The following is a 56,897-nucleotide window of genomic DNA, read 5'->3' on the forward strand; positions in this document are numbered from 1 at the left end:
CCACGGAGCCGGGCGTTTCGGTGAAGGAGGAGTTCAGGAAGCTGCGGGCCGGGCTCGTGGCGAGGCGGAACGGATACTCCTCGGTCGCCGCCTCGATGACGCCCCAATGGTCCGGGAAGGCGGGCATCTCGGCATGGGGTCCCATCGGCCCGTTATTGTAGGAGGGCACGGCCGTCCAATCCGGTTTGAAGCGGAACCGGCCGTCCGGATAGCCGAAGCCTTTCAGGTAATGCGCCTCCTCGAAGGGCGGCTGCACGTCCTTGTGAACCGCCGCCTCCAGTTCCTCGATGCCGCCCCAGCCCGAATGGCGCAGGGTCCAGTCGATGATCTCGCGCGGCTCCATCCGGAACGCGCGGTGCTCCGCGCCCAGGCGCTTCGCCAGCGCGCGGACGACCTCGTGGTTCGACCGGCATTCGCCCGGCGGGTCGATCAGTTTCGGCCCGATCTGGAAATGCTGGTGCCCGCCGCCGGAATAGAGATCGTCGTGCTCCATGAACATGGTGGCTGGCAGCACGATATCGGCCATCATGGCGGTCTCGGTCATGAACTGCTCGTGCACGCAGACGAACAGATCCTCGCGGGCGAAACCCCGCTTCACCAGTTCCTGCTCAGGCGCGACGGAGACCGGGTTGGTATTCTGGATCAGCAGCGCCTTCACCGGAGGGCCGTTGTAGAGCGCTTGGGCGTCGCCGGTGAGCACCCGGCCGATCTGCGACTGGTCGAGCAGGCGGATCGAGGGATCGATGGCCTCGTGCCCTTCGATGAGCGCCTTGTTCCAGCGGAAGATGCCGCTGTTGGAATGGAACGCGCCGCCCCCCTCGTATTGCCACGCGCCCGTCACGGCCGGGATGCAGGCCGCCGCATGCATGTTGACCGCGCCGTTGCGCTGGCGTCCGAAGCCGTAGCCGAGGCGGAAGAACGTGCGCTTGGTCTCGCCCACGAGCCTGGCGAAGGCCTCGATCTCCTCCACCGACAGCCCGGTGATGGCGGACGCCCAGGCCGGATCGCGGGTCTTCAGATGCGCCTCAAGCTCGCGCGGATGGTCGGTATAGCGCTCCAGATAATCCCAGTCCGCATGGCCGTCGCGGAAGAGCACGTGCATGACCGCGCAGGCGAGCGCCCCATCGGTGCCGGGCTTCACCAGAAGCGCCATGTCGGCCTGTTTCATCGTGGCGTTCATGTAGATGTCGACGGCGACGATCTTGGCCCCGCGTTCCTTCCGGGCGCGCATGGCGTGGGTCATCACGTTGACCTGGGTGTGAACCGGGTTCGTGCCCCAGATCACCACGCAATCCGACAAGGCCATCTCGCGCGGGTCCGCCCCCGCGAGCTTGCCTGTGCCGGCCACATAGCCGGTCCAGCCCATGGGCGTGCAGATGGTGGAATACTGGCCGGAATATTTCTTCACATGGCGCAGGCGGTTGATGCCGTCGCGCATGACCAGGCCCATGGTGCCCGCGTAGTAGTAGGGCCAGACCGCCTGGGAGCCGAACTCCTCCTCCGCCGCCAGGAAGGCCCTGGCGACCGTGTCGAGGGCCTCGTCCCAGGAGATGCGCTCGAACTGGCCGGATCCTTTCGGACCCGTGCGCCTCAGCGGATGGAGCAGCCGCTCCGGATGATGGATGCGCTCCGCGTAGCGCGCCACCTTCGCGCAGATCACGCCTGCCGTGTAGCTGTTGGTCTTCGCCCCGTGCACGCGCCCGATGCTGCGCCCCTCGATCACCTCGACGTCGAGGGAGCAGGCGGAGGGGCAATCGTGCGGGCAGATGGAGGAGCGGCGTTCGATGCGGGGAGCTTGGTTCATGGCAGGCCCATGATGACGGAGCGGGGGCCCAAAGAAAAGGCCGCCCGGGGGCGGCCTGGTCTTTTTGCCTGAGGCGAGGCGGCTTAGCCGACGATCTCGTTGCCCGAGAAGAACTGGGCGATCTCGATCTTGGCGTTCTCGACGCTGTCGGAACCGTGGACCGAGTTCTCGCCGATCGACTTGGCGTAGAGCTTGCGGATGGTGCCCTCGGCGGCGCTCTCAGGGTTGGTGGCGCCCATGATCTCGCGGTAGCGGAGAACGGCGTTCTCGCCTTCCAGGACCTGCACGACCACCGGGCCGGAGATCATGAAATCCACGAGCTCGCCGAAGAAGGGGCGCTCCTTGTGGACCGCGTAGAAGGTCTCCGCCTCGCGGCGGGACATGAGAACGCGCTTCTGGGCGACGATGCGCAGGCCCGCCTTCTCGATGACGGCGTTGACGGCGCCGGTCAGGTTACGCTCGGTCGCGTCGGGCTTGATGATGGAGAAAGTACGCTCGATGGCCATGACAGGTCACCCTTATGAGAGAAGAAATCGGGAAAGTCCGGCGCTTATAGCGGCGAGCCCCCTCCCCCTCAAGCGCCTTTTCGCCATCGCGAAGGTTATCACCGGATCGGAAGGCTGGGCCGTGTCGCCGGTCTGTCCGATCAGAAGCCAATCCGCGGGACCCCAGCGTTGTGCGGGTCCGGATGCTCTCGAACACCCAATCCTTGGGGGAGGCTTTATCGCCCAGCTCCGCAACTGCGAGGATGGCAACCTGTCTTTCGGACCATCAAAGCTCGGGAGTTTACGGCCCCCGATCGAGCAATGATGCCAAATTCGCGATTCCGATCCAGGCTCATGTGACAGTATTTGCTCGTTTCGAATACTTGAGTCTGCTTGTATCATTCGAATATTAATCGTTGTTTTTCCTGGGGTTCTCTTGGCCGGCTGCAGACTTGTATGACCGGAAGCCTTGCCGTTGTATTGAGCAGGACATCCGGCAGCATGGATTTTAAGGAACATGTCGTTTTAAATGCCGTTTAACGACAACGAAGTTCGACTTTTAGTGCAATAGCTTACCGAGGGTTGAGCGTCGGTTGCGTTGGTTTCATTGAGATTGCCTGTTAGGGGCGCTGCCTATGAGCAAGGCGCGGCCAGTGATCCAACGTCGCCTCGCGGCCATTCTCTGCGCGGACGTGGCAGGGTATGCGCGGCTGATGAGTCTTGACGAGGGCAGTGCCTTCGCACTTCTCCATTCCCACCGTGAAATCATCGATCGGCAGATTGGTTGGTATGACGGTCGCACCGCAAACACGGCTGGCGACAGCATTGTCGCCGAGTTCCCGAGTTCCATCAACGCCGTCAAATGCGCCTTGGATATTCAGGAGCGCATAGCTGAGGCCAACGAAGATATACCGACAGAGCGGCGGGTCATTTTCCGGATCGGCGTTCATGTCGGCGAGATCATCAGCAAAGACGGCGACCTGTTCGGCGACGGGGTCAACATTGCGGCCCGTATGGAGAAACTGGCCCCACCCGGATGCATATGCCTGTCAGAAACGGCGTACCATTACACCCACAAGGCACTGTCGGTACCTTTTGACGACCTTGGCCCGCAACTCTTCAAGAACCTGACCACGCCCATCCACGCTTATGTGACTCGCCCGCCTGCCAATCCCTTGTCGCGGGCCATTCCAGCCGTTCACCGCAAAAATCTGTTCAACCTGACTCGGCGCTTACACAGGATTCTGACAGTCTCGGTCCTGAAAATCGCCAGACCCGAGGGGCTGACATCGATTGAGCCCTCGGTGCTTGCGTCACTGCATGATGCTCCCGCGATCGACGAGCACCGACTGGCCGCGCGGATCGGGGTTGATCTTGGCAGTGCTCAACGAATGGTGAGGCACCTCGAGGGTCAAGGGCTCATCTGTCGGGCGAACAATGCAGGCGGTCGCCGACCTCTCCTGAGTCTGACACCGGCGGGACTTGACCTGTTCTCCCGACTTTATCCAGTCATTCTGTCGGTCAGGGATGAGGTGATGGGATGCCTCTCGGAGCGGGAGCGAGAGGTTCTTCTCGACCTTCTGGCCCGGGTCGTCGCCTCCAACGAGCATAAGAACAACCACGGTGCGCGGTGAGGTTTCGGATCGGCGCGTCGCCGTAGAGATCGCGCCAGCCGTCCGAAAGGTGTCTTGAAATTGCTGCAGCTCTCCGGCTGCGCCCTGGAGGCCTCATCTGCCGCTCGCAGACCCGGTCGAAGCTGAACTGAGATGCTTCCGTCACTCCAGCGCTCTTCTCGTCATGGCCGGGCTAATCCCGGCCATCCACGCCTTGCGAACCGCAGCGGATCGAAGACGTGGATGCCCGCAACACGTGAGGGCATAACGAGAGATGTTCGAAAGGATTACCGCGCCCTCTGGCCGAAAAGGATGGCCTGAACCGCCGGGTCCTTCATGTCGTAGGAGCCGCGGTCGTCGGTATTGACTTCGAGAGCCCGCTTGACGGCCGGACGCTCCAGCACCGCGGCGAGCCAGCGCTTCGCATGCGGGAAATCCTCGATGTTCTGGCCCTGGCGCTCCCACATCTTGGCCCAGGGAGCGATGGCCATGTCGGCAATGGAATACTCGCCCGCCACGTATTCCCGGTCCGCGAGGCGCTTGTTGAGCACGCCGTAGAGCCGGTTCGTCTCGTTGGTGTAGCGTTCGATCGCGTAGGGCACCTTCTCCGGCGCATAGATGCGGAAATGGTGGGTCTGGCCCAGCATGGGACCGAAACCGCCCATCTGCCAGAACAGCCATTGCTCGACCTCGACGCGCCCGCGCTCGTCCTGCGGGTAGAACCGGCCGGTCTTGCGGCCGAGATATTGCAGGATGGCGCCGGATTCGAACACGGAGATCGGCTGCCCGTCGGGGCCATGGGGATCGACGATCGCCGGCATCTTGTTGTTGGGCGAGATGCTTAGGAAATCGGGTTTGAACTGGTCGCCCTTGCCGATATTCACCGGGTGGATCGCGTAGGGCAGCCCACATTCCTCGAGCATGATGGTGATCTTCCATCCGTTCGGGGTCGGCCAGTAATAGAGATCGATCGGTTGCTGGGCGGATGCCGCCATGGCAGGCCTCTCCTATGGTAACGCTGTGGATCTGACCTTAACGTAAGGTATCGTGCCCGGTATCACACCCTCAAGGCCTGCGCTTTGCGGTGGATAGAGCGCATGGCTGCCCCGGACACCTTGCATGTTTCAATGTTTCATCGTGTGATGCTCGGGGCGCCCTTCGAAGCGCCCGTGGGGGAATTTCCATGATGAACCGTTTCGCCAGCGCGACCCTCGCCGTCACCCTGGCCCTGACTTTCGCCGGCACCGTCCCGGCTCTCGCTCAGATGAAGCCCAAGAAGGAACCGACGGCGGCCCAGCTCGCCGCCCGCGAGCGCCTGACCAAGTGCAGCGCCGAGTGGAAGCAGGCCAAGGCCGGCGGCAAGCTCGAACCCGGGATGAAGTGGCCGAAGTTCTGGAGCGCCTGCAATACACGGATGAAGGGCGGCACGAGGGCTTAGATCATCATGGTTTTCGAGCTCTCGAAAAGGGAGCTCGAAAACCGGCATTCAGCAGTGGACTGCCTATCCGCTTGAGACGCAGGTTGCAGATAATTTTCGTCATTCTCGTAGCCCTGATCGTGATCAGCGGCTGGCTTCTCTACGAGATTGCCCGCTTTGACGCCTGCCTCGATCGATTCAATTACGACAAAGCCCTATGGCACCGGTGCGAGGAAGACCCCGCCTACCGGCCCTCCCCTTGATCGTTCGGCGGCTCGCTGCGCAAAGCCCGAGCTCACAGCTTCTTCTTGAAACCCTCGTGCGAACGAACGAAGCCCAATCGCTCGTAGAAGCGGTGGGCATCCTTGCGGGTCTTGTTGGAGGTCAGCTCCATGGCCGCGGCGCCGCCGAGGCGGGCCTGCCGCTCGGCGAAGGCCATCATTTGCGCGCCGATGCCGCCGGAGCGGCGCGAGGCCTTCACCTTCACGCTCTCCACCTTCACGCGCAGCGCGCCTCGTCCGGTGAGATTGGGGATGAAGGTGAGCTGGAACGTGCCCACCACCTCGTCGCCGTCGAGGGCCACGAACAGCCTGTTCTCGGGGCTGCGCGCGATGGCCGCGAAAGCCGCCTCGTAGGCGGGCTTCGTGTCCGGCGACCACAGGTCTCCGTGCGTGCCGAGTTCGTCCTCTTCGTGAAGGCGGATGATCGCCTCGAGGTCCCCTGCCCTCGCCTCACGGATATCCAGAGCGCTCATGCGGCCACCCGAGATTCCATCGGCAGCAGGGCCTTTCGCGGGGCGAAGTGCGGCAGGGCCTCCACCCGCTTCGCCCAGGCCTGAAGGTTGGCGTAAGCTCCCAGATCGAAGCCGCCCTCGTCGGCGAACGCGATGACGCCGTAGATGTCGATATCGGCGATGGTGGCGCCCTCCCCGACGATCCAGGCGCGGCCTTGAAGGTGCTCGTCAAGCACCTTCAAGGCCGCGTTGCCCCCCGCCATGCAGGATTCGAGCACCTCCGGCGCGGCCGGGCGGATGCCGAGCCGGATCGTCCGGGCGCGATAGACGTGGGAGGCGAGCCGGTCGAAATCCCAGTAGAGCCATTCGCGCGCCTGCAGGCGCTCGTCGAGGGTGGCGCCGCCGAACCTGCCCAGCGTATCCGAAAGATACTCCAGGATCGCCGCCGATTGGCACAGATGCCGCCCGTTGTTGCGGTCGACGAGCAGCGGCACCTGACCGTAGCGCTGCTTGGAGAGGTGAGCGGGCTGCTTGTGCTCGCCCTGCATCATGTTCACATGCACGTAGTCGAACGGCTCTCCCGCCAGCGTCAGCATCAGCCCCACCTTGTAGGTTGGGCCCGAGAAGGCGATCCCGTGAAGTTCGAAGCGTGCCGGCATGGCGTCGTCCCTTTGAGAGAATTTTGTCGCTTCAGACCCTATTGGATTACATTCCAATTCGGAAGCATTGGGGACCACCGGCAGGAGGGGTTATGCCCAGCATGAATCGCGAGCGGAAGCTGCTGCAGCAGAGTGTCGCCATCGTCGCCACCGTTCCCGTGGCGACGGGGCTCTATGGCGTCCTGTTCGGACAGGCGCTCACGGGCGATGCGGTGAGCATCTCGGCAGAGAGCCATTTCCGCTTCATGTCCGGCCTGCTGCTCGGCATCGGCCTCTGCTTCTGGAGCACGCTGCCCGGAATCGAGAATAAGACCAACCGCTTCCGGCTGCTTACCCTTCTGGTCGTCGTCGGTGGGCTGGGACGCCTCGTCGGCCTTGCCCTGACCGGCCTGCCCTCGCTCTTCATGGTCGGCGGCCTGATCGTCGAACTCATCGCCGCGCCGGTCCTGTGCCTGTGGCAGACGCGGGTGGCGAACCGCTACGCGGAGGAGTTCGGCGTGGCCGACAGGTGAAAGGCCCGTTGAAAAGCCCATCCACCGTCAAGCTGCCCTCGGCGCATCCCGCCGCTCGGCTCGCTGTTTGGGAAGCCTTTCGGCCTGCGAAGTGCTATTCTGAAGGGACAGCGCCCGCCATTCCGCGAGCGAGCGGCGCGCGACGCGACGTCGACGGTAAACGCGAGGCAAGCCTGCATCTCGAAGGAGGCTGGATCATGAGCGAAGACGGGAAACTTCTCGCGATCCTACGCCAATCGGCGCCCCCCGAGGTCGCCGATGCCATCGAGCGGGTGATCCACGATGCGCCCGACCCTGAGCTGAACCGGATCAATGCTCTCGCGTTCGCGGCGAGATACGGTCTCGACGAGGAGAAGACGATCGCGGCCTTCCTGCACGCCGCGCGGCTCGGCCTCTTCGAGATGTCCTGGAACGTTCTCTGCCCGGGCTGCGGCGGGGTGATGGACGAAGGCGCGAGCCTCAAATCCCTCACCAAAGAGGAATATTGCTGCGGCCTGTGCGCCGCCGGCTACGAGCCGACGCTCGATGAAATGGTGGAGGTGACCTTCACGGTCAGCCCCCGCATCCGGAAGATCGCGGCCCACGAACCGGACACGCTTTCCGTACCGGAATACCTGCGCCAGATCTTCTGGAGCTCCGGTGTCGATCTGCCGGAGGATTTCGAGAGCCGAATCGAGGAGATCGTGCTCGATTCCATCGAGCTTCCGCCGGGTGAGCGGGTCATCCTGTCCCTGCAGCTTCCCCCGGCTTTCGTGATCGTGTTCGATCCGGTGACGCACGCCACGCAGTTTATCGACGTGAAGGGCGAACCCACCCGCGAGCGGCAGAACCTGTCGATGATCCTGACCGAGCTGGCGCCCGAAAACCGCACCCTGCAGTTGCAGCCCGGCCCCGTCCGCCTCCTGCTCGAAAACCATACCAAGAGACGCACGCTTCCGGCGGTGTGGATCGCTGACGACCCGCTGCACGACCTGATGGGGCATCGCCGTCCGTTCCTCACCGCCAAGCGCCTTCTGACGAACCAGACCTTCCGGGATCTCTACCGCACCGACACGCTCGACGTGGATCAGCGGCTGAAGATCACGAGCCTGACCTTCCTGTTCACGGACCTCAAAGGTTCCACGGAACTCTATGAGCGCGTGGGCGACCTCGTGGCCTACGATCTGGTCCGCGAACATTTCCGCGTGCTCAACGAGATCGCAGCGTCGGAATCGGGGGCCGTGGTGAAGACGATCGGCGATGCGGTGATGGCCACCTTCCCGACGCCGGATCATGCCGTTGCGGCCGCGCTCAGGATGCGGGAGGCCATGCGCAGCCTGAACGAACAGCGCGGGCAGGAAGACCTCCTGCTCAAGATCGGCATTCATGAAGGTCCCTGCCTGGCGGTCGTGCTCAACGAACGGCAGGACTATTTTGGGCAGACCGTGAACATCGCATCGCGGGTTCAGAATCTCGCGGCCTCACGTTCCATCTTCGCCACCGACGCCGTGGTGGACAATCCCGGGACTCGGGGGATCATCGAAACTCAGGGCCTGCGCCCGATGCTCAAGAAGACGACCCTGCGCGGGATCAACAGCGAGTTTTCGGTCTACGAGATTCCGTGAAGCCTCTCCTCGTCATGCCCGGCCTTGAGCCGACATCTCGGCTCAGCATGGCGATGCTGACGGGACGCCTCACAGCGCCTTTTCGAAATGATATTCCGACGAGTTGGAAATGTCGCCGAGATCACGGAGCCGATCGGTCTGCGTGTAGCCCAACTTCCTGTAGAGGCGGTGGGCATCGGTGAAGCGCGTGTCGGACCAGAGATACAGGCGCGTGGCGCCCTTCTGGCGGGCATGGCGCTCCACGGCCCGCACGAGGGACGAGCCGAGGCCCCTGCCACGCTGGTCGGGGCGCACGTAGAGGCGGTGCAGCTCCGCCGTGCCGGCTTCCGGAAAATCGACGCAGGTGCAAGCGCAGACGCGCCCGCTCTCGTCCTCCGTCACCCACAGAACACCATCGTTCCTGCGAGGGGCTCCCGGCGTGCGCAGATCCTTCAGATCATCGTGAGGATCGACGAAGCAGCCGGGATAATCCGCAAAGCAGAGGGACAGAAGGCCGAACAGGTCCTGCGCATCGCGATCCTCGGCGGCGCGCAGGACGAGAGCATCGTCAGAGATTTTCAGCGCTTCGCTCACGGTCACTCGATCCCGAGCTTCGTCTTCAGGATCTCGTTGACGGTCTGCGGGTTGGCCTTGCCGCCGGTCTGCTTCATCACCTGGCCGACAAACCAGCCGAGCAGCGTCGGCTTGGCCTTGGCCTGCTCCACCTTGTCGGGGTTTGCGGCGATGACCGCGTCGATGGCCTTCTCGATGGCGCCCGTGTCGGTCACCTGCTTCATGCCGCGCTGTTCCACGATCTCGCGCGGATTGCCGCCCTCGGTGAAGACGATCTCGAACAGGTCCTTGGCGATCTTGCCGGAGATCACGTTCTCGCCGATGAGCTCGATGATCGCGCCGAGCTGGCTCGCGGAGACGGGGGATTCCGTAATGTCCTTGCCTTCCTTGTTGAGGCGGCCGAACAGCTCGTTGATGATCCAGTTCGCGGCGGCCTTGCCGTCGCGGCCCTTCGCGACCTCCTCGAAGAAGTCGGCCGAGGCGCGCTCGGCCACCAGCACGCTCGCGTCATAGGCCGAGAGGCCGTAATCGCTCATAAAGCGGGCCTTCTTGGCGTCCGGCAATTCCGGCAGATGCTGGGCAAGATCGTCCACATAGGCCTGGTCGAACTCGAGCGGCAGCAGGTCCGGATCGGGGAAGTAGCGGTAATCATGCGCCTCTTCCTTCGAACGCATGGAGCGGGTCTCGCCCTTGCCCGGGTCGTAGAGGCGGGTCTCCTGCTCGATCACGCCGCCGTCCTCCAGGATCGCGATCTGGCGGCGCGCCTCGTATTCGATGGCCTGTCCGATGAAGCGGATGGAGTTGACGTTCTTGATCTCGCAGCGCGTGCCCAATTCCTCGCCGGGACGGCGCACGGAGACGTTCACGTCGGCGCGCAGGTTGCCCTTGTCCATGTCGCCGTCGCAGGTGCCGAGATAGCGCAGGATCGTGCGCAGCTTCGTCACGTAGGCGCGGGCCTCGTCCGCCGAGCGCAGGTCGGGCTTCGACACGATCTCCATCAGGGCCACGCCGGAGCGGTTGAGGTCGACGAAGCTCATGGTGGGGTGCAGGTCATGGATCGACTTGCCCGCGTCCTGCTCCAGGTGCAGGCGCTCGATGCGCACCGTGATCGTCTCGCCCGTCTCCGGCACGTCCACGATCACCTCGCCCTCGCCCACGATGGGGCTCTTGTACTGGCTGATCTGATAGCCCTGGGGCAGGTCCGGGTAGAAGTAGTTCTTCCGGTCAAAGGTGCTTCTCAGGTTGATCTCGGCCTTGAGTCCGAGGCCCGTGCGGATGGCCTGGCGCACGCATTCCTCGTTGATGACGGGCAGCATGCCGGGCATGGCGGCGTCGACGAGGGAAACGTGGCTGTTCGGATCGCCGCCGAAGGCGGTCGAGGCGCCGGAGAACAGCTTGGCCTGGCTCGTCACCTGGGCGTGGATTTCCATGCCGATGACGATTTCCCAATCGCCTGTCGCACCTTTGATGAGCTTCTTCGGGTTCACCGGAGCGTTCATGAGCCTTGCGCCTTTATCTCTCGCACTTTCACGCCCGGAGTAAGAGCGACGCGATACCGGGTCAACCCCTTTCAAGATGAACAGGCATTCAGGTTTCTCGGTTCACGCCCAAGATTAATTCTCATTTATGCACAGCCATTTAAGATTATTGTTACGCTCGGATGAAACCGCATCCAACATCAGGCGTTGAACGGGAGGTAAAACGGTCAAGGAGCTTTAAAATGGCTATGGATCCCATGGATCGCGAACCGAACGTCTACAATCGCGAGACGAACGTCTACGATAATAGCTCGCGCGGTTCCAACACTCTTGCTTACGTCATCGGCGGTCTTGTTATCGCGCTCGGCTTGCTGGCCTTCCTCTTCTATGATGGCGGCAACGAGCCCAGCACGACCGGCAGCACGGGCACTCAGACGGAAAGCTCGTCGCCGTCGACCGGCTCCGGCGCGACCGGTGGTTCGTCCACGGCCCCGGCAGCTCCCAGCTCCCCGGCCCCGGCAGCTCCGAGCTCCCCGGCTCCGGCTGCTCCGTCGGCACCGGCCTCTCCGCAGCAGTAATCTCGCGTCACGCGTAAGCTGCCACAAAGGGCCTGGCTTCGGTCAGGCCCTTTTCCATGGGCCCGTCAGGTGGCGCGCATCGCAGACGGATGGCCTCGCGACGGCAGCGTCATGAGCAGGATTCCGGCGAGGATGCAAAGCAGGCCGAACCACGCGGAGGAATCGAGCCGCTCGCCCAGGACGGATGCCCCGATGGCAATCCCGATGGGCGCGCGCAGGTAGCCCTGGGCCGTGGTGCCTAGGGACCCGAGGGTATGGATGAGCCGGAAATAGATCAGGAAGGCGCAGGCCGTCGAGAAAACGGCCAGTCCGATCAGGGCCAGGAGCGAGGCCCCGGACGGCGCCAGCGTCCAGGGGCGGTCCAGGACGAGGCTCAATGGCAGCAGGATGACGGCGCCTGAGATCAGCGATCCGGTGGCGGGCATGATCGGATCGAGGGACTTGAAGTTGCGTCCGAAGATCGCCGCCCCTGCATAGCAGATCGTCGCCAGGACGACCGCGAGCTGCCCTGCGAGCGCCTGCCCGGCATGGGTCAGAGCCTGCGTACCGACGATGGCGCAGGTTCCGAGGAGGCCGATCATCACGCCCGCGAACTTGCGGAAGGTGGTGGCCTCGTGCCGGGACCAGGCCCATGTGATCAGGAAGGTGAACACGGGCGTCATCGCGTTCAGGATCACCGCCAGACCCGCATCGACCGATTGCTCGGCCCAGACGATGAGCGTGAACGGAGCAACGCTGTTGAGGCAGGCCTGCACTGCGAAGCTTCTCCATGTCGCGCCGTCCCGGGGGAGCCGCAGCCCGCGCAGATGGAGGACAACCAGCAGCAAGCTCCCCGCAATGAGCGTGCGGGCGGCGATCAGGGTGACGGGCGGGATCGTTTCGATCCCGATCTTGATGAAGGTGTAGGAGGCCCCCCAGAGCGTTGCGAGGAGAGCCAGCAGGGCGAGTTCGAAAACGGGAGGGCGGAAGGAACTTGGCGCCATGGTCATGAATCCGTTCATGGATCTTGGGACGCCGCACCCTGGCATGTGGGCCCGCCTGCGTCGCGTCGGAACGCTTCGGCCGCGGCCGAAGCGTTCCAGGCTGACCGGCCCGCCGCCCCGGTCTATGATCGGCCCATGGCACCGATCGTTTCAGGAATCGCACTGGCGGAAATCGCCGCTCTCATGGGCGACGTGGCGCGCGCCAACATCCTCTCGTGTCTCATGGACGGCAGGGCGCTCACGGCAAGCGAACTCACCTGGCACAGCGGGGTCAGCGCGCAGACCGCAAGCGGCCATCTCGCCAAGCTCAGCGAGGCCCGCCTGATCTCCATGACGAAGCAGGGCCGACACCGGTATTACCGGCTTGCCTCTCCCGAGGTGGCCCAGGCCATCGAGGCGCTGATGGCGGTCGCCTCCTTCGGACCGAAAAGGCACCGCCCGGTCGGCCCGAAGGACGAGGCCCTGCGCCGGGCCCGGACCTGCTACGATCATCTGGCGGGACGGCTCGGCATCGCGCTGGCCGACGCCCTTACCGGGCAAGACTATCTTGTGCTCTCCGACAGCGCCGGCGTTCTGACCGAGAAGGGCCAGCGCTTCCTCTGCTCCTTCGGAATCGGACTGGAGGAGGGCGGGAAGTCGGGCAGGCGCGGCCTCTGCCGGACCTGCCTCGACTGGAGCGAGCGCCGCCCTCACCTCGCGGGCCGCCTGGGAGCCGCGCTCTGCACGAGGATGTTCGATCTCGGCTGGGTCGAACGGATCAAGGACAGTCGCGCCCTGACCATCACAGCGAGCGGGCAGCGAGGCCTGAAGGAGGTCTTCGGCATCGAGCCGCAAGGCTGAGAGCAACAGGGCTGAGGCTCGTCGCTGCAATTCACGAGCCGTCCTCAGAGCGGCAGGAGCCGGAATGAAGGGCGGGTTCCCGGCTTCGATATTCCACGCGGGAAGCCTCCCTCAGGAAGAGCCGGTCTTGTCCTGATCAGCTCAACACGCCCGGCTCTCCCGTGCTCACGCGGAAGGGGCGCGTGGAGCGCCCCTTTCCTGTGCCCGGCTGAAGCCATGGTGGGCTCAGTAGGCGATGAGGTCGTGGGAGGCGGCGTTCCAGTGCAGGTTGCGGCCGTAGTTCTCCAGCACGATCTGGTACTTGTTGTCCACCAGCACCGTGGTCGTGTAGCTCACCACCGCCGTCACCCCGCTCCAGGTGACGTGCTGCTGGCGGGCAAAGCTCACCGCGCTCGCCCCCTCGAGCTTGAGCACGTCGCCCACCTCAAGGTCCCGGATCCGGTCCACCACTACCGGAATGTACGAGACCGCCTGCGCGTCCCGGTCCGTCGCTACGTTGAACACGAATGTGTCCCGGCCCGCCCCGCCATAGAGCACATCCAGTCCCGAGCCGCCCTGCAGCGTGTCGTCGCCCTCGCAGCCATAGAGCATGTCGGCGCCGGTCCCGCCCCACAGCACGTCGTTGCCGGTCCACCCGGTCAGGAAGTCGTTGCCCTCCCCGCCGTCCTGGGTGTCGTTGCCGTTGGCCCCGTCGAGGTAGTCGTCGCCGGCGTTGCCGCGCATCAGGTCATTGCCGTCGCGGCCGAACAGCCCGTCATTGCCCTCGCCGCCCTCCAGGCGGTCCTCGCCGGCGCCGCCGTCGAGGGTGTCGTCGCCGAGCCCGCCATACACCTGGTCGGCGCCCTCGCCGCCATCGAGGCTGTCGCGGCCGGCTCCGCCCAGGAGCACGTCCCGGCCCTCGCCGCCAGAGAGCGTGTCGGCGCCGTTGCCGCCGCGCAGGGCGTCGCTGGAGAGGCCGCCCACCACCACGTCGTGGCCGTCGCCCGCATCGATCACCGCGCCGGCGGCCTTCACGCCCCCGACCCGGCCCTCGTGCATGCCCACGTTCTCCCAGTGCGCGCGCACCCAGACATCATCCAGGTTGTTGGCGATCTTGTAGGCCAGGATGTCCGGGTTCGCCGCCAGATAGCCGGCCAGGTCGAAGGCGGTGCCCCAATCGGCGCCCGCGGCCTTGGTGCTCCCGTCCCAGCCGCCCTCGCGGCCCTCGAAGCGGCCGTTGTTCTTCCAGTGGTCCCAGGCGAAGCTCTGGGGCAGGTTGTGGGCGGCCCGGTAGGCCTCCACGTCCGGGTTCTTGGCCAGGTAATCGGCGGCGTTGAAATCGGCCGCGTTGCTGTTGCCGACCTGGATGAAGTCGTTGAAGGCGCTGCCGATGACGTTCTCCACATTCAGGAGGGCATCGCCCATCGCATCGCCGCCAGAGCCAACACCCGTCGACAGGTTGACCGTGACACCCTCACCGTTGATGCCTGCCGCGCTCGTCGCGTAGCTCACCGTGTCGATGCCGGACCCGCCGGAGAGCATGTCCCCGCCCCGGCCCCCAGACAGAAGGTCGTCCCCGTCGCCTCCATAGAGGAGATCTCTGCCGGTGCCACCAATGAGGGTATCATGGCCTTCCGCTCCGAAAAGCCATCCCGATCCTTGGATGTCGTCGTTTCCGGAAGCGCCAACGAATATATTCAGCGAGAGTACAGATGCCCCATCTGTAGCATTGCCGCCGACATTATCGTCATGGACATGATCGGGATCAAAATGTTCATCGTAGGTCTCCGCATCCCACAGAGGATCACGCCAAGCTCCTTGAGGGCAAGGCATGCCCACTGTCTCGCCATATAGAATTTGATGAAGATTATACTGAAACTCTTCATATTCTAGAATAAAACGCTCGAGTAATCTTGGCTCAGGTACATTAACAAGGTTACCAGGGGCTCGAATATGTATATCTACATAAACTAATTTTCCGTCTTTATCATAGAAGCTGTCGGAGTTGGTCTGTTCACTAGGAGCATTTTCATCATTTTCAGGATTATTCGACGTGTCGGTCGACTGGTCGTAGGATGAGCCCGCACCGGAACCGCCGGTTGGATTGCCAGTGATGTCATCTCTGGTTCCTGTGCCGCCATATGCAACACCGCCACCACCCGTATTGTCGAAGACGTTACCGGTCCGCTTTTGGAACCAGTCCCAGATCCATTCAAGGCTATTATTGGTAGTTACGGTCATACCCTGCTCCCGCGCTTGCTTAGACGGAATGCCAAGCCACCAAGCTTGGCGTTTCGAAGCCGAGATTAGCGCCGCAAGTTACGTTATCAAGTAACAATGCGCACACTGCGCAAGAATTGCCAGATACAATCTCCAGTTGTATATGCCTTAAAGTATGTATTCTTTACAAACTGCTAGTTACAGTATTTGTAATAGACAGGATTTATCCGAATATTTACTTTCAGCACCCAAAAAACGTCATCTATTGGATTAGATGCTTACAGTGACACCAACCTGTTATACATTGACACAGCCAGCCTGTTTGGCACTACAAGGCAGCCTGAGCAGTAACGAGAACACTGAGCAAGCTGAATTGTCTCCAACTCTCGCCTATTGTTTCCTAAACGGGCTGATGCGGTTCCCGTACCACCGGAGCAGTCGGGCCCTTTCCCGGCCCGCGAGCCCAGCGATTCGAACCTGCGAATCTGCAATCCTCGCATAGGGGAGCCTGTGGCCGATTCTCCTGCCGCCATCTGCCTGGTTCGTTGGCCGGGCACGGTTTTTCGGGACGTTGACCGGTGTCTCATCGTGCCGGGGTAGATACCGGAACCCCCGCCCCGGCAGCCTCATCCACGCCCCCTTCCGTCCGGCCTCGAGCTGGCTAAACGCGAGCCCCTCCACCGACCGCCGCTGGATTCCTGAAGGAGTCTCTGTGGCTTAGCCAGTTTTCCACATTCTTAACACTTGCCCACTATATATAGATGGAACAAGAACGTGCGGCACAAGTTCTTGACGTGAGGCTCGCAACACGACTAGCTTGCCAGGGTTCCGATCCGAGACCGGCGGCCGGCCCGAAAGGGTGGCTGAAATCTCCCGAAGGCGAGCGTGAGAGCCCGCGGCGACGTGTTCTGCCGCGCGACCTTTGTCGTCTGGAGGCCGTAACTCGGGCGTGTTGCGTGTGGCGATCTGGGAAAACGGATCGTTGGGGTTCGAACAAAATTTTGGGGCTGAAGAGCCACAGGGGCAACCCGTGGCCACGGGGATGTTTGTCCCTGAACTTGAGGATTTGAAAGATGCGGATCGAGCGGCGCTATACCGAAGCTGGGCAATCGCCTTATTCCTCCCTCGCCTTCCGGCTCGCCACGAGCGAGATCCGCAATCCGGACGGCTCGATCGTCTTCAGGCTCGAGAACATCGAGGTGCCGGAGACCTGGAGCCAGGTGGCGTCGGACGTCCTGGCCCAGAAATACTTCCGCAAGGCCGGCGTTCCGGCCCGCCTGAGGAAGATCGAGGAGAACGACGTCCCCTCATGGCTGTGGCGCTCCGTGCCCGACGAGGCGGCGCTGGCCGAGCTGCCGGAGGAGAGCCGCTACGGCTCGGAGATTTCCTCGAAGCAGGTGTTCGACCGTCTCGCGGGCTGCTGGACCTATTGGGGCTGGAAGGGCGGCTACTTCTCCTCCGAGGAGGATGCCCAGGCCTTCTATGACGAGCTGCGCTACATGCTCGCCAACCAGATGGTGGCGCCGAACTCGCCGCAATGGTTCAACACCGGCCTGCACTGGGCCTACGGCATCGACGGACCGAGCCAGGGCCACTTCTATGTGGATTACAAGACCGGCAAGCTCACCAAGTCCAAGTCGGCCTACGAGCACCCGCAGCCGCATGCCTGCTTCATCCAGAGCGTCGAGGACGACCTGGTGAACGAGGGCGGCATCATGGACCTGTGGGTCCGCGAGGCGCGCCTGTTCAAGTACGGCTCCGGCACGGGCTCCAACTTCTCCAAGCTGCGCGGCGAGGGCGAGAAGCTCTCCGGCGGCGGCCGCTCCTCGGGCCTGATGTCCTTCCTCAAGATCGGCGATCGCGCCGCGGGCGCGATCAAGTCCGGCGGCACCACGCGCCGCGCGGCGAAGATGGTGGTGGTCGACGTCGATCACCCGGACATCGAGAGCTACATCGACTGGAAGGTGAAGGAGGAGCAGAAGGTCGCGGCGCTGGTGGCCGGTTCCAAGCTCGCCTCCAAGCACCTCAAGGCCATCATGAAGGCCTGCGTGAACTGCGAGGCCCCCGGCGATGCCTGCTTCGACCCGGAGAAGAACCCGGCTCTGAAGAAGGAAATCAAGATGGCGCGCCGGGTCCAGATCCCGGACAACTACATCAAGCGCGTCATCCAGTTCGCGCGCCAGGGCTACACCGACATCGAGTTCCCCGTCTACGACACGGATTGGGATTCGGAGGCCTATCTCACGGTCTCCGGCCAGAACTCCAACAACTCCGTCTCCGTGACCGACGACTTTTTGCGCGCGGTGGAAACGGACGGCGAGTGGAAGCTCACCGCCCGCAAGGACGGCAAGGTGGTGAAGACCCTCAAGGCCCGCGACCTCTGGGAGCAGATCGGCCACGCCGCCTGGGCCTCTGCCGATCCGGGCCTGCACTTCAACACTACCATGAACGACTGGCACACCAGCCCCGCCGGTGGCCGCATCCGGGCGTCGAATCCCTGCTCGGAATACATGTTCCTGGACGACACGGCCTGCAACCTCGCCTCCGCGAACCTGCTGCAGTTCTTCGACCGCGCGGCGCACAGGTTCGACGCGGAATCCTTCGAGCATGCCTGCCGCCTGTGGACATTGGTGCTCGAAATCTCGGTGATGATGGCGCAGTTCCCGTCGAAGGAGATCGCGCAGCTCTCCTACGAGTACCGCACGCTCGGCCTCGGCTACGCCAATATCGGCGGCCTGCTCATGACCATGGGCCTGCCGTATGATTCCGATGCAGGCCGCTCGCTCTGCGGCGCGATCACCGCGATCATGACCGGCGTGTCCTATGCCACCTCCGCCGAGATGGCGGGCGAGCTCGGCGCGTTCCCGAACTACAAGGCCAACGCGAAGCACATGCTGCGCGTGATCCGCAACCACCGCCGCGCGGCCCATGGCCTGAGCGAGGGCTACGAGGGTCTCTCCGTGAACCCGGTGCCGCTCGATCACGCCTCCTGCCCCGATGCCGGCCTGATCGCCCATGCGAAGGCCGCCTGGGACAAGGCGCTCGACCTCGGCGAGACGCACGGCTACCGAAATGCGCAATCCACCGTGATCGCGCCCACCGGCACCATCGGCCTCGTGATGGATTGCGACACCACCGGCATCGAGCCCGACTTCGCCCTCGTGAAGTTCAAGAAGCTCGCCGGCGGCGGCTATTTCAAGATCATCAATCGGGCCGTGCCCGACGCGCTGCGCGCGCTCGGCTACCGCGAGTCCGAGATCGCCGAGATCGAGGCCTATGCGGTCGGCCACGGCTCCATGAAGCAGGCTCCCGCCATCAACCCCGGCTCCCTCGCCGCGAAAGGCTTCACGCCGGAGAAGATCGACGCGGTCGAGAAGGGCCTGAAGAGTGCCTTCGACATCAAGTTCGTGTTCAACCGCTGGACGCTGGGCGAGGACTTCCTGACCGGCACGCTGAACGTTCCGGCGTCGAGCCTCAACGATCCGTCCTTCGACCTGCTGCAGCATCTCGGCTTCTCGAAAGCCGACATCGAGGCCGCGAACATCCACATCTGCGGCGCGATGACCCTGGAGGGCGCTCCCCATCTCAAGACCGAGCACTACGCGGTGTTCGATTGCGCCAATCCCTGCGGCAAGATCGGCAAGCGCTATCTGTCGGTGGAGAGCCACATCCGCATGATGGCGGCGGCGCAGCCCTTCATCTCGGGCGCGATCTCCAAGACCATCAACATGCCCAACGACGCCACCGTCGAGGATTGCAAGAACGCCTACATGCTGTCCTGGAAGCTGGCGCTGAAGGCCAACGCCCTCTACCGCGACGGCTCCAAGCTGTCGCAGCCGCTGAACTCCGCCCTCATCGCCGATGAGGAGGAGGATGCGGAGGACGCGGTGGAGGCCGTGACCGCCATGCCGGCCGCCGCCAAGGCCGCGCATGTGTCGGAGAAGATCGTCGAGAAGGTGGTCGAGCGCGTGGTGGCTCTGCGCGAGCGTGAGAAGATGCCCGACCGCCGCAAGGGCTATACCCAGAAGGCCGTCGTCGGTGGCCATAAAGTGTATCTGCGTACTGGCGAATACGACGACGGCCGTCTCGGCGAGATCTTCATCGACATGCACAAGGAAGGCGCGGCCTTCCGGGCGATGATGAACAACTTCGCCATCGCGATCTCGCTCGGCCTGCAATACGGCGTGCCCCTGGAGGAATACGTGGAGGCCTTCACCTTCACGCGCTTCGAGCCGGCCGGCTTCGTGCAGGGCAACGAGCGCATCAAGAGCGCGACCTCGATCCTCGATTACGTGTTCCGCGAGCTCGCGGTCTCGTATCTCGCCCGCAACGACCTCGCCCATGTGGACCCGTCGGAGGCCGGCCCCACCACCATCGGCTCGGGCGAAGCCCAGTCGAAGGCGCCGGAAGCGGCTCCCGCCACCGCCGTGGTGTCCCGCGGCTTCACCCGCGGCTCGGTGGACCGCCTCATGCTGATCCCCGGCGGCGCCGCCGCCAGCGGCGCGGGCGTGACTCAGCGTCCGGCGGGCGGCGTGACGGTCGGCGCGAATGCCCTCAAGGGCGAGCTCGCCCAGCCCGCCGCGCAGGAGCAGATCGTCGGCGAAGCCGAAATGGCGAAACTCGCCTTCTCCGCGCCCTCCATCGCCGACAAGCGCGCCGAGGCCAAGATGAAGGGCTATGTGGGCGAAGCCTGCCCCGAATGCGCCAACTTCACGCTGGTGCGCAACGGGACGTGCTTGAAGTGTGATACGTGCGGATCGACAACCGGGTGCTCGTAAATCCGTCGGCCCTGGCGGTTTCCGCCAGGGCTTTTTTCATGCTGCGGCAATGCCCTCTCAAGAACGCGATTATCCTCCGCTTTCCAGGCCCATTTGGGCCTCGTCGTCGCGCCCATGGTACCGGCAGTGGCATGGGCCTTGGTCGCGGAATGGCCTCAACTGAGTGTCGAGCGCGTCCCGATCTGGCTGTTACTCACCGCCATCGTAGGCGCATCTCCAGCGGCGCTCATTCTTGGCATTCCGGCTTACCTGCTTCTTCGCCGGTATTTGAGACCGAATCTACTCACAATCTCCGCAGCCGGCGGAATCATCGCCGTCATACCCTGGCTTGTACTGACACTGAGGAACTATCTGAGGGTGAACTGCCTGGGAATGATCGATGCGGGGTTAAGCGATGCAGCCATGCCGATCCTCCTCTTGAAGTCGGTCTTCTGACGCCCCCGATCTCTTGTGGCGCGGCTCTCGCCTCCGCGTGTTACTCGTGCGGGCCCGCCGGTTTGACGAGGTGAAGCCCTTCGAATGCAACCGCCGGCGCCGTCTCGCCGCCTCCGGCGACCTGTACCGTCGGAAAGGCGAACCGGATCCCGTTCTCGTCGAAGGCCTGCTTGATGCGGGCAAAGGCCTTGCGGCGGATCACGAACTGCTCGCCCGGTCGCGTTGTCATCTTGCAGCGGATCTGGATCGCGTACTCGCCGAACTGCTCGACCCCCTGCATCTTGAGCGGCTCGATGATGTTGAGGGCGAACTCCGGATCCTCCGCCATCTCCTGCCCGATCTTCTTGATCAGCTTGCGGGCCTTCTCCAGATCGGTGTCGTAGGTGACGCTGATCTCGAACTTGTCGATCACCCAGTCACGGCTCATGTTCTGCACCGCCCCGAGCTGGCCGAACGGCACCGTGTAGACCGGGCCGCGGTGATGCCGCAGCTTGATCGAGCGCAAGGAGAAAGACTCGACCGTGCCTTTGTAAGAGCCGCTCTGGATGTACTCACCGACCCGGAACGCATCGTCGAGCAGGTAGAACACGCCGCTGATGATATCCTTCACCAGCGTCTGCGAGCCGAACCCAACGGCCACCCCGACAATGCCCGCGCCCGCGATCAGCGGTCCGATCTGGACGCCCAGTGCCGAGAGCACCATCAGAACGGCCATCGCGGCCAGCACGGCGAGAATTGTGGTGCGGAAGATCGGCAGCAGCGTGCGCACCCGAGCTTGACGCGAGGCGGCCGCGCTACCCATTGGAGCGGCGGTCTCTGCCTGAGCGAGCCGTCGATCGATCAGGGTTTTGGCCACCTGCCAGATCAGGTCGGCGACGAGCAGGATGACCACGGCGCTCAAGGCTCCCCTCACCAAACGGGTCAGAAGCGTGTCGCGGCTGGTCATCTCGACGAGGTCTATGTCCCAGGCATGGGCCAGCAGCAGGACGACACCGACGATCAGCACTGCCCGCACGCTGCGGTCGAGGTACACCGCCGTCAGGCTGGTTTCCGTGGGCGGCCTGGTCGGCAGGCGTACGGCTTCGTGGGTTGCCCGCTCGGCAATCGCGATCGCCCGCGGCAGCAGGAGGGCCACCGCACCAAGCCAGAACAGTCGCATTAGGCCGGCGACCCACAGCCCCCACAGCAGCACGAAGCAGAGCGACAGCAGACCTGCTCTGAGCATGTGAGAGCCTCTCACCTGAGCAGGCGCCTCCTGAGCGCTGTGGCTTGCGGGCGGGGGGTGTGCCCAGGCTGTATGGAGCGCGATGGTCAGCAGGCCGAGGCCAAGGGCATAGGCCACCACCTGCCTCGCCTCCGGTGAGAAGCCGAGGATGCCCAGCATTTCGACGGTGGCCCATCCGATGGCGAACCAGCCGACGAACAGGGCTAGGCGAAGGTGCCAAAATCGTGCCGCCTCGGTGCTCATCGGGAGCAGGCGTAAGCGCTCGATGTCCTGCGGTGTTCTGCTATCGGGCGCGAGCAGGAAACGACCGGCGACCAGAGCGAGCCGCAGTAGGATGGCGGCGGCAAGGTAGGCGACAACGACCTGCCTCAGGAGCGGCGGCCAGTCGAAGGCCAGGAAGGCGCCGATGCTGCCGGTAGCGAAAATCAGCAGTCCGAGGATGTCGAACCCGAGGCGCATGACCAAGGTGCGCAGCCGCGCGGCCACGGTCTCCACGGGCCGTGAGAGCTCCCGCCGCCGGAAGGCAGCGGTCAGCCTGCCGAAGAGCCACTCGGTTCCGGCCCCGAGCGCCAGGAACTCGGCGATGAGGACGAGCACGGCAAGCCCACGCCGACCCTGAAGCTCGGCGATGAGGCGAAGACGGGCCTGCCGGAACTCATTCGGCACACGAGGCACGGCCGTTGCCAGCGCGGCCAAGTGTTCCTCAAGGGCGGTGATGCGCTGCGTCATCATCCCGGAGGTCGTGGTCGGCGCATCCGCAGCAACCGGCACGACCTTGGATTCCCGCTGCTCATCCGCCCACGCCTGCACGACGGGATCCTGCATCAGGTCGAGTAGTTGTTGGACCTGCGCCGGAGGAGGGCTCGCGTTCTGGGCAGGCTGGGCACAACCCGGCATGGTGCCTGCCAGGATCGGAAGCACAATGACCATTCCATACAATGGGCCTGCCAACGTGACGCGCATGGCCCTGCCTTTCGCGCGAGCCTGGGTCCCATGGAAGTTTACGCCAGTTCGACGGAAGGCGCGAACCAGATTTCCGTCCCCGATGGGGCCGACAAGGGCCTTCAGGATAGCACGCCGACCCACGGAAGTCCCAAGCGCTCTAGCGAGTTGCACGTTGCCGGCGCAGCGGGGCCGTGGGAGCGGCCCCCTGTGCCATCTGCAAGCATGTGAGCATGTCGACATAGCTTGGTGATCCGCCGATCTGGGCCTCTCCTACGCAGGTCTCCCGGTGGGACGCTGCCGCGCCGCTCCACATTACCTGAAGCTGGCGCTCCGCATCCCTTTCGTCCTGCATGCAGCCCTCGTACGGATTGGCATCCTCCGCTAGAAGGCGCGGCGCCGACCGGCAGGTTGCCTCGACGTCGAGCCGGGGGAGTTGCTGTGCCGCGGCAGTCGACATCAGAATCGCACCCCACAGGAACAGACAATTCGGCAGACAGGCTCTCATGGCAATCTCCTATCCTTGTGCGTATCGATCCAGCTCGGCCGCGAGCTCGGCCGCGAGATCCCTCACAAGGATCCGGTACTCGGCGCAGCGAGCCGCCCTCACGGAGGAAGTCGAGCGCTCCCACCGTGCCAGGGCGGCCTGTGCCTCGGTGAGATCCTCACACAGCGACCGGAAGTTATCGTCCGTCCGAGCCAGCTCCTCAATGGCATGTCCCCGGTCCGGGAAGCGGGTGATGGCGGCCTGGACGGCGTGATGCATGGCGCTACCCCCGTTGCCGGTTTCGGACAGCGCAAGTGCGCCGTCGCACGGTTGCCAGCATCGCCCCATACCGCACGCATGGGGAGTATGTTACGGTAGGTTACGGAGAGAGGCGTCTCGCGGCGCCCTCGAACAATGGGCCGATCCATGCTCGGCGGAAGCGACGGCACTGTCGGTGCCTCGCCGCAGGCCCAGTCGCCACCTGCGGCGGAGGACGTGCGTGCGCAGCTCGCCATTCTCCTCGCCAGCCCCGACCTCGATGCCCCCGCGCGGGCTCGCAGGTTCCTCCGCTATGTCGTCGAGGAGACGCTCGCCGGCCGCGCCGACCGCATCAAGGCCTATGCGATCGGCACCGAGGTGTTCGAGCGGAGCCCGGACTTCGATGCCCAGAGCGATCCGGTCGTGCGGATCGAGGCTGGAAGGCTGCGCCGGGCCCTGGAGCGCTACTATCTCTCCGACGGCCGGTCCGACCCGGTCGTCATCACCATCCCGAAGGGAGCGTACATCCCGCACTTCGCTTGGCGTAGGCCGCCGGTCGCTGAAGCCGACCCTGCCCCGACCACTGCGTCGACAGGGCATGCTGGCAATTCTCCGCCCCAGCACCGGATGCCCTGGCTCGCCACTGCCGCCGTCGTGGCTATCCTCCTTGCCGGGTTCGTCTTGTTGGATCTGTGGAACGACAGTGCTTCTCGTGCGCCTCAAGCATCGGTCCACCTGCCCCCCGGGGGGCCGGCCCTTGTCGTCATGCCATTTGCTGCCCTGGGGGAGGCTCCCGCCGCCAAGACCTACGCGGACGGATTGACCGAGGAGGTCATGAGCCAGTTCGCCCGCTTCAAGGAAGTGACTGTCATCGGACGGGAGACGTCGCGCAGCATCCCGCCGGGTGCGGATGCCACCCGTCTCCGCAATGACCTCGGCGTCCGGTACGTGCTGGAGGGAAGCGTGCGTGCCGCAGCGCACCGTCTTCGCATCACCGGCCGGCTCCTCGATGTGGAAACGGGCGCCGTCCTGTGGTCGCAGATCTACGACGAGGACTTGAAGGCTCGTGATCTCTTCACGATCCAGGACGACGTCGCGCGCAAGGTCACCACGGCAGTGGCGCAGCCCTACGGCATCATCCAGCGAGCCCACCAGACCCGAACCGGTACCCGTCCGCCCGACGACCTTGAGGCCTATGGCTGCACGCTGCGGTTCTACGATTACCGGGCGGCGCTGTCTGAGGAGAGCCATGCCGCGATCCGGTCCTGCCTGGAACGGGCCGTTGCAGCCCATCCCGAATTTGCGACCGCCTGGGCGATGCTGTCCGTCCTGTATCTCGACGAGGACCGCTTCGGGTTTAACCCGAAGGCCGAGCCCGCGACCGCTATCGAACGCTCCCTCGATGCGGCCCGCCGCGCCACCCGCCTCGATCCCGAGAACGTGCGGGCGCTCCAGTCCCTGATGATGGCGCTGTTCTTCGCCCGGCAGCCTGCCGAGGCGCTGGAGGTCGGCGAGCGGGCGGTGGCGCTCAACCCGAACGACACCGAGCTGCTCGGCGAGTTCGGAACCCGGCTGGGCCAGGCGGGCGCTTGGCATCGCGGCGCCGAGCTGTTGGAGCAGGCGCTCGCCCGCAACCCGGGACACTCTGGCTACTATAGCGGCACGCTGGCGGTCTACGCCTACATGCAGCACGACTATGCCCGTGCCGAGAGCTTGATCCGGCAGGCAGCACTGGAGAAGTTCCCCCTCTTCCACTTCGTCGCCGCCGTCATCTATGCCCAACTCGGCAGGGCGGTTGAAGCCGCTGAGGCCCGTGACGAGTTCCTGCGCATGCGCCCGACCATCTTCGAACGCTGGGACGAGGAAATGGCCAAGCGCAACTACCGGCCCGAGGATGCAGCCCATTTCGCCGAGGGAGCCCGCAAGGCGGGCTTTCCGATGCCGGCGCGAACCGCCGCGGAAGCGATGCTACAGGCATCGCCGCCCCCGCGCTGACCATCCTCACATCACGTAAACTACACGATGCTACAGGCGCGACGCTCCATCCGTTGCTAACGTCCGGCCAGTGGGCATGGCGAACCCGAGAGCCTCACTCACGGGTACCGTCGAGCGAGGAGCCGCAGGTCAGGATCGCCTCCGTGAGGACAAGCCATGTGTCGCGCAGTCCTCAGAGCCCAATTGCAAAGGGAGATTTGTCATGACGATGAAGCTAACCCGCCGCCAGGCGGCGATCGGTGCCTTGAGCCTGCTTGCCGGCACCACGATGAGCACCGTCAGTGAGGCTCACCTGGGCGAGCTGTTGGGCATCGACGAAGGCCTCGAGGACTTCTGGCTGGCAACCGACGCCTACATTTACGGCTATCCGCTGGTTACCATGGAGATGACGCGCCGGGTCATCACCAACGTGGCCGCCCCGGAGGGCACTCGGGCACCGATGGGCCAGATCATCAAGCTCCGGCACTATCCGGACGCCACGTTCCGGGACGTGACCGCGCCCAACGCCGACACGCTCTACACGACGGCGTTCTTCGACGTCGGCAAGGAGCCCTGGGTGTTGAGCCTGCCGGACATGAAGGACCGCTACTTCCTCATGCCGATGCTGGACGGCTGGACGACAGTGTTCCAGGTCCCCGGCAAGCGCACCACCGGCACGGGTGCCCAGACCTATGCCATCACCGGACCCGGCTGGAGCGGCACGCTGCCGGCGGGCATCAAGGAGTACAAGTCGCCGACCAACATCGTCTGGCTGCTCGGCCGCATCTACTGCACCGGCACGCCGGAGGACTACGTCGAGGTGCATGCGCTCCAGGACCAGGTCAGGCTGGTGCCGCTCAGCGCCTACGGGAAACCGTACACGCCGCCTGCCGGCAAGGTCGACCCGTCGATCGACATGAAGACCGCCGTGCGCGATCAGGTGAACCGCATGGATGCGGTGGCGTACTTCACCCTGCTGGCGGAGCTGATGAAGACGAACCCGCCGTCGGCTGCGGATGCCCCCGCCCTTGCGAAGTTCGCCAAGATCGGGCTCGTGCCCGGCCAGGACTTCGACGCGAGTAAGCTCCGGGCCGACTTCGCCCGGCGCATCCCGGAGATCGCCAACGACCGGATCATGATCCAGTTCAAGATCAACAAGGACGTCCATGATATCGACGGCTGGGGCTTCACGACGAAGACCGGGATCTACGGCACCGACTACCTGATGCGTGCCCTCGTCACGGCGATCGGGCTCGGGGCCAACCGCCCGCAGGACGCCGTCTATCCCACCTCGCAGAAGGACGGCGACGGCAGTGCGTATGACGGGGCCAACAAGTACGTGATGCGCTTCGCCAAGGGCCAGTTGCCGCCGGTGGAAGGCTTCTGGTCGCTGACGATGTACGACGGCGCCTACTTCTTCGTGCCCAACCCGATCAACCGCTACTCCGTCAGCGCGCGCCAGGACCTGAAGGCCAATCCGGACGGCTCGGTCGACCTCTACATCCAGAAGGACTCGCCCGGGGCGGACAAGGAGTCGAACTGGCTGCCCGCACCGGCCGGCAAGTTCATCCTGATGCTGCGGATGTACTGGCCGGACGAAAGCAACCCCTCGATCATCGACGGCACCTGGACGATCCCACCGGTCAAGAAGGTCAGCGACCGGGCCTAGCCGCGCACCAATCCGACCCCAGAATCGCGGATGACCTGGCTCTGCGATTCTGGGGTCGGCAGTAGCCGACACGACACGAACGTTGGAGGACGATCATGCAGACCCGTGCGTTGGGAATTCGTCGTGCCGTGCTCGCGTCCGTTTGTGTAATGCTCGCGACGGGAGGAATTGCGTGGGCGGCAGACCCGGGTCCGGCCCGGGCGCCCGTCGTCGAGGCGCTGCCCATGCCGCCCTCGTGGAGCTTCCGCATCACGCCCTATGGATGGCTCATGGCATTGGACGGCGCCCAGACCGTGCGTGGGCGCTCGGTAAAGGTCGACGCGAGCTTCATCGACATCGTCGAGAAGAGCGACACCCTCGTGGGCCTGATGGGTAACTTCGAGGCCCGCAACGGCCCATTCGCCCTCTATGGCGACCTCGTCTGGAGCAGCATCGGCTTCGAACGCAACGGCGTCAGGACGCGCACTCCCGCGCCGGGCGTCACGACAACCGTCGGCCGCGCCCTCAGCTTGGACATCCAGATGGCCATCGCGGAGATCGGGGCAGCCTACGAGGTCGCCCGCTTCGGTGCGCTGGCATTCGACGTTCTCGGCGGCGCCCGCTACTGGTTTCAGAAGGCGGACCTCTCGTTCGAGGTCGATCGTACTATCGGGATCGGGGACGTGGAAGTGGTGGGCGGCCGCGCCTTTGCCCGCTCGAGGTCCGTCGACTGGCTTGATCCCGTGATCGGCGCACGGGTGCGCTACATGGTGGCTCCGGGTCATGAATTTTGGCTGCGTGGTGACATCGGCGGGTTCGGCGTCGGCAGCGACTTCTCCTGGCAGGCGATCTGCGCCTACGGATTCGAGTTCGGCAGGTACCAGGGCATCACGTTCTCGGGCGTGATCGGCTATCGGGCGCTGTACGTCGACTATGGCCAGGGTGAGGGTCGCCAGCGCTACGAGTTCGACATGCTCCAGCACGGCCCCGTGCTCGGCCTTAGCGCACGGTTCTAGTCGGCGGGGGAACGCCGAAATTGTGACGCATCGGCGGTCTTCCTATACTCGTCGAAAGCATAGTGGCATCGGCACGGCCCGGGATGGTGCGCTCAGGAGCATCCCTTGAAATCAAGCCTCACAGTGTTCGCGCGCTACGCCGGCCTTGCAGGGTTGCCCGCCTTCTTCCCGGCCTTCGCGAGGGCGGCTTGGCTTGAGATCCTCCCGGAGTTCAATCCGTTCAAGTACAACTCGTTTCCCGTGAACGCGGCCCGTCAGTCCTATCTTGTCACGCAGGCCGCCCAGGCTCAGGTTGCCCGCGCGGCAGGCAATGGCACGATCACCCGGCTCCCGCGGATCCACACGTTCCAGTCCGTCGTCGACTACACCGTCAGCACCCAGGCCGTTGTCTCGGGCCTGTACGCGCGGCTTCCAGCCAACGGGAGCGAGTTGACCCGGTTCGACCTCAACCGGGTGATCCGGCTCGGTCCGCTCGTCGACCGCTCTATGGAGACCATCGTCGAGCGGCTTCTGCCCGCCGCACCGCGCGCGTTCAGGACGACGCTCGTCACCAATGCCAGCCCGTCCTCGCTGGAGGCCGTCGAACGCTCGATCGAGGCAGGCGGAGCGACGGAGGCCGTACATGGGCTCGGCCTCGCCTTCCCGCCCGGCGCGTTCTCCCTGTCCCACGTCGCGATTCCGTTCCCGGTGACGGACCCACTCTACGGGTCACACCCCGATCCCCGGGAGAGCTTCGGTCTCCACCTCGGAACCCTGACACCCCGCGGTGAACGCGGTGTTCTGCTGGTCCCACTGGACGCGCTGGTGAGGATCTCGTCCAATCCGTTCTACCCGTACCTGGAGCGCAGAGTCTCCGAGGGAATCGACGGTCAATTGCCTCCGGCGCAGTGACAGGCTGCCGATGGCAGTCGATCGTCACCCTTTCAGCACCCACGAAATTTTCGCGCCAGCGCGAGCCAGCCGTCCGGAAGATTGCATCCTGTTGGCGCAACATTCGACTAATTTCAATCACAAACCAAACCGCCTCCTCCCGGCAGCTTGCCCGTCCAAGATGCAGTGGCGCGAGGCAGGCGACGAGGGCTACCGCATCGCGGCGGCCGCAGACGGTGCCTTCACGAGCCTCCTGACCCGCCTGCGCGAGCAGGTGCAGGGGACGGCCCCGGCGCAAGTTCGGCCGCCCGTACGAGTGGGTCTCGAGCGAGGAGAAGGATCCCGCTTACGCCGCCATCGGGGACAGGATCGCCCGTCACCTGATCGCCACCACAGCGATCGGTTCCGGGGATGAGATCTTCGGTGTGCCCGTCGCCGAGCGGCGCCTGCACTCGAGCAGCAAGCCCCCGAGGAATTCCTCGGGGGTTTTTGTTGGCTTGACGATGGGTGCCGGGTCTCCGTTCGAGGCCGAAGTCAGGTCCCAGAAAATAAGGGTTCTAGCCGCCCCTGGTGAAAATATTGAGTCAATTCACACTGTTTGTTGCCTTGGTCGCGTCCATGTTCGACCGTCATCTTGCCGGTCTGGCAGAGCGTGAGGCGGCAGCCTTGCGCGCCAGCGACGAACGCTTCCGCCGGCTCTACAACAAGACTCCCCCGCCCCTATATTCCCGAAGAGAGGACGGAATGATCGAACACGGCAGCGATGCATGGCTCGATCTTCTGGGCTACAGCCGCGATGAGGTCATTGGGCGCCGGGTCTCGGACTTCCTGACAGAGGAATCGGTCACCCGCCACCGGGAGCCGGTCTGGCCGGCGTTTCTCGCAGAAGGCATGGTGGAAGACGTCGAGTATCAAGCCGCGACCAAGGACCAGGGACGATGATCCGGCCGATCCTGAAGAAGACCATCTGATTGTCGCTAGAGGTTTATCATCATGGCACCTGAGAAAGTCGCAATCATCACTGCCGGCGGGAGCGGCATGGGAGCCGCCGCCGCCAAACGGCTTGCGGCCGAGGGCTACAGGATCGCCATTCTCTCCTCATCGGGAAAAGGCGAGACCCTGGCACGTGAACTTGGCGGAATTAGTGTAACCGGGTCCAACCAATCGAACGATGACCTTGGAAAACTGGTGGAGCAGACACTTTCGAAGTGGGGTCGCATCGACGTCCTGGTGAACAGCGCGGGCCATGGTCCCCGGGGGCAGATCCTGGAGATCAGCGATGACGAATGGCACAAAGCGATGGATACCTACCTCATGAACGTGATCCGGCCCGTGCGCCTCATCACGCCGGTCATGCAGACCCAGAAGTCGGGATCGATCATCAACATCTCGACGGCCTGGGCCTTCGAGCCTTCGGCGATGTTTCCCACATCCGCGGTTTTCCGCGCGGGCCTCGCAGCCTACACCAAGATCTTCGCCGACACTTATGCTGCCGAGAACATCCGGATGAACAACGTTCTTCCCGGATGGATCGACAGCCTGCCGGAAACAGAGGAGCGTCGGCGGTCGATTCCGATGCAGCGGTACGGAAAAAGTGAGGAGATCGCCGCAACGATCGCTTTCCTGGCCTTGGAGGGGGCTGCGTACATCACCGGTCAGAACATCCGCGTTGACGGTGGCCTCATGCGGTCCATCTGAAAATCATCCGCGACATCTGCTTTTGACCGTGGCAGATCAGCTGAAGGCAACTGCATAGGATCGCCTTATGAAGAAGATTGGCTTTCTCTCGTTCGGGCATTGGTCGCCTTCGCCACAGTCACAGACGCGTTCGGCCCGTGATGCCCTTCTCCAATCCATCGACCTTGCCGTGGCGGCGGAGGAGCTTGGCGCGGACGGCGCTTACTTCCGCGTCCACCACTTCGCGCGCCAGCTCGCCTCGCCCTTCCCCCTGCTGGCGGCGATCGGCGCAAAGACCAGCCGCATCGAGATCGGCACCGCCGTCATCGACATGCGCTACGAGAATCCTCTCTACATGGCCGAGGATGCGGGGGCGGCCGATCTGATCAGTAATGGGCGTCTCCAGCTCGGCATCAGTCGCGGCTCGCCTGAGCAGGTGATCGACGGGTGGCGTTATTTCGGCTACGTGCCCGAAGAGGGCCAAAGCGATGCCGACATGGCCCGACACCATACGGAGGTGCTCCTGAACGTCCTCAAAGGCGAGGGCTTTGCCGAACCGAATCCCCGTCCGATGTTCCCGAACCCGCCCGGCTTGCTGCGCATCGAGCCGCATTCCGAGGGCCTGCGCGAACGGATCTGGTGGGGATCTGCTTCCAACGCGACTGCGGTGTGGGCCGCGCAGCAGGGCATGAACCTCCAGAGCTCAACCCTGAAGGAAGACGAGACGGGCGAGCCCTTCCACGTTCAGCAGGCCAAGCAGATCCGTCGCTACAGGGAAGCCTGGAAGGAGGCGGGACATGCCCGCAAGCCCCGCGTCTCCGTCTCGCGCTCCATCTTCGCGCTCGTGGACGACCGCGATCACGCCTATTTCGGGCGCGGCAAGGACAGCGACCAGATCGGCATCATCGACAACATGCGTGCGATCTTCGGCCGCTCCTATGCCGCGGAGCCGGACAGGCTCGTGGAGGAACTCAAGGTGGACGAGGCGATCGCAGAAGCCGATACGCTGCTTTTGACCGTGCCGAACCAACTCGGCGTCGCTTACAACGCCCATGTCATCGAGGCCATCCTGAAGCATGTCGCTCCGGCCCTGGGCTGGCGTTGAGGACGTTTCGACGGGTTAAGCCCTGCCGGCATCGATCGAAGCGAAACCCTGTAATGCTCGACGAAAGTCTGCTGGTGAGGATCAGCGTGGCCAGTTCGAATAAGATCTTGAAATAAACCGAGAAATGATTATTGTACCACTTGGTATGTTATGCTGCCGCGACGTCCGTGACCGACCCGCCGTTCCGGCAGCAGGATGGGAGAACCATGGGCCGTCATCGCGAATTCGATCCTGACGAGGCGCTGCACATTGCGCTTCAGGTCTTTCGACGCCGGGGTTACGAGGGCACCTCCATCTCCGACCTGACGGAAGCCATGGGCATCACGCGACCCAGCCTCTATGCCACGTTCGGCAACAAGGAGGATCTCTTCCGCCGGACCCTCGACCTCTATGAGCGCCAGCACCTGTGCTTCGCGCATGAGGCCCTTCAGGCGCCGACGGCGCGGGAAGCGGTCGAGCGGCTCCTGCGCGGCTATGCCGACGTCCTGACCGATCCCACGAGCCCGCCCGGCTGTCTCGGCGTGAATGGGGCCGTGGCCTGCAGCGCGGCGAGCGAGCCGATCCGCGAGGAGCTCATCGCCCGTCGGATGGTCAACGAGAACAATCTGCGCGATCGTCTGGAGAAGGCACGCTCCGATGGCGATTTTCCGGACGATGAGGATTCCGCCGACTGGGCGCGCTACATCGTCTCGATTGGCCTCGGGATGGCGGTGAGGGCCGCATCGGGAGCCTCGCGCGAGGACCTCCACCGTGTCGTCGATGTCGCCCTGCGGTGTTGGCCGACCGTCTCGCGCTGAGGCCTCAACCGCTCCTGTCCCGGGTTCGATCCCTTACCTGCATCACCGAATGTCAGACGGATCGGGATGTCCGCTGCTCCGCAACGTCTCCCGAAGTCATGCCTGCCAGGGAAACGATGCGGACATGGCGACGGGACGGGTGATTGCCGGAACCAATTCAGGCAAGGCGCCCTGCTCTTTCGACACGATGCATCGAAGAAGGTCGCCTGAGGCGACCTTCCACGGGTTTAGCTCGTCAGTTCCTTCGCGGGATGCACATTTGTGGCCGGCCCTGCGCTCGCCAAGTCGGGCTGATGCTGAAGGCGACGGTTCCCCGTCAGTCGGCGAACGAGGACATAGAAGACCGGGGTGAAGAACAGGCCGAATGCCGTCACGCCGATCATGCCCGAGAAGACGGCCACGCCCATGGCGGCCCGCATCTCGGCGCCCGCCCCCGTCGATACCACCAGCGGCACGACACCCATGATGAAGGCGAGCGAGGTCATCAGGATCGGCCGCAGACGCAGGCGGCTCGCCTCGATCGCGGCCTCGACGGGTGTTCGCCCCTCGAACTCGAGCTCACGGGCGAACTCCACGATCAGGATCGCGTTCTTGGCGGAGAGGCCGACCAGGACGATCAGCCCGATTTGGGTGAACACGTTGTTGTCACCCCCGACGAGCCACACGCCCGCCAAAGCCGCGAACAGCGCCAACGGCACGATCAGGATGATGGATACCGGAAGCGCCAGGCTCTCGTATTGCGCCGCGAGAACCAGGAAGACGAGCAGAATGGCGATCGGGAAGACAAGGACGCCGGAATTGCCTGCCAGGATTTCCTGATAGGTCAACTCGGTCCACTCGGCCCTGAAACCCTTCGGCAGAGTCTCGCCCGCGATCCGTTCGACTGCCTCCTGTGCTTGGCCCGAAGAGTATCCCGGAGCCGCTTGTCCATTGACGTCGGCCGAGAGGAATCCGTTGTAACGCATCGCCCGTTCAGGCCCTACGCTCGATTGAATATTCAACAGGGCCGTCAGAGGAACCATCTCGCCCGACCGGGAGCGGACCTTCAGGAAACCGATATCGTCCGCGCGGGCCCGGAAGGGGGCATCCGCCTGAACGCGCACCGAGTACGTCCTCCCGAACTTGTTGAAGTCGTTCACGTAGATCGAGCCCAGATAGATCTGGAGAGTGCTGAACACGTCGGAAATCGCAACCCCGAGCTGACGCGCTTTGGCACGATCGATGTCGGCATAGAGCTGGGGAACGTTGATCGAATAGCTCGAGAACAGTCCCGCGAGCTCAGGCGCTGTTGCGGCCTTGGCCAAAAAGTCCTTCGTGGCCCGGTCAAGCGCCTCGTATCCGAGGCCGGCTTGATCTTCGATCTGAAGCTTGAAGCCGCCGATCGTCCCCAGCCCCTGCACCGGCGGGGGAGGAAAGATCGCGGTCACAGCCTCTGTGATGGCGGCGAACTTCTGATTCAGCTGCCCGGCGATCGCGCCGGCGCTCAGGCTTGGATCCCGGCGATCCTCGAATGGTGCGAGCGTCAGGAACACGATGCCGGCATTCGAGCTGTTGGTGAATCCGTTGATCGACAAGCCGGGGAACGCGACCGCATGCTCGACGCCCGGCTGCTTCAGGGCCATGTCGGTCATCTGCCGGATGACGCCCTCCGTCCTGTCGAGGGTCGCCGCATCCGGCAGCTGAGCAAAGCCCACCAGATACTGCTTGTCCTGCCCCGGGACGAAGCCGCCCGGCACCGCCTTGAACAGGAATCCCGTCGCGCCGAGCAGGGCCACATACACGAACAGCATCAGGGCCTTCGTCGCGACCGCGCGCCTCACGCCGTGACCGTAGGTTTCGGATCCCCGATGGAAGACCGCATTGAAGCGGCGGAACAGCCAGCCGAACAGCGTATCCATGATCCGGGTCAGCCGGTCCTTCGGCGCATGGTGATCGCGAAGAAGAAGGGCCGCCAAGGCGGGGGACAAGGTCAGCGAATTGATCGCAGAGATCACCGTCGAAATGGCGATGGTGACGGCGAACTGCTTGTAGAACTGTCCCGTCAGGCCGCTGATGAACGCAAGCGGGATGAAGACGGCCACCAGCACCAGGGCTATCGCGATGATCGGCCCGGAGACCTCCTGCATGGCCCGGTAGGTTGCCTGCCGGGGATCCAGCCCCTTTTCGATGTTCCGCTCCACGTTCTCGACGACCACGATCGCGTCGTCGACCACGATACCGATGGCGAGGACGAGTCCGAACAGGCTCAGGGCGTTGATGGAGAAGCCCAAGAGATGCAGGACCGCGAACGTACCGACGATCGAGACCGGAACGGCCGCGAGAGGAATGATCGACGCCCGCCAAGTCTGCAGGAACAGGATCACCACGAGAACCACCAGGAGCACCGCCTCGAGCAGCGTATGGACCACCGCGTCGATCGAGGCACGCACGAACTGGGTCGTGTCGTAGACGATCTGGAAATCGACACCGTCCGGCATGTTGGCTTTGATGTCGGCCATCTCGGCGCGAACCTTGTCGGCGATCTCGATGGCATTGGACCCAGGCGCCTGGAGGATCGGAATGGCGACGGCCGGCTTGTTGTTCAGGAGAGATCTCAAGGCGTAGTCGGCAGCGCCCAGTTCAATGCGGGCGATGTCGCGGAGGCGGGTGATCTCGCCCTTTTCCCCTGTCCGGACGATGATGTCGCCGAACTGCTCCTCGTCCTGGAGGCGGCCCTGCGCGTTGACCGACAGCTGATGATCGATCTCCGGCAAGCCCGGCGAGGCGCCGACGACGCCCGCGGCCGCCTGCACGTTCTGGGCGCGGATCTCGTCCACGACGTCGCTCGCGGACAGACCGTGCTCGGCAATCTTCTGGGGATCGAGCCAAATGCGCATCGAGTAATCGCCCGATCCGAACAATTGGACCTGACCCACGCCCTGGATCCGGGCCAGCCGGTCCTTGACGTTGAGGGCCGCATAGTTGCGCAGGTAAGTGACATCGTAGCGGCTGTCGGGCGAGAGCAGGTGAACCACCATCATCAGGTCCGGCGAGCTCTTGACGGTGGTGACGCCCAGACGCCTCACCTCCTCCGGCAGCCGGGGCTCGGCCTGCGAGACACGGTTCTGCACGAGCTGTTGTGCCTTGTCGGGATCGGTGCCGAGGGCGAAGGTCACGGTGAGCGTCAGCACGCCATCCGTGGTCGCCTGGCTGCTCATGTAGAGCATGTCCTCCACCCCATTGACGGCTTCCTCGATGGGGGCGGCCACGGTCTCGGAGATAACCTTCGGATTTGCGCCCGGGTATTGCGCCCGGACGACCACCTGGGGCGGCACGACCTCGGGATATTCCGAGACCGGCAGGATGCGCAGAGCGAGCAGCCCGACCACGAAGATCAGCACGGACAGGACCCCGGCAAAGATCGGACGGTCGATGAAGAAGCGGGAGATGTTCATGGCACTGGCCTCGAGCCTTTTGCGTGCGGTCAATTCGCTGCGGAAGCGGACGAGCTTCCGGTCCGAAGCGTGGCGGATGCCTCGGACTCTTCGGGCTGCGGCGTAATCAGGGCGCCTGGACGGACTTTCTGAAGGCCATCGACGACAATTCGCTCGCCCGGGCTGAGCCCGCTGGTGACGATGCGGCCGCCGTCCACAGCAGCCCCGAGCTTGATCTCGCGATAATTCGCCTTCTGGGCCGGGTCGACGACGAGAACGTACTTCTTGTCCTGGTCGACCCCGATGGCCCGTTCGGGCACGACCACCGCCGGCATCGTCTTGGCCTGGCCAAGCCGGACACGCGCGAACTGGCCTGGCATCAGGTGGTCGTCGCCGTTGTCGAGCACCGCCCGCACCCGGACCGTGCCGCTGGCACTGTTGACCGTATGATCGATGAGCTGCAGCTTTCCGCGCACGATGTCGCCCCCTGGCCCCGAACGCATTTCGACTGGGATGCGCGCGAGATGCTCGCGCCGGTCGCCTCCCGCCGGCAGCGTCTCGAGCGCCCGTTGTATCGCGCGCTCGTCCGCATCGAAGCTCACGTAGATGGGGTTGGTCGAGACGATCGTCGTCAGGACCGGTGCGCCGGATCCGCCGTTAACGAGATTGCCGACGGTGACCTCGATTTTCCCCACCCGTCCCGCGATCGGAGCGCGCACCTCCGTGTAGGACAGGTTGAGGCGCGCAGCCTTGGCGACTGCGTTGGCGGCACCCAGGTTGGCCTCGGCCTCGCGAACGTTGCTCAAGCGCGTGTCTAGATCACGTTGTGCAATGGTCTGGTTGGCGGTCATTCTCATGCCGCGCTCCAGCTCGCTCCGTGCGAACGCAAGAGTGGCTTCAGCCGCGCGAACCTGGGCGTCCGCCTTCTCGACCTCTGCGATGTATGGTGCGGGATCGATGATGAAGAGGAGATCGCCCTTCTTCACCAGTGACCCCTCCCGAAAATGGATCGACTCGATGGCGCCGGGAACCCGGGGACGCAGCTCCACCCGCTCGACCGCCTCGAAGCGGCCCGAGAACTCCTCCCACAGCAGGACATTCTGACTATCGACGGCGGCAACGGTGGCAGGCGTCGCGGACGGTGCCGGCGCGGTGCCACTGCCTTGCGTCGCCGTGCTGCCGAGCATCGACCAAAGGGCGACGCCGCTCAGGATCGCGCTCACGGTACCGAAGGAGGTCAGAGGTCGGATTTTGAAAACATTCATCATGGTGAGGCCGCTCACTCGAAAGATCGTCTCGCATCCGACAGGTGCCGGATTCTTACCAATCGGTATAGTACCGATCGGTATGTTTTAAAAGAGCAGCCAAGGCATTTTTATATCGATTGGTAGCAAAAAGAACCACAAGAGCCTGCCGCAGCGGCACCAATGTGTGCTGGCGCACGTTCGGCCTCCCCCTTCTTTGTCTCTTGGACACCCCAGCCACGAGCGCGGACCGCAACATGAAAATCCTCATGGCGGAGGCGTGGACCATCCAAAGCTCAGCGGCGCCGAGGCTTGGCGGCGAGGAGCGGCAACGGGAGGATGAGCCCAGCCGGGCTAGAATCCGACCTAGGCAACCGGCCAGTACCAGGCGGAGGCGTTTACCAGCAGGATGGACCACCATTCTCAGCGAGGCTCATCATGTCCCTCCCGTCATCCATCCCCGCCACCCTCAAGGCCATTTCGGACCAGGTTGCTGACCTCTGCGATGGAATCGCGCCGAGACTCGTGGCGATCCAGGGGCCTCGGCGCAGGTCATCGACTGGGATCATCTGGCGTTCCGGGCTTATCGTCACCGCCCAGGAAACATTGGAAGCGGACGATGACATTCGGATCACGCGCCCGGACGGGAACCAAGTCTCCGCAAGTCTCCTCGGTCGCGATCCCAGCACGGACATCGCCCTCCTGCGGACCGAGGAGCAGCCCGTTCCCCCTATTCCCTTCGCAGACCCATCCGGGCTCCGCGTCGGGCATCTTGTGCTTGCGGCCGGCCGCCAACCCGAGGGGGTGTGCGCCGCCCTTGGTATCGTGGCCCTTGCAGGGGGCCCCTGGAGGAGCCTGCGCGGAGGTCACATCGCCCGCAGGCTCCATCTGGATCTGAGGCTCGATGCCCGCTCGGAAGGAGGAGCCGCTCTCGACAGCGATGGAAAGATCATCGGGATGACCGTGCTCGGCCCCCGAGGGCGCGTGCTCGTCATCCCGTCTGAGACGATAGAACACGTGGCACAGCAACTGCTCGCCCATGGCCGGATCGCCCGGGGCTATCTGGGGCTCGGACTCCAGCCTGTGAGGATCGATCAAACGATCGCCGACGCGGCGGGGCTTGCGGAGCCCAAGGGACTTATCGTCATCAATGTGGATCCCGAAGGCCCCGGGCAGAGAGCCGGGATCAAGCAAGGCGATGTTCTCATCCGATGGGAGGCCGCCCCCCTGCATTCCGTCCGTCGCGTTTACACGCTCCTTGGACCCGAGAGCGTCGGACAGCCCATCACCCTCGGATTGCTGCGAGCAGGGAGGCAAATATCCCTTACCATTGAGATCGCAGAGCGTTCTCACCCTCAAGAGTGAAGCCCCGTGCGACGCATCGCGCTCCAGATCGACGATCCAGACCTGCTCGACCACGTCAGCACGATGTTGGCCGGCGAGCCCGACAGGATTGCTCTCGACCCGAGGGAGCCCGATGTGGTGATCGCCGACCATCTGCATGCTTGCGCCGAAGGGGTCATCATCGTTCTCGAAGAGCCCTCGAATGCGCTTGAAATCCTGGAGGCCGGAGCCAGCGGAGTGCTGCCCCGAAATGCCACCGTCTCGGATCTGCTGCTGGCCATCGATGCCGTCTTGCACGGTTTTGCGATCCTGCCGCGTGCTGTCCAGTGGCCGGACAGCACGCCTCATCAGCCCTCTCCTTCCCTCCGCAATCACGTGCTCACGGCCCGGGAACTCGAGGTCCTCCGGTTGCTGGCGGAGGGGGCCTCCAACAAGCTGATTGCCCGAACGCTCGGGATCTCGTTCCACACCGCCAAGTTCCATGTGGCTTCCATCGCAGCAAAGCTCGATGCCACGGGCCGGACGGATGCGGTCGCGCAGGCCGTGCGCCTCGGCCTCATAATGTTGTGAGCTTGGATCGGCCCACATTCAGCATCCTCACCCCGTCACCGACCGAAGTAACATCCGCCAATTCAGCCGTTCTGAGCATTCGCGACGAGGCGGATTCCATTTCCGCATTCGCCAAGGATCGAGAGCCCGAGTCCCAGCCGGGCTCTCTTCGACCTCGCGAACGATGCAGCGGCTCTAGAGTGGGAACTCGCTTTAATCCTTCACTGCCGCACAATGTCCACACGACCTCTGCGGTTCGTCACCCCAGCCGATTTCACCTGGTAATCCGGAGACCGCGTCTATCGCCTCCTTCAGTCCCGGCACCGCCTGGATCTGTTCCTGGCTGAACTTCTGAAGAATGGCCCGTCCAAGCGCCCAGAACTGCAGGATCATCAGTTCCTCTTTCAGGCCGAGCTCTGCCTTCGCTTTGCCCATGGCTATCCCGCAAGACGCTGCACGGGCCTCCACGGCTCTGCGAGGACACGCTGCGACTTGCCACGCATTTCCTGAAGTCGTACGAGGGTCCGATGATCAAAGGAGGCGGTGACTGCGACGACATCCTCATCTCCGATCCGTTGGGGCAGCCCGAGCGGAATCGTGCGGAAATGGAGCTGGACCAGGCGCAGCAGCCACAGTGGGTTCATTTGAATGATGATCGAGCTTACCCCATTCTCGAGGCCCCATTCGACAATGCCGGAGAGAAGGGCGTTTGCCACCGGGCTCAGCGTGCGCCCACGCTCACGATGCGCCGGCTCGACACAGTACCGCGTCCACTCCCAAATGTGCTCGCCGACAGGACGCTCGTCCTCACAAAGCTGAGGCAAAACATCAGACAATAAATGCGGGCGCGTGGACGGCAGCATGCGCTGATAGCCCAGCACCTTGCTCCCTTCGATATAAAGCATGTGCACAGCATGCTCGTTGTCGAATTGGTCGATTTCCCGGCCATCCGACCTGGCGAGGTCAGTCCAATTCTTCTCTTCCACGAAGACGCGGTGCCGCAGACGATAGGCCTGATCCATTTCGCCGCGGAACAGGTGCTGGTTTTCTGGCGTAACGATGTGAATCATGTAGCCCCCTTGCTGTTTGGGTGCTGACATTTAGCCCGCGCAGTGGAGGCATATAAGTACGCGATACCGTACCATTCATTTGATGAGTTGCAGGCGCAATGCTTCCGCTACGGCATGGGCGCGAGTTCTGGTTCCGAGCTTCTCACGGGCCGAGCGCATATGTTTATCAACCCCGTGCTCCGAGATCCCCATTTGCTCGCCAATCTCCCACTCGGTTTTGCCCTCTGCTGCCCATTGGAGAGCTTCACGCTCTCGAGGCGTTAATTTAATAGTGGTGGCTTGCTCCTTCTCGCGAAGAAGGATTGAGCGTCCGAAAGCGTAAGTTGCCAAAAGCGTGAGAACGCCGCGTTCTTCCGGAGAAACCTCCAGCTGCTCACCAGCAATGGAGAAACCAGCAATATCGCCGTCAAGGGTGGCGAGAGGGATTGTGAAACCTTGCTTCAGCTTGAAATCGCCAGCCTCATCCATGACGCGACGGGCTGTCATGTCGGAGCGGTAGAGAGGCTCGATCTCGCTCCAGAGGAATGAAAAGCTACTTCTCCTCACGGTTGTGATGGCGGGATCACGAAAGATGTAGCCATGAGAGAAGTAGCGTCGACTCCACTCTTGCGGCCAATGATCCAGCACAACACCCGAGACTTGCTGTTGCCTTCCCACCCCTGGACGCGGGATGATACCGGCCAGGACGTACTCCGCACCAAATTGTTTGGCGGATGAAAGCAGCATTCCACAGACCTCGGCAGGGTTCCTTGCCCCCTCCAGGTTGCGGATAAACTCGACTGTTTTTTCGAAGCTCTTCCGTGACATGTTCCACCCTGATAGGAACATAATTACAATAATTCGGGCGTCAATCTAACCAGTTGAAGACCAGAAATGCTGCTCTTCGGCGCAGAATTCTCAACGTATGGTTGCAACTCTCTGGGCAGATTTCGCGCCACTTGGAAGGGCAAGGATAGATGCTTGAACGGTTCGCGTGACCGGCATCATGGCGAGCAGCGGCCGATCCCGCCAAAGCTGGGAACATTGGCGAATCGTGACGATGCGCAGGGCAGACCGTCGCAGAGATGCAAGCTGCCGCTGACGCAACCACTGCAATCCGCGCCTGACCGCCTCACGGCCGCCGAGCTCCTTCGTCGCAGAGATTGTCGCGAAAGCATCCGGCGCTGTGTGCGCATCGCGTCGGAGGAACAATGCCCGGTCGTAAATGTGGAATTGACCAGTCTCCCGAGTCAGCGACCTGCGCGGAAACAGGTTGGGTCCCTGAATTCCCCAGAAACAGGGTCTGCCGACCGCGGCGTCATTGCCTCATTCGCACGATCAAGAAAGTGAAGAATAGAGACACCAGAGTTACGGCACTCAGGACTCCCCAGGCGGCGATCAATCCTGTCTCGCTCGACACTGGCCGAAGCGCGTCCTGAAAGGCTTCGATAGCCCACGCGTTGGGTGTGAACCAGCTGATCTGCTGGAGCCATTCCGGCATGAGAAAGCGTGGTACCATGCTGCCGCCGACGGCGGACAGCAGGAGGACGCCGAAGCTCGACAAAAGCTGGGCTTGATGGCTGGTGGAGCACAAGCTGCACAGAGCGAGGCTCATGCCGGCCGCCATCGCCGAAGCCAACGTGCACGATACCAGCCATGCGGGAAGGACCCTTCCGACATCCACACCGTACAGGAGCCAGGCGAAGCCGAAGATGATGGCGACCTGTATCACGCCCTGCGCCACGAGAAAGACGAACTTGCCCGCGACCACTTTGGAGAGACCACCCGGGGCGAGCGTGAGGCGTTCGAAGATGCCGGACTCACGTTCCGCAACAAGCGTTGCAGCGCCTTGCATAGCCGTAAAAAGCAGAAACACCGCCGCGATCGCACCCGCATAATACGCCACCGGTCCACCGGCTACTCCGATCCTGGTGGCGGCCTCACGGCTGAAAAGTGCTGCAAATGCGAATCCGGACCCTTCCCTTTCCTGACTCTGCGCCTGAAAGGCCTGGTCCAGGAATTCCCGCTCCTCCTTCGTGATGGCGCCTGCCGCCTCCACGTCGGTCAGGATCCGCCTCAATGCAATATCTGGGAGATGTTCGTTGATCGTCTTCTGGATGTGGCCGATCACAATGGGAACCGCGAGGGCGCGCGCCACATCTTCGACGACCAGAATGGGCGTCGGACCCCCACCCGGCCGTGTCTCCAGATCCGACTGAACCGCAATTCCCACATCCACGACTCCATTGCGCACCATACCGCGGAGATCATCGAGAGTGCCTCCAGGCAGCGCCGTCAGACGGATGCCAGGCTCCGCGGCGAGCGCAGCCACAAGCCGCTGCGTCGCCCCTGTTCGAACAATGTCAACGAGTCCTACATGCAGGCGAAGCTCCGAACCGGTGGCGCTGGCAAAAATGGTTGCGAAGACGATGAAGACGAGCGGCGGAAGCGCGAAGGCCATCGACAAGGCGGCCCTGTCGCGGATCAACGAGAGAAACATCACGCGGACAATAGCCGTCATGACAAGGAACGCCCGGTCACGTGGCGGAAAAGGATATCGAGGCCAGGTTCGCGGATCCGGATCTCCCGTAGGGGGGCTTCGACCGATTGCAGAAGCATCAAAACACCAGACGCGTCCTGCGCGTCCGGAATCAGCCCCCTCCAGAGCAGCCGCCCATCGACGGGTTCGAGGCCGGCTGCACGCAATGCGGCGTCCACTCGACCGTCTGCGCGGTCGGTCAGCACCGCTTCGATCTGCTTCATGGTGCCGAAGGTCGATCTCAGGGCGTCGTCCGGGCGCCCCTCGAGAACGATCCGCCCTTCGCTCAGGAAGCCGATGCGATCCGCAAGACGCTCGGCCTGATCGAAATCGTGAGTGACCATGAGGATCGCGACACCGGTGTCGCGGAGGTCGCCCAGTACATGGTGAATGGCGCTTCGTGCCTCGAGATCGATCCCGACAGTTGGCTCGTCGAGGAGCAACAATTGAGGATCGGAGACCAGCGCAGCGGCAATGTTGACGCGCCGCTGCAAGCCTCCCGAGAGGGTTGCGACCATCGAGTCGGCGACGGATCTGAGCCGCGTGACGTCGAGAAGGTGTTCGATTCTTCCGCGGGTCGCCTCCCGATTGATGAGTTGCGAAAAGACTTCCAGATTTTCGCGTACAGTGAGGCGCGAAAAGAGCGCAACGCGTTGGGGCACGTGACCGATCAGGCGTCGAGCCCGGCTGCCCTGACGAGGGTCCACGAGCGCCTCCCCAATTCCAACCCGGCCGTACGCCAGAGGCAGTTGGCCGCACAAGGCGCGGACGAGGGATGTTTTTCCCGACCCATTCGGCCCGAGGAGAACGTAGATCTCGCCCCGACGCAGGTTGATTGTGGCGCCATCGAGGACAGTGCGACCGCCGAGAGTCAGGACAGCGTCCTCGATCTCAGCGACATGCAACGTGGTCTGGTCCTCTTGGGCTGACCGGGCATCGACCGCCGATGAGTTGCGAACAGACGTCACGGCTGGCGACCCTGCGGAATGGGCGCCAGCCTTATGCCGATGCGCAGATCCCGGTGGGTGACCTGAACGCTTGCGGCGGGAAAGCTCGGCCTTCGAAGCCGTCCGGCATCATTCGAGAAGCCATAGGGTTCCAAAGGCAGCCCAAGCGGCGTTCGATCGAGCCGGCCATTCCCATTCATGTCCTGGAACACAGCAACCGCATATGTTCCGGGCGGCACGTCGCTGAACGTGAAACGGACTGCATTGGCCGAGGCCGGGCTCGTCTTGCCGAATCTGCAGGAATTTTCCTCCAGCCCCCCGATGCAAAGACCGGCAAATACATTCCCTCCGCCTATTTGGACAGCCGAGGCCTCCACGTACAAAGTTGCCGCCGACGCGCAAAGGGTCGAACCAGCAAGAATGATGACGGACGCAACGGCGTTCCGGACCATGAAGGAACTCCCTATGAGCGCATCGGCCAAGTTCAGCCGCACGAGAAATCATAATTGTCCTGAGTCAGCCCCCTTTCAACCGAAGGGCTGAAGGCGCTCCTCACTTTGCCGCTGCGTATGCCGCAACGAACAGCCCTCCCCTCTCGACAGCGGCCTGAAACGCCTGGCTCGAGGCGGTATCGACGGTTCCGTGACGAAGAGCGACACACGGCTTCAGGTTTCTGGCGTTTGAGCTCGCTAGCCGCGGCCCCGGATCCGAGTATTTCAATCTGGAACCAGCACACAAATCCAGGCGCGACCCTATTTCCCACGAGGACCGATGTCCCCCGGGAGACAAGCCATGAATGATTGGGAAGAGAAAGTCCGGGTGCGGGCTTACCAGATCTGGGAGCGGCAGGGCCGAACGGGCAATCCGTTCGATCACTGGCACGAGGCCGAGGAGGAACTCAGGGCCGAGGAGGCGGGCCCCTCCCAGGAGCGCCCCGAAGCGACGGTTGAGGAAGCCACGCCTGCAGAAGCCGTCGAGGCCGCGCAAACCGCCGCAGCGGGCAAGGGCTCCTCTGAGTCATAGGACCCATAGCCGGCTGGATCGTTGCGCCGTGTGATCGATAGCGTCAGCGACGGCATCCGGCGCCAGGTGATGGATCATGTGGCCGAGGCCCGGCAGGGCGATGAACTCGCTGTGCGGCACTTCCCGGTGCAGCCGTGCGGACTGGCGGCCCACGTCCGCGATCTGATCGTCCATGCCCGTGACGATGGTCAGCGGCACCGTCAGCTCTCGATAATGCCGTTCCAACTCCATGACGGATGGAGTCATGAGTGCTGCGTCCTCGGCGGCCGCGCGAAGCTGCAACGGCCGCAGCATCAGCGCCTTCGGGAACTCTTGCTCGAAGCGCTCCGGCACCGGAGCCGGTTGGAACATCCGCTTGATCATGCCTGGGAGGATCGCCCGCGCCACGAGCGGGGAGACCGTGTAACGCATGGCATCGCCGATTACCGGGATGGCGGGCGGCGAGAGCAGGAACGTGTCCGCCCGCAGGGTCGGGTAGTAGTAGCCCGAGCCCAGCACGAGGCCGCGCACGAGTGACGGGACCTCCAGCGCAAGGGCCACGGCCACCAGGGTGCCCCAGGAGTGGCCGTAAACCACAGCCCGCTCGACCCCGAGTTGGGCCAAGGCGTTCCGGAACAGCCGGGCATGAGCCCGTGGTGTCCAGAGTTGACGCGGACGCGAGCTGTAGCCATAGCCCGGTCGGTCGATGACAATCACCCGATAGCGCTGCGCCAAGCGGTCCACGAGGCCACTGACGGTGAAGTCCTGGATCATGGTGCCGTTGCCGTGGATAAGCACCAAGGGATCACCATGGCCACGCTCGACGTAGTGCAGGCGCACGCCATCCACGTCGAGGAAGCGTCCGATCGGTGGGTAACGACGCTCGGCATCGCGGGCCTGTTTGCGGTTGTAGAGCGCTGCGGCCCCCAGAGCCATGGCGGCGCCGGCAAGAGCGGGAACACGCCACTGGTATGATCGGGGGCTCGTTCTTCCAGTTCTCCAAAGGCTCGCATGCCTCCCATCAGAGGCGTGCCCGGGAGCAGAATCCTGCATGACGCCATCGGCTCCCGCCGCAGCATCAGCAGGGAGTGCTTTCAGATTTACGTCTGTTTCCACGTTGCGCATGCAGCTTCTCCGTTCGGAATCCAGGACGAACAACGCCCGGTTCCACAATGGGTTGCTGCATCGCACAAAGACAGGTTGCCGCTCTTGTGACCGATCATGACGAGGGTGTTGCAGGCGGGACGGCTCCGGACGAGCCGAGCGCCGTTGCGATCTCGGCCAGCGTGGCTCGTTCGGCATCGCTAACGTAAACCCCGCCGAAACCAAGAAAGCCGCCCTCCGTGCCAGCCTCCGCTGCCTTCCGAGCAACCTCGTTGAGCCATCCCTTGAACCCGACCGCGTCCTCGGGAGCCTTGGTGTCGACGAGCGCGGATACGGCGCGCAGCTCCTCGATGGCCCTGCCCTTCAGTTCACCCAGCTGCGCGCCCTTGAACTGCGCCTGCATTCGGTCGCGGGCGGCATTGCGTGTCTCTGGCGTGGTGATGTCGTCGGCCACGGCCTTGACGAGCGCATTCTGCTGGCTGCCCTGTTTAACTTCCAGCAGGGCCCAACCGCCGGACATGGCTTCCTTCAGCAAGCCCCAGAGGCCGCTTGGGTCGGCCGCGGTGATCGCCATGCTGGCCACCATCGGGCTGGCCACGACGCGGGCCCATTCATCAGGTGTGAAGCTCGTCTTGTCTGCCATTTCATCCCTCCTGTAGTGCAGGCAGAATGGTCGGGCCCTGACTTTGTTCCTGATGCGTCTGCGGTGTCGATTGGTGCCCTGCCGATGGCTGCTCATGGTGGGCCCTTGCGTAGCTTGTGCTGTTAAAGGGGGATAGGAACTGACAGGCCTGAGCATCGCCGGAACCCTTTCTCAGGAGAGCGCTTCAGACAGAACCAGACCTTTACCTTCTGCGCAGATCCGCTAGTCGATCACCGAGCAACGTTTATGACGGCTTTCTCCCGGGCGGCATTGCGGCCGATGCCTCCATCCGTGATGAGCGATCAGAATGATCCGCTGGTTCTGAAGCCCCCGCCGCCGAAGCCGGAATCCCACGGATTGGCCCATGGTGGAAGCCAGCGCGCAGAACCTGTCCCAGGATCGCATCGCCAATCGCACCCGTGAGGACGCCGCCCAGCACGTTGCCAAGGGCGGCCTCGTTGCCGAACGTGCCATAGGCGGTGTCATACCCCTGGTGCCGAAGCCTTGATGCCGGTGCCGGCGCCGACGAGGATGACGCCCACGCCTATGCGGAAGGCATCCACCGCGGCGGAGCGCTGGTGGCGGTGCGCGCCTCCGATGCCGAGGTGGATCGGATCATCGACATTCTCGATGACGGGGGAACGGTGGACTTCGACGAGCACGAGATCACCCGGCGTTAGGAGGGCTGGAGCGGCGCCAGCAGCTCCTATCCAAGCTCTCGGAGGAGCTGCCCGACGCAGTCGACCAGTTCACGCTGGACGGGCACTGACGACCGAGCAGGAGGTGTTTCTCACTGGAACTGACCGCCGGAATGGTGCATTGACCGTGCCCGGTTGGGTTCGAGCGAACGGGTGCTGAGGACTGGCATGGACGAGAGCTTCTCCAGGGTCGGCCTTCTCTATGGCATGGCTTTCGTGCTGGCCGTCAGCAAGGCCTGCACCCTGCTGATCTGGCGGACGCTGCCGAAGCCGCGTCCGCCACTGCGGCAGGAACTGCTCGAGCTCTGGCGCAGCCGCGGAACCCGTGAGCGGGTCCGGAAGGCTTCGGCGGTTCCTCAAACACCTGACGGAATTCGGCACGAGAATTCCTGCGCCCCCAGCGCACCTGCCTCCGATGAGTCTCCAAACGAGACAATGAAGCCGAAGGCATGGTCATAGCGGCCCTGACCAGCCAAAGCTGACCAAGGCCTTACGTCTTAGAAGCACCAGACCGAGCCTTCCTCCGATTTAAGGTGGCGGAGAAAAAACCCCATGCCAGTATCGGGGTTAGATGGTGAGCGCACTGGGACTCGAACCCAGGACCCTCTGATTAAAAGACAGGTGTCGCTGGTTTCCGGATGTATCCTGAAAATGCCGGATGCTTCCTAAGCCTCTGAACTAGCTACGTTCTTCTCTGCATAACGTATCCCCCGGGCTTCCTGCAGTTTCCGTCTTCTGGCTACCTATAGTCAAGCGAGGTAGCCTCTCGAGGAGACGGCATGAACCGCCTCAAGCTCACCAAGAGCGCCATCGGTCCCAGCCGAGGACGTGATCTGTAGAACACCGAGCTGAAGGGCTTCGGCCTCAAGGTTACGCCTGCGGGGCGCAAGGTCTTTCCCGTGCAGTATCGGCCTGCCGGAGACCGCCGCAATCCACGCAAGTACACCATTAGCGAGTACGGCCAAGTCACGCCCCATCGGGCCCGGATGGAGGACCAGCGGGTGCTGGCCGAGCGCGCGGCTGGATCGCGTGTCTGGCGTAACAGATTGGACCCTGCACGATCTGCGCCGGACCGTTGTGTCAGGTATGGCCCGGTTGGGCGTGACCCGGGTTCGTTCGTTTCGTGCTGAAACGAGCTCCTGCAAACCTGCAAAGACGTCTTTCGTGTAAACGTTTACATGCAAGGTCATGAGCGCAAATGACCGTGACCGGAACGAGAAGCTAGAGAACATCGACGCTCGGCTAGCACGACACGAGAAAGCAACCCGCATGAGCCTGGTCTGGCTAATCATTCTCGCGACAGCGGTGCTCGCCCTCGTGGGCTACCACATGGCTCATCTCTAAGGCTGTTGCCACCCAGCTAGTCGTCTTCGCTTCGAAGCAGCTCCACACAGCGCTCAACGCAAATCACGCACTGCCTCTTAGACGGTTGCAGATGAGTGAAACGAACACAAACGCGACTGCGCCCCCACATGCAGCGACTGCGAACTCGCCAAGGATGTGCGCGGGAATGTTCTCCGGAATCCGATTGGTGAGGGCGTGCTGAACATGGTGCAAGGAGGCAACCGCCATGCCCAATAACCCTCCGTAGAAGGCATTTCCAGCGGTGTCACAACACCTGACAGATTGGCATCTCTTTTCCATGCTGGCCGATTTACCCGAAATGCCCAGACTTGGCGAGGGAAGTTCCATAACGTCCGCTTCTCGGCAATCAGGAGACAGTTTCACAGGCGCCACACCCCTCAAGGACGCCCTGGAGGCTGCTCTGGCGGGAACTTGCCTTCGTGGACAACCGCCACGGCCCGCTCGAGGCCGTCTCGCACTTCAAAGCCAATCCAATGGCCGTCCATGAGGTGGGTCTGCCTCGCGCAGGCGAGGAAGTAGTTGCCGGACTGCTGCGCCACAAAGGTGAGTTGCCGCCTCTCGTTCGTGTAAATGCCCTCTGGCGGATCGGTGTAGGCACCCCAAATCGCGTCCTTCGCCTCCAGCTTCACCGGCATCTCCGCTTGGGCATACACCCTGGTCACCATCAGGCTGTGCCGAAACGACAGTGAGCCATTGAAAAACTCGATGTTCACCGACCAGCCCGTCGGCACCATGATCGTGAGATTGCCGCCCCAGTAGCCATTGAAGTCAATGATGTCGGTGCGGATGTTATCCTTGGCGTAACGGGCAACCTGATTCCAGTCGGCCACGATCTCCATCGCCACAGACTTGGCAGTGGGATCGTTCTTGATCCAGCTTGGAACGAAGGGCTCGCCGGCCTCTACAACTCCGGGGAGTAGGCCTAACGTGACGGCAATGGGAGCAAGCCGGGCAAAGCGTGCCAACATGTGATCCTCTCCTGCCAGGCGGCCCTAACACTTGCCAGGGCGCAATAGACTGCGACGGAGGTCGATGCAGCACCTAGGATACGCTTATCCCGCTATGCATCCAATTTGACCGTTCCATAAAACGGCGTTCCGCGAAATCTACTTGCGATGGCAAGGAGGAACGCCCTAACCGAGGGGTCTCTGCCGACCTCCGGCTAGGGCGTCCGGGCCTTGGATGAAGAGGTTTGGGGGCTTTCAGCCAAGGCATCTGCGACTCAAGGGAACAGGCGCCGCATATGCAGGACTTGGCCGTTCAACCGTGGCGATATTATGGACCGATCGATCCTGTGAGACCCGGGCGGACCAGACCTTTGCTGCGCCAGGACACTCGCACCCCAAAGCAGATCGAAGCGGTCCATCCCGCCCTGACTGCTTTGGAGGTGAGTGCTGATTCTCACTGCCGCATCAGCGGATCAGCTCGGGCATGGTCACCGCTAGATGGTTAATGAGCACTTAAGGAAAACTCCGTTCGGCTGAGCATCCGAACGGGGTCGCGTTTTTGAGCCTAGTACGCTACGCAGCCTGACAGCTTCCTATTCCTGCAGGGTTATGCAACGATGACTGTCTCCGTACTGTGCACTATGCGCAGTTGCGGAGACCGTTTTGCGCGCGTGGATTCTGCCATAAGCTCAGACGATGACTCACCTTTCCAATCCTCGTTCCCGCCGAACCGCCATCGATGAGGTAGGCCATGCCGTTGTCGCTTGAGCGCTTGGTATAAGTCGTGCGCGTGTGGCTTGAAGATGACTCAACGGGACGTGCCGGAACAGGGCTGGTCGACCGAAACGCTATCGTGATGGCTGGACGATCTGGTGCGGCGTTGAGCGGCGTTGAGTAACTCCACGGCTCCGAAATGCCCAACGCCTACCGATCACCCGCAGTCTATTCCCTGACAATCCATACCTCGGCGAAATTCTTCATAGCGCCGGCTGCGATAGAGCCGCGGCCATCGTTTCCCATCATGCTGGTCGGGTCGCCTTACTGGCACCGGTGCTTGAGCAGAACGGGGAAATTTTGGCCGACGATGTTCAGCATCTGCTCGGCAATGGCTTAACGACCCTGATAGCCCCGCCGCTTGACTTACGCTAAGGCCTCAAGCGCCATTACTGCCTCATCCTCGGTGGCGTAGAGCTCAACTTTCTCCTAGCCGTCGGCGCCGATCCTTCTCCAATCACATACCAGGTGCATGGTCCCGGACCGGCCGGCTCCCTCCCCCTTGAATTGCGCCCCGAAAAGGTTCTGCCGCGCGCCGACGTAGCCATCTGACACGACGGCAATACGCCGCTCTGTCGGCAATGTGATCGCGAAGTCTGGGTTGAATGCTGCCTCAGACCCGATGATCCGGTTTCACCGGCGGCAGTTCAGGCCTCGGCTCGACGGCCTTTTTGTCTGGGGTGTGTCGCAAGATCCGCTTGAGGCAAGAAGACAATACCCTCCGCAAATACAACACCCTTTCTCGTCTCTGCTCCCGATGTGCCACAGGGCGTTCAGGACCCGTCCGGCGAGCCGTGGCCCTCCGTCACATAGATGTCGCTGGTCCCACAATGAGGACAAACCGCCCGCCAGATGATCATTGCCCGGAGGGCCTGCTCCATTGTGAAAGGGTGCGAGTCCATGCTCGGCGCCCGGATCGCCTCCGGCGCGGCGGCGTCCGGGCGGTTCGCGCTCCCGGCCAGAGAAGGATGTCCATGGAGTTCCTCGACGTCCGCCGATGCCGCCTTCAGCAATGTGAGATCGCCGAGTTGCTCGCGGATCGTTCTGGCTGTCTTCCCTCCAATGCCGGGGATGACCCTTTCGATGCGGGGAGCGATGTGCGCGAGCTGGGCAAGCGTCCTGATCTTGTCCCTCTCCAGCGCCAGCCATGCGCGCCGCGGCAACCAAATTCCTTCGATATGCCCCTGAACCGCCTGGTCCGATGACGTTGCGCTCGCGTGCCTCATGGCCCCTCATTCCTCCCTGAACGCCTTGGCAAACTGGTCCATGAAAGGCTTGGACAAATACGAGATCGCGGTCCGGTCCTGCGTCGCCACGAAGACCTCGACCGGCATCCCCGGCTTGAGCGGCTGCCCGGCTAGTTTCTCGAACTCGGTCGGGTCGATGCGGACGTCGGCAAGATAGTGCGTGGTGTTCGTCGCCGGATCGCGGGTGGAGGCGGCGGAGACATATGCGATCTCACCCTTCAGCTCCGGCGTGGTGCGCTGGTTGAACGCAGAGAAGCGGAGTTTTGCGGATTGCCCGATGAAGATCTGGTCAACGTCGACTGGCGAGAGCTTGGCCTCGATCTTGAGCTTCGCGTCCTGCGGCACAATCGTGGCCAGGGTCTCGGCCGGCGTGATCACGCCGCCGACCGTATGCACCGACAGCTCGTTGATGATCCCCGACAGCGGCGCACGAATATCCGTCCGCGAGAGCCGGTCCTCGAGCGCGATGCGGCGGTCGTTCAGCTCCGAGATCTTTGTTGCGACTGCGCTCAGCTCGCGCTGGGCTTCCGTCCGGGCGTTCTCGTCGATGGAGATGACCTGCAACGTGATGCTGCTCATCCGGGCACGGGCGCGGGCGATGCTCGCGTCGACCTCGCCGATCTCGCCCGTGAGCTTGGTAAGATCACGGTTGATGCCATACATCCGGGATCCCTCGATCAGTCCCTTGTCAGCCAGCCCTTTGAGCTTGCTGTGCTCCGTCCGGACCAAGTTGAGTTCGTAGTTCTTCGCCGTCTGCTGGGCCTGGAGTCCTTTGACCTCCTGCTCAAGCTGCGCGATCTCCGAGCGGAGCTGTTCCTTCTGGCTTTCCCGGTTTGCCCGATTGCCCTCGAACAGCCTCACCTCGCCGTAGGAGGCGAGATCGGCCAGCGTGACCGGGACCACCTCTATCAGCGGAACGACGATTGTGTCCGCGGCATCTCGCTCCGCAATCAACCTGATCTTGCGGGCTACGAGTTCGGAGAGCTGCGAACGGACGATCGAGAGTTCGGCCTTGGTCTGCACGTCATCGAGGCGCAGCAGGATCTGCCCGGCCTTGACACGGTCGCCTTCACGCACTGCGATCTGGCTGACGATGCCGCCGTCGCGGTGCTGAATCAATTTCAAATTCTGGTCGACTTTGACCGTACCCTGGGCGATCACTGACCCGTTGATCTGGGCGATGGCCGCCCAGCCCCCACAGCCCACCACCAGAAGCGTTCCCAGGGCGATCCCGGCAGTGACCCGGCTCCCGAGGCGGAAATCGTCCTTGTCCTTCCCTGCGCGCTTGCTCATTCTCTGTCTCCTCAATGCCGCGGCTTTGGCCTGCGGTCGCTGTCTTGGTTATGCGTGCTCGACGACGACGATGGCTTTGTGGCCGTCAAGGTGGATGGTGGTCTCGTAGATCCTGTCATGATCGAGATCGGCCTCGATCACGGTTCGGTCGATGCTTTCCGACCGTTCATGCCGATACCGGATCCGCGCATCGTCCTCGTCAACCTTGTCGCCGTAGATGCTCTCGAACTGGCTCTCGAGCCTGTCGAAAACCTTCTCGAAGAGGTCGTACTTGGACATCCTGATCCGGTCACCGACCGTGAAGTCGACGATCTCGTGGAGGACCGGCGTGGGCGCGCAGGCCGGCGGAGGCGGGGAGAACTCGAACAGGTCGTCGCCATCGCCGCCCTCGAGCACCACGGGCTGCTGGCCGATGACGAAGCGGTCGTCGCCTGAGCCGCCGACCACGCACTCGATGCCGCTGAAGGTATCGGTGCCAATGTCATTGCCGCTTGCCGTTCCCTCGGTTAGGTCAACGGTGATCCCCTCCTCCGAGGACGAGTAGTCCAGCGTGTCGCGGCCTTCCCCGCCGTCGAACGCATCGTCGCCTCCATCGGCCTCGGCACTGATGACGTCGTTCCCACGGCCTCCCGACACAGTGTCCCGTCCGGTGCCGTCCGCGAGCATGTCATCGCCCGTGCCGCCGTCCAGGAGGTCGTCGCCGTCACGCCCGGCAATCCGGTCGTCGCCCGCGCCTCCCGAGAGGGTCTCGTCCCCTGCGACGCCGGAAAGCGTGTCGTTGCCCGAACCGCCGCTGACGGACTCGAAGTCGGTCACGATGTTGTTCCCGATTTCGGATCCGCTGGCGGTCTCCTGGGAGAGATCGACGGCAACGCCGGACGCTGTGTCCGACAGGTCGAGCGTGTCGTTACCGCTGCCGCCGTCGTAGCGATCACGGTCGCAGTCGGTGGCAACGATGATCCGATCGTTGCCCTCCCCGCCCGACATGGTGTCCTGACCGCTGCCGTCGTGAAGGGTATCATTGCCAGCACCGCCATCCAGCGCGTCATTGCCGCCCCGTCCGTCGATCCGGTCCTCGCCGGCCCCACCGGAGAGGGTCTCGTTGCCTACGGAGCCGGAGATCGTGTCGGCACCCGAACCTCCTCCGACGATCTCGAAGCTGCCGACCTGGTTCTCCCCAATCTCGGATCCCCCGGCAGAACCCAGTGCCAGATCGACATCGATGCCGTGCTCCGCAGTCGACAGGTCGAGAGTGTCGGTCCCGGCACCGCCTTCATAGGTGTCCCTGTCGCCGTCGAGGGCGACGACCACATGGTCGTTGCCTTGCCCGCCGGCCACGGTGTCTTGTCCGGCGTTGTCGAGGAGGAGGTCGGCGCCCGCCCCGCCGTCGACCTTGTCGTTGCCGAATCCGCCCGAGACGACATCGTTCGCGCCGCCCCCTATGAGGACGTCGTCGCCGTCGTTCCCCTCCATCGTGTCGTTTCCGGCATCACCGTTAATGAGGTCACTGCCGGCACCGCCGAACAGCGCGTCGTTGCCGCTGCCTCCGTGAACCTGGTCATTGCCATCGTCGCCGAAGACAGTGTCGTTGCCGTCGTCCCCGAACAGTCGGTCATCGCCCGCGCCACCCGAGATCTGGTCGTCTCCGGCCATTCCGAAGATGATGTCGTTGCCATTCCCGCCGTGGATGATGTCGTTGCCAGCCCCGCCGACGATGTGATCATCGCCGGTCCCTCCGTCGATCAGGTCATCTCCGGCACGCCCGTCGATAATGTCGTTCCCGGCGCGCGCCTCGATCTCATCGGCGCACGCGGTTCCGAGGAGTACATCGTCGCCGTCGGTGCCGACGATGGAGTTCCTGACCACCGAGAAGTAAGCATGCTGGACGATCGTGGCCTTGCCGTCCGTGATCTCGTACGTGACCGTCACCGGGCCGAGGCCGTTTCCGTCGTAGAGCCATCCCTTCCCGGTCCAGGTAATGCTGCCCGAGGATACCTTCAGGTTCCTGATCGACAGGGCGTCGCCATCGGGATCCGAAGCATTCGCCAGCAGGTCCGACAAGCCGATGAGGACAGTCGCGCAACCTGCTACGTCACGGAGGTAGACGGGTCCGCTCGTCCGCGGCGCCCGGTTGGCCTGACCACGGGGATCGTCATCGTCGTCCTCCACTGGCTTTGGGATCGGGTTCGAGTGCCCGGGCTTGTCGTTCCCGGGCCTCGAGCCTCCGCCGGTGCCGGGGCCGACGTTGTCGTTGGACGCGAAGAGCGCCCCCTCGAACCTCGCAAGTTTGCTGATGTCCGATCGCTGGACAAACGGATTCGCGAACTGGAGCGGCGGCGAGTCGACCATCAGGAATGTCGGCTCGGACAGGCGGTTGTCGAAAAGCGTGCCTGAACCGATCCGGCGCGGCTGGCCCTCCTCCGGCTGGGTGTCGCCCTGCTCCAGCGGCTCCAGTGGGGCGGAGAGCATCCCGGTATCGACGAGCTTGAGATGTGGCTTCCCACCGTCCTCTGGCCGCAGGGGCGACTCGTCCTCGTTCGGAAGATGGCCCCAACTCGGCATAGCGCTCTTGATGTAGGCGGCGATGCCGAGCACCAAGGCCCCGAACGCCAGCGGCATCTTCGATAACCTGACTTCCTTCAGCTCATAGCGTTGACGGGATTCGGCCTCGTTGGCTTGGCCGTCGCCCTTGGTTCCCTTGACGTCGATGATCATGCCATAGCCCTCGCGGTTGCCGGTGCCGTCGTCCGGGCGGCCGGGGCGACCATCGCCCCGCGGGTTCCGATGATCTCCTCCTTCGGCCCGAAGGCCGTCATGCGCCCGTTCTGAATGACGGCAATGAGATCGACGGCGACGAGGGCGCTCGGACGATGGGCGATGACGAGGGCGATGCCGCCCCGCGCGCAGACCGTCTTGATGGCCTCCGTCAGCGCCGCCTCGCCCTCGCCGTCGAGGTTGGAGTTCGGCTCGTCCATGATCACCAGGAACGGATCCTTGTAGAGCGCGCGGGCCAGACCAATGCGCTGCCGCTGGCCGGCCGAGAGCGCGGTGCCCTGGGCCCCCAGCTTGGTGCGGTAGCCCTCTGGCAGGCGCACGATCATCTCGTGGATGCCCGCGGCCTGCGCCGCCGCCACGATGGCGCGGGAGTCGTTCTCCACGTCGAAGCGCGAGATGTTCTCCGCGACCGTGCCGTCGAGCAGGGACACGTCCTGCGGCAGGTAGCCGACGTGACGGCCGAGATCCTCGTCCTTCCACTGGGTGAGCTCGGCCCCGTCGAGGCGGACACTGCCCCGCAGCACGGGCCAGATGCCGCTCAGGGCGCGCACCAGGGTCGTCTTGCCGCCTCCACTCGGGCCGATGATGCCGAGCGCCTGTCCGGCCTTGAGTTGGAACTCCACGTCGCTGAGGAGCACGCGGCCGGAGTCGGGGGCTGCAACCGTGATGCGTTCGACCTGGAGCGTGCTCTTGGGTGCCGGCAACGCCAGCGGTTCGTCCATGTCGGCCAACGCGATCACCGTCTCCTTGAGCCGCTGGAAGGCGGTGCGGGCAGCGACCACGCCCTTCCAGTTGCCGATGGCCTGGTCCACGGGGGCGAGCGCCCGGGCGGAGGCCACGGAGCAGGCGATGATCGCGCCGGCTGACAGCTCGCCCTGGATCGTCAGGTACGCGCCCAGTCCAAGTGTCGCCGATTGCAGGATCATGCGCAGCACCTTCGAGATGGCGCCGAACGTGCCGCTGATGTCGTTCGTCCTGGTCTGGAGGCTCAGGTGCTCGGTGTTCGCCTTGTCGAACCGTGCCACGGCCCGCTGCGCCATCCCCATGGCCTTGAGGATCTCGGCGTTGCGGGCATTTGAATCCGCGATCGCGTTGCGCTCGATCGCGGCCTGGTGCGTCGCGCCGGTCAGCCGCCGGGTCATGATCTCGGTGGCGATGGTAAGCATCGTCAGGACGACGGCTCCGCCAAGGACGAGAGCGCCGAGCAGCGGGTGAAGGAAGTAGACGAAGGCCAAATAGAGCGGCATCCACGGCAGGTCGAAGAGTGCCGTCGGCCCCTGCCCGCCCAGGAAGCC

52 protein-coding genes (2 of these 52 cut by a window edge) are annotated in these 56,897 nt (G+C 63.6%); 25 read left to right on the top strand and 27 right to left on the bottom strand.

The window, feature by feature from the left end; translation table 11 throughout:
- Positions 1-1,804: the 5' portion of a molybdopterin-containing oxidoreductase family protein gene (locus tag E4K09_RS16240; RefSeq protein ID WP_134498783.1), read on the bottom strand. 350 nt of this gene lie to the left of the window's left edge; only the first 1,804 of its 2,154 coding nucleotides appear in the window; the start codon lies at positions 1,802-1,804; its stop codon lies off the left edge, out of view.
- Between the two features lie 83 nt (positions 1,805-1,887).
- Positions 1,888-2,310: a nucleoside-diphosphate kinase gene (gene ndk / locus E4K09_RS16245; protein WP_134498785.1), complete on the bottom strand. Its 423-nt coding sequence runs from the start codon at positions 2,308-2,310 to the stop codon at positions 1,888-1,890.
- 614 nt (positions 2,311-2,924) lie between these two features.
- On the opposite strand from ndk, the gene E4K09_RS16250 reads away from it, so the two are divergent.
- Positions 2,925-3,923: an adenylate/guanylate cyclase domain-containing protein gene (locus tag E4K09_RS16250; RefSeq protein WP_134498787.1), complete on the top strand. Its 999-nt coding sequence runs from the start codon at positions 2,925-2,927 to the stop codon at positions 3,921-3,923.
- A 266-nt stretch (positions 3,924-4,189) separates the two neighbouring features.
- Here the strand turns inward: E4K09_RS16250 and E4K09_RS16255 are convergent, their stop codons facing one another.
- Entirely contained in the window at positions 4,190-4,897 is a 708-nt protein-coding gene (locus E4K09_RS16255; protein WP_134498789.1) for a glutathione S-transferase N-terminal domain-containing protein, read from the bottom strand.
- Positions 4,898-5,085: 188 nt separating this feature from the next.
- Between E4K09_RS16255 and E4K09_RS16260 the strand changes: the two genes are divergently transcribed.
- Positions 5,086-5,340, top strand: coding sequence for a hypothetical protein (locus E4K09_RS16260; RefSeq protein WP_134498791.1), 255 nt, complete (start codon positions 5,086-5,088; stop codon positions 5,338-5,340).
- An 83-nt stretch (positions 5,341-5,423) separates the two neighbouring features.
- A complete protein-coding gene (locus E4K09_RS29165; protein ID WP_166802355.1) occupies positions 5,424-5,582 on the top strand; it encodes a hypothetical protein in 159 nt (52 codons plus the stop codon).
- Positions 5,583-5,614: 32 nt separating this feature from the next.
- Here E4K09_RS29165 and E4K09_RS16265 read toward each other — a convergent pair whose 3' ends face one another.
- Positions 5,615-6,073, bottom strand: a complete 459-nt coding sequence (locus E4K09_RS16265; RefSeq protein ID WP_134498794.1) for a GNAT family N-acetyltransferase — start codon at positions 6,071-6,073, stop codon at positions 5,615-5,617.
- Positions 6,070-6,711, bottom strand: a complete 642-nt coding sequence (locus E4K09_RS16270) for a glutathione S-transferase family protein (protein ID WP_134498796.1) — start codon at positions 6,709-6,711, stop codon at positions 6,070-6,072. Before E4K09_RS16270 ends, E4K09_RS16265 begins: the two co-directional genes overlap by 4 nt.
- 101 nt (positions 6,712-6,812) lie before the next feature.
- On the opposite strand from E4K09_RS16270, the gene E4K09_RS16275 reads away from it, so the two are divergent.
- Both E4K09_RS16275 and E4K09_RS16280 read left to right on the top strand, forming a co-directional pair.
- Positions 6,813-7,223, top strand: a complete 411-nt coding sequence (locus tag E4K09_RS16275; protein ID WP_134498871.1) for a DUF4345 domain-containing protein — start codon at positions 6,813-6,815, stop codon at positions 7,221-7,223.
- Between the two features lie 197 nt (positions 7,224-7,420).
- Positions 7,421-8,827 carry an adenylate/guanylate cyclase domain-containing protein gene (locus E4K09_RS16280; RefSeq protein ID WP_134498798.1) on the top strand — a complete coding sequence of 469 codons (1,407 nt, stop codon included), beginning with the start codon at positions 7,421-7,423 and terminating at the stop codon, positions 8,825-8,827.
- 69 nt (positions 8,828-8,896) lie between these two features.
- Here E4K09_RS16280 and E4K09_RS16285 read toward each other — a convergent pair whose 3' ends face one another.
- Positions 8,897-9,400, bottom strand: a complete 504-nt coding sequence (locus E4K09_RS16285; protein ID WP_166802356.1) for a GNAT family N-acetyltransferase — start codon at positions 9,398-9,400, stop codon at positions 8,897-8,899.
- Between the two features lie 2 nt (positions 9,401-9,402).
- Positions 9,403-10,878: an Asp-tRNA(Asn)/Glu-tRNA(Gln) amidotransferase subunit GatB gene (gene gatB / locus E4K09_RS16290; RefSeq protein ID WP_134498802.1), complete on the bottom strand. Its 1,476-nt coding sequence runs from the start codon at positions 10,876-10,878 to the stop codon at positions 9,403-9,405.
- A 221-nt stretch (positions 10,879-11,099) separates the two neighbouring features.
- Between gatB and E4K09_RS16295 the strand changes: the two genes are divergently transcribed.
- Complete coding sequence (locus tag E4K09_RS16295) at positions 11,100-11,435, top strand: hypothetical protein (RefSeq protein WP_134498804.1); 336 nt, start codon at positions 11,100-11,102, stop codon at positions 11,433-11,435.
- A 65-nt stretch (positions 11,436-11,500) separates the two neighbouring features.
- Here E4K09_RS16295 and E4K09_RS16300 read toward each other — a convergent pair whose 3' ends face one another.
- Entirely contained in the window at positions 11,501-12,418 is a 918-nt protein-coding gene (locus E4K09_RS16300; protein WP_244610531.1) for a DMT family transporter, read from the bottom strand.
- A gap of 135 nt (positions 12,419-12,553) precedes the next feature.
- Here E4K09_RS16300 and E4K09_RS16305 point away from each other — a divergent pair, with 135 nt between their 5' ends.
- Positions 12,554-13,258, top strand: coding sequence for an ArsR/SmtB family transcription factor (locus E4K09_RS16305; protein ID WP_166802357.1), 705 nt, complete (start codon positions 12,554-12,556; stop codon positions 13,256-13,258).
- A gap of 225 nt (positions 13,259-13,483) precedes the next feature.
- Here E4K09_RS16305 and E4K09_RS16310 read toward each other — a convergent pair whose 3' ends face one another.
- Positions 13,484-15,070 (bottom strand): calcium-binding protein, encoded by a 1,587-nt coding sequence (locus E4K09_RS16310; RefSeq protein WP_166802358.1) that lies wholly within the window; start codon positions 15,068-15,070, stop codon positions 13,484-13,486.
- 1,460 nt (positions 15,071-16,530) lie between these two features.
- Here E4K09_RS16310 and E4K09_RS16315 point away from each other — a divergent pair.
- Together E4K09_RS16315 and E4K09_RS16320 are read left to right on the top strand one after the other, a co-directional pair.
- Positions 16,531-20,235 carry a vitamin B12-dependent ribonucleotide reductase gene (locus tag E4K09_RS16315; protein ID WP_134498810.1) on the top strand — a complete coding sequence of 1,235 codons (3,705 nt, stop codon included), beginning with the start codon at positions 16,531-16,533 and terminating at the stop codon, positions 20,233-20,235.
- Between the two features lie 93 nt (positions 20,236-20,328).
- Complete coding sequence (locus E4K09_RS16320) at positions 20,329-20,670, top strand: hypothetical protein (RefSeq protein WP_134498812.1); 342 nt, start codon at positions 20,329-20,331, stop codon at positions 20,668-20,670.
- Between the two features lie 40 nt (positions 20,671-20,710).
- Here E4K09_RS16320 and E4K09_RS16325 read toward each other — a convergent pair whose 3' ends face one another.
- From E4K09_RS16325 to E4K09_RS16335, 3 genes are read right to left on the bottom strand one after another with little or no spacing between them, the layout of a single operon-like run.
- Complete coding sequence (locus E4K09_RS16325) at positions 20,711-22,981, bottom strand: mechanosensitive ion channel family protein (RefSeq protein WP_244610532.1); 2,271 nt, start codon at positions 22,979-22,981, stop codon at positions 20,711-20,713.
- Positions 22,982-22,997: 16 nt separating this feature from the next.
- The gene (locus E4K09_RS16330; protein ID WP_134498814.1) at positions 22,998-23,345 is read right to left on the bottom strand and encodes a hypothetical protein; all 348 of its coding nucleotides are present in this window, start codon (positions 23,343-23,345) and stop codon (positions 22,998-23,000) included.
- Positions 23,346-23,354: 9 nt separating this feature from the next.
- Positions 23,355-23,603 (bottom strand): hypothetical protein, encoded by a 249-nt coding sequence (locus E4K09_RS16335; protein WP_134498816.1) that lies wholly within the window; start codon positions 23,601-23,603, stop codon positions 23,355-23,357.
- Between the two features lie 147 nt (positions 23,604-23,750).
- Here E4K09_RS16335 and E4K09_RS16340 point away from each other — a divergent pair, with 147 nt between their 5' ends.
- The 8 genes from E4K09_RS16340 (at position 23,751) to E4K09_RS16375 (ending at position 32,669) form a co-directional block, all read left to right on the top strand.
- Entirely contained in the window at positions 23,751-25,577 is a 1,827-nt protein-coding gene (locus E4K09_RS16340) for a tetratricopeptide repeat protein (protein WP_134498818.1), read from the top strand.
- A gap of 208 nt (positions 25,578-25,785) precedes the next feature.
- Positions 25,786-27,225, top strand: a complete 1,440-nt coding sequence (locus E4K09_RS16345; protein ID WP_134498875.1) for a DUF1254 domain-containing protein — start codon at positions 25,786-25,788, stop codon at positions 27,223-27,225.
- Positions 27,226-27,320: 95 nt separating this feature from the next.
- Positions 27,321-28,220 carry a hypothetical protein gene (locus E4K09_RS16350; RefSeq protein ID WP_134498820.1) on the top strand — a complete coding sequence of 300 codons (900 nt, stop codon included), beginning with the start codon at positions 27,321-27,323 and terminating at the stop codon, positions 28,218-28,220.
- A 105-nt stretch (positions 28,221-28,325) separates the two neighbouring features.
- Positions 28,326-29,111 (top strand): hypothetical protein, encoded by a 786-nt coding sequence (locus E4K09_RS16355; RefSeq protein WP_193557301.1) that lies wholly within the window; start codon positions 28,326-28,328, stop codon positions 29,109-29,111.
- A gap of 597 nt (positions 29,112-29,708) precedes the next feature.
- Complete coding sequence (locus E4K09_RS16360; RefSeq protein ID WP_134498822.1) at positions 29,709-30,032, top strand: PAS domain-containing protein; 324 nt, start codon at positions 29,709-29,711, stop codon at positions 30,030-30,032.
- Between the two features lie 51 nt (positions 30,033-30,083).
- A complete protein-coding gene (locus tag E4K09_RS16365) occupies positions 30,084-30,788 on the top strand; it encodes an SDR family oxidoreductase (RefSeq protein WP_134498824.1) in 705 nt (234 codons plus the stop codon).
- A gap of 67 nt (positions 30,789-30,855) precedes the next feature.
- Positions 30,856-31,872, top strand: coding sequence for an LLM class flavin-dependent oxidoreductase (locus E4K09_RS16370; protein ID WP_134498826.1), 1,017 nt, complete (start codon positions 30,856-30,858; stop codon positions 31,870-31,872).
- Between the two features lie 206 nt (positions 31,873-32,078).
- On the top strand, positions 32,079-32,669 hold the full coding sequence (locus E4K09_RS16375; protein ID WP_134498828.1) for a TetR/AcrR family transcriptional regulator: 591 nt from the start codon (positions 32,079-32,081) through the stop codon (positions 32,667-32,669).
- 227 nt (positions 32,670-32,896) lie between these two features.
- Here the strand turns inward: E4K09_RS16375 and E4K09_RS16380 are convergent, their stop codons facing one another.
- Complete coding sequence (locus tag E4K09_RS16380) at positions 32,897-36,103, bottom strand: efflux RND transporter permease subunit (RefSeq protein ID WP_134498830.1); 3,207 nt, start codon at positions 36,101-36,103, stop codon at positions 32,897-32,899.
- A gap of 29 nt (positions 36,104-36,132) precedes the next feature.
- On the bottom strand, positions 36,133-37,350 hold the full coding sequence (locus tag E4K09_RS16385; RefSeq protein WP_134498832.1) for an efflux RND transporter periplasmic adaptor subunit: 1,218 nt from the start codon (positions 37,348-37,350) through the stop codon (positions 36,133-36,135).
- A gap of 414 nt (positions 37,351-37,764) precedes the next feature.
- On the opposite strand from E4K09_RS16385, the gene E4K09_RS16390 reads away from it, so the two are divergent.
- On the top strand, positions 37,765-38,691 hold the full coding sequence (locus E4K09_RS16390; protein WP_166802359.1) for a S1C family serine protease: 927 nt from the start codon (positions 37,765-37,767) through the stop codon (positions 38,689-38,691).
- Positions 38,692-38,850: 159 nt separating this feature from the next.
- Entirely contained in the window at positions 38,851-39,240 is a 390-nt protein-coding gene (locus E4K09_RS16395) for a response regulator transcription factor (RefSeq protein WP_244610540.1), read from the top strand.
- Positions 39,241-39,432: 192 nt separating this feature from the next.
- Here the strand turns inward: E4K09_RS16395 and E4K09_RS16400 are convergent, their stop codons facing one another.
- From E4K09_RS16400 to E4K09_RS16425, 6 genes are all read right to left on the bottom strand, one after another.
- Positions 39,433-39,654 carry a hypothetical protein gene (locus tag E4K09_RS16400; RefSeq protein ID WP_134498836.1) on the bottom strand — a complete coding sequence of 74 codons (222 nt, stop codon included), beginning with the start codon at positions 39,652-39,654 and terminating at the stop codon, positions 39,433-39,435.
- A gap of 2 nt (positions 39,655-39,656) precedes the next feature.
- On the bottom strand, positions 39,657-40,289 hold the full coding sequence (locus E4K09_RS16405; protein ID WP_134498838.1) for an acyl-homoserine-lactone synthase: 633 nt from the start codon (positions 40,287-40,289) through the stop codon (positions 39,657-39,659).
- 75 nt (positions 40,290-40,364) lie between these two features.
- Positions 40,365-41,096, bottom strand: a complete 732-nt coding sequence (locus E4K09_RS16410; RefSeq protein WP_134498840.1) for a LuxR family transcriptional regulator — start codon at positions 41,094-41,096, stop codon at positions 40,365-40,367.
- 490 nt (positions 41,097-41,586) lie between these two features.
- The gene (locus tag E4K09_RS16415; RefSeq protein ID WP_134498842.1) at positions 41,587-42,789 is read right to left on the bottom strand and encodes an ABC transporter permease; all 1,203 of its coding nucleotides are present in this window, start codon (positions 42,787-42,789) and stop codon (positions 41,587-41,589) included.
- The gene (locus E4K09_RS16420) at positions 42,786-43,775 is read right to left on the bottom strand and encodes an ABC transporter ATP-binding protein (RefSeq protein ID WP_244610533.1); all 990 of its coding nucleotides are present in this window, start codon (positions 43,773-43,775) and stop codon (positions 42,786-42,788) included. Before E4K09_RS16420 ends, E4K09_RS16415 begins: the two co-directional genes overlap by 4 nt.
- On the bottom strand, positions 43,772-44,206 hold the full coding sequence (locus E4K09_RS16425) for a DUF2141 domain-containing protein (protein WP_134498844.1): 435 nt from the start codon (positions 44,204-44,206) through the stop codon (positions 43,772-43,774). Before E4K09_RS16425 ends, E4K09_RS16420 begins: the two co-directional genes overlap by 4 nt.
- Positions 44,207-44,546: 340 nt before the next feature.
- On the opposite strand from E4K09_RS16425, the gene E4K09_RS16430 reads away from it, so the two are divergent.
- Positions 44,547-44,777, top strand: coding sequence for a DUF2934 domain-containing protein (locus tag E4K09_RS16430; protein ID WP_244610534.1), 231 nt, complete (start codon positions 44,547-44,549; stop codon positions 44,775-44,777).
- Here the strand turns inward: E4K09_RS16430 and E4K09_RS16435 are convergent.
- Both E4K09_RS16435 and E4K09_RS16440 read right to left on the bottom strand, forming a co-directional pair.
- A complete protein-coding gene (locus E4K09_RS16435) occupies positions 44,772-45,692 on the bottom strand; it encodes an alpha/beta fold hydrolase (protein ID WP_244610535.1) in 921 nt (306 codons plus the stop codon). The two genes, E4K09_RS16430 and E4K09_RS16435, sit on opposite strands and share 6 nt — an antisense overlap.
- A gap of 283 nt (positions 45,693-45,975) precedes the next feature.
- Positions 45,976-46,503 (bottom strand): hypothetical protein, encoded by a 528-nt coding sequence (locus E4K09_RS16440; protein ID WP_134498848.1) that lies wholly within the window; start codon positions 46,501-46,503, stop codon positions 45,976-45,978.
- A 364-nt stretch (positions 46,504-46,867) separates the two neighbouring features.
- On the opposite strand from E4K09_RS16440, the gene E4K09_RS29170 reads away from it, so the two are divergent.
- The 5 genes from E4K09_RS29170 to E4K09_RS29175 all read left to right on the top strand — a co-directional run bounded on the left by E4K09_RS29170 (position 46,868) and on the right by E4K09_RS29175 (position 48,545).
- Complete coding sequence (locus tag E4K09_RS29170) at positions 46,868-47,011, top strand: hypothetical protein (RefSeq protein WP_166802360.1); 144 nt, start codon at positions 46,868-46,870, stop codon at positions 47,009-47,011.
- Positions 46,983-47,183: a hypothetical protein gene (locus E4K09_RS16450; RefSeq protein WP_244610536.1), complete on the top strand. Its 201-nt coding sequence runs from the start codon at positions 46,983-46,985 to the stop codon at positions 47,181-47,183. Before E4K09_RS29170 ends, E4K09_RS16450 begins: the two co-directional genes overlap by 29 nt.
- A 186-nt stretch (positions 47,184-47,369) precedes the next feature.
- Positions 47,370-47,660 (top strand): hypothetical protein, encoded by a 291-nt coding sequence (locus tag E4K09_RS16455; RefSeq protein ID WP_193557302.1) that lies wholly within the window; start codon positions 47,370-47,372, stop codon positions 47,658-47,660.
- Positions 47,661-48,100: 440 nt separating this feature from the next.
- Positions 48,101-48,331: a hypothetical protein gene (locus tag E4K09_RS31080; protein ID WP_425293852.1), complete on the top strand. Its 231-nt coding sequence runs from the start codon at positions 48,101-48,103 to the stop codon at positions 48,329-48,331.
- A 58-nt stretch (positions 48,332-48,389) separates the two neighbouring features.
- A complete protein-coding gene (locus E4K09_RS29175; RefSeq protein ID WP_166802361.1) occupies positions 48,390-48,545 on the top strand; it encodes a hypothetical protein in 156 nt (51 codons plus the stop codon).
- Positions 48,546-48,943: 398 nt separating this feature from the next.
- Here the strand turns inward: E4K09_RS29175 and E4K09_RS16465 are convergent, their stop codons facing one another.
- From E4K09_RS16465 to E4K09_RS16485, 5 genes are all read right to left on the bottom strand, one after another.
- Positions 48,944-49,534, bottom strand: a complete 591-nt coding sequence (locus E4K09_RS16465; protein WP_134498851.1) for a sulfocyanin-like copper-binding protein — start codon at positions 49,532-49,534, stop codon at positions 48,944-48,946.
- Positions 49,535-51,060: 1,526 nt separating this feature from the next.
- Complete coding sequence (locus E4K09_RS16470) at positions 51,061-51,513, bottom strand: hypothetical protein (protein ID WP_134498853.1); 453 nt, start codon at positions 51,511-51,513, stop codon at positions 51,061-51,063.
- A gap of 6 nt (positions 51,514-51,519) precedes the next feature.
- Positions 51,520-52,827 (bottom strand): HlyD family type I secretion periplasmic adaptor subunit, encoded by a 1,308-nt coding sequence (locus E4K09_RS16475; RefSeq protein ID WP_134498855.1) that lies wholly within the window; start codon positions 52,825-52,827, stop codon positions 51,520-51,522.
- Between the two features lie 48 nt (positions 52,828-52,875).
- Positions 52,876-55,542 (bottom strand): calcium-binding protein, encoded by a 2,667-nt coding sequence (locus E4K09_RS16480; protein ID WP_134498857.1) that lies wholly within the window; start codon positions 55,540-55,542, stop codon positions 52,876-52,878.
- On the bottom strand, positions 55,539-56,897 hold the 3' portion of the coding sequence (locus E4K09_RS16485; protein WP_134498859.1) for a type I secretion system permease/ATPase. The gene runs 393 nt beyond the window's last position; only the last 1,359 of its 1,752 coding nucleotides appear in the window; the start codon falls outside the window, past its right edge; it ends in the stop codon at positions 55,539-55,541. The genes E4K09_RS16480 and E4K09_RS16485 overlap by 4 nt, the downstream gene beginning before the upstream one ends.

The sequence above is a fragment of the Microvirga pakistanensis genome, from assembly GCF_004458765.1.
Classification (GTDB): domain Bacteria; phylum Pseudomonadota; class Alphaproteobacteria; order Rhizobiales; family Beijerinckiaceae; genus Microvirga; species Microvirga pakistanensis.

Excerpts from the sequence above, each read along its gene's own strand:
- E4K09_RS16340 (WP_134498818.1), top strand. The coding sequence starts at position 23,751 with ATGCTCGGCGGAAGCGACGGCACTGTCGGTGCCTCGCCGCAGGCCCAG.
- E4K09_RS16440 (WP_134498848.1), bottom strand. The coding sequence starts at position 46,503 with ATGGCAGACAAGACGAGCTTCACACCTGATGAATGGGCCCGCGTCGTG.
- E4K09_RS16480 (WP_134498857.1), bottom strand. The coding sequence starts at position 55,542 with ATGATCATCGACGTCAAGGGAACCAAGGGCGACGGCCAAGCCAACGAG.
- E4K09_RS16270 (WP_134498796.1), bottom strand. The coding sequence starts at position 6,711 with ATGCCGGCACGCTTCGAACTTCACGGGATCGCCTTCTCGGGCCCAACC.
- E4K09_RS16425 (WP_134498844.1), bottom strand. The coding sequence starts at position 44,206 with ATGGTCCGGAACGCCGTTGCGTCCGTCATCATTCTTGCTGGTTCGACC.
- E4K09_RS16470 (WP_134498853.1), bottom strand. The coding sequence starts at position 51,513 with ATGAGGCACGCGAGCGCAACGTCATCGGACCAGGCGGTTCAGGGGCAT.
- E4K09_RS16360 (WP_134498822.1), top strand. The coding sequence starts at position 29,709 with ATGTTCGACCGTCATCTTGCCGGTCTGGCAGAGCGTGAGGCGGCAGCC.
- E4K09_RS16305 (WP_166802357.1), top strand. The coding sequence starts at position 12,554 with ATGGCACCGATCGTTTCAGGAATCGCACTGGCGGAAATCGCCGCTCTC.
- E4K09_RS16465 (WP_134498851.1), bottom strand. The coding sequence starts at position 49,534 with ATGTTGGCACGCTTTGCCCGGCTTGCTCCCATTGCCGTCACGTTAGGC.
- E4K09_RS16430 (WP_244610534.1), top strand. The coding sequence starts at position 44,547 with ATGAATGATTGGGAAGAGAAAGTCCGGGTGCGGGCTTACCAGATCTGG.
- E4K09_RS16350 (WP_134498820.1), top strand. The coding sequence starts at position 27,321 with ATGCAGACCCGTGCGTTGGGAATTCGTCGTGCCGTGCTCGCGTCCGTT.
- E4K09_RS16410 (WP_134498840.1), bottom strand. The coding sequence starts at position 41,096 with ATGTCACGGAAGAGCTTCGAAAAAACAGTCGAGTTTATCCGCAACCTG.
- E4K09_RS16390 (WP_166802359.1), top strand. The coding sequence starts at position 37,765 with ATGTCCCTCCCGTCATCCATCCCCGCCACCCTCAAGGCCATTTCGGAC.
- E4K09_RS16300 (WP_244610531.1), bottom strand. The coding sequence starts at position 12,418 with ATGGCGCCAAGTTCCTTCCGCCCTCCCGTTTTCGAACTCGCCCTGCTG.
- E4K09_RS16275 (WP_134498871.1), top strand. The coding sequence starts at position 6,813 with ATGAATCGCGAGCGGAAGCTGCTGCAGCAGAGTGTCGCCATCGTCGCC.
- E4K09_RS16365 (WP_134498824.1), top strand. The coding sequence starts at position 30,084 with ATGGCACCTGAGAAAGTCGCAATCATCACTGCCGGCGGGAGCGGCATG.
- E4K09_RS16475 (WP_134498855.1), bottom strand. The coding sequence starts at position 52,827 with ATGAGCAAGCGCGCAGGGAAGGACAAGGACGATTTCCGCCTCGGGAGC.
- ndk (WP_134498785.1), bottom strand. The coding sequence starts at position 2,310 with ATGGCCATCGAGCGTACTTTCTCCATCATCAAGCCCGACGCGACCGAG.
- E4K09_RS16345 (WP_134498875.1), top strand. The coding sequence starts at position 25,786 with ATGAAGCTAACCCGCCGCCAGGCGGCGATCGGTGCCTTGAGCCTGCTT.
- E4K09_RS29170 (WP_166802360.1), top strand. The coding sequence starts at position 46,868 with ATGGTGGAAGCCAGCGCGCAGAACCTGTCCCAGGATCGCATCGCCAAT.
- E4K09_RS16255 (WP_134498789.1), bottom strand. The coding sequence starts at position 4,897 with ATGGCGGCATCCGCCCAGCAACCGATCGATCTCTATTACTGGCCGACC.
- E4K09_RS16260 (WP_134498791.1), top strand. The coding sequence starts at position 5,086 with ATGATGAACCGTTTCGCCAGCGCGACCCTCGCCGTCACCCTGGCCCTG.
- E4K09_RS16315 (WP_134498810.1), top strand. The coding sequence starts at position 16,531 with ATGCGGATCGAGCGGCGCTATACCGAAGCTGGGCAATCGCCTTATTCC.
- E4K09_RS29175 (WP_166802361.1), top strand. The coding sequence starts at position 48,390 with ATGAGCGCAAATGACCGTGACCGGAACGAGAAGCTAGAGAACATCGAC.
- E4K09_RS16405 (WP_134498838.1), bottom strand. The coding sequence starts at position 40,289 with ATGATTCACATCGTTACGCCAGAAAACCAGCACCTGTTCCGCGGCGAA.
- E4K09_RS16435 (WP_244610535.1), bottom strand. The coding sequence starts at position 45,692 with ATGGCTCTGGGGGCCGCAGCGCTCTACAACCGCAAACAGGCCCGCGAT.
- E4K09_RS16250 (WP_134498787.1), top strand. The coding sequence starts at position 2,925 with ATGAGCAAGGCGCGGCCAGTGATCCAACGTCGCCTCGCGGCCATTCTC.
- E4K09_RS16295 (WP_134498804.1), top strand. The coding sequence starts at position 11,100 with ATGGCTATGGATCCCATGGATCGCGAACCGAACGTCTACAATCGCGAG.
- E4K09_RS16310 (WP_166802358.1), bottom strand. The coding sequence starts at position 15,070 with ATGCCTTGCCCTCAAGGAGCTTGGCGTGATCCTCTGTGGGATGCGGAG.
- E4K09_RS16280 (WP_134498798.1), top strand. The coding sequence starts at position 7,421 with ATGAGCGAAGACGGGAAACTTCTCGCGATCCTACGCCAATCGGCGCCC.
- E4K09_RS16385 (WP_134498832.1), bottom strand. The coding sequence starts at position 37,350 with ATGATGAATGTTTTCAAAATCCGACCTCTGACCTCCTTCGGTACCGTG.
- E4K09_RS16380 (WP_134498830.1), bottom strand. The coding sequence starts at position 36,103 with ATGAACATCTCCCGCTTCTTCATCGACCGTCCGATCTTTGCCGGGGTC.
- E4K09_RS16375 (WP_134498828.1), top strand. The coding sequence starts at position 32,079 with ATGGGCCGTCATCGCGAATTCGATCCTGACGAGGCGCTGCACATTGCG.
- E4K09_RS16455 (WP_193557302.1), top strand. The coding sequence starts at position 47,370 with ATGGACGAGAGCTTCTCCAGGGTCGGCCTTCTCTATGGCATGGCTTTC.
- E4K09_RS16335 (WP_134498816.1), bottom strand. The coding sequence starts at position 23,603 with ATGCATCACGCCGTCCAGGCCGCCATCACCCGCTTCCCGGACCGGGGA.
- E4K09_RS16400 (WP_134498836.1), bottom strand. The coding sequence starts at position 39,654 with ATGGGCAAAGCGAAGGCAGAGCTCGGCCTGAAAGAGGAACTGATGATC.
- E4K09_RS16415 (WP_134498842.1), bottom strand. The coding sequence starts at position 42,789 with ATGACGGCTATTGTCCGCGTGATGTTTCTCTCGTTGATCCGCGACAGG.
- E4K09_RS16370 (WP_134498826.1), top strand. The coding sequence starts at position 30,856 with ATGAAGAAGATTGGCTTTCTCTCGTTCGGGCATTGGTCGCCTTCGCCA.
- E4K09_RS16265 (WP_134498794.1), bottom strand. The coding sequence starts at position 6,073 with ATGAGCGCTCTGGATATCCGTGAGGCGAGGGCAGGGGACCTCGAGGCG.
- E4K09_RS16330 (WP_134498814.1), bottom strand. The coding sequence starts at position 23,345 with ATGAGAGCCTGTCTGCCGAATTGTCTGTTCCTGTGGGGTGCGATTCTG.
- gatB (WP_134498802.1), bottom strand. The coding sequence starts at position 10,878 with ATGAACGCTCCGGTGAACCCGAAGAAGCTCATCAAAGGTGCGACAGGC.